At 69.5% G+C, this 57,671-nt stretch carries 45 protein-coding genes, 3 pseudogenes and 1 riboswitch (2 of these 49 cut by a window edge); of the genes and pseudogenes, 28 read left to right on the top strand and 20 right to left on the bottom strand.

Features of this window, described 5'->3' with window-relative positions:
- The 16 genes from MTF65_RS22590 to MTF65_RS22515 form a co-directional block, all read left to right on the top strand.
- Nucleotides 1-987, top strand: partial view of a beta-ketoacyl synthase N-terminal-like domain-containing protein gene (locus MTF65_RS22590; RefSeq protein ID WP_243630719.1) — the 3' portion only. 18 nt of this gene lie to the left of the window's left edge; 987 of the gene's 1,005 nt are visible here — the last part of the coding sequence; its start codon lies beyond the left edge, outside the window; the stop codon is at nt 985-987.
- Nucleotides 984-1,817: an alpha/beta fold hydrolase gene (locus tag MTF65_RS22585; protein ID WP_243630718.1), complete on the top strand. Its 834-nt coding sequence runs from the start codon at nt 984-986 to the stop codon at nt 1,815-1,817. The genes MTF65_RS22590 and MTF65_RS22585 overlap by 4 nt, the downstream gene beginning before the upstream one ends.
- Nucleotides 1,818-1,854: 37 nt before the next feature.
- Complete coding sequence (locus tag MTF65_RS22580) at nt 1,855-2,865, top strand: hypothetical protein (RefSeq protein WP_243630717.1); 1,011 nt, start codon at nt 1,855-1,857, stop codon at nt 2,863-2,865.
- Between the two features lie 9 nt (nt 2,866-2,874).
- Nucleotides 2,875-3,201 (top strand): hypothetical protein, encoded by a 327-nt coding sequence (locus MTF65_RS22575; protein ID WP_243630716.1) that lies wholly within the window; start codon nt 2,875-2,877, stop codon nt 3,199-3,201.
- On the top strand, nt 3,201-3,608 hold the full coding sequence (locus MTF65_RS22570) for a hypothetical protein (RefSeq protein ID WP_243630819.1): 408 nt from the start codon (nt 3,201-3,203) through the stop codon (nt 3,606-3,608). Before MTF65_RS22575 ends, MTF65_RS22570 begins: the two co-directional genes overlap by 1 nt.
- Before the next feature lie 4 nt (nt 3,609-3,612).
- A complete protein-coding gene (locus MTF65_RS22565) occupies nt 3,613-4,008 on the top strand; it encodes a hypothetical protein (protein WP_243630715.1) in 396 nt (131 codons plus the stop codon).
- Nucleotides 4,009-4,086: 78 nt separating this feature from the next.
- Nucleotides 4,087-5,202: a beta-ketoacyl synthase N-terminal-like domain-containing protein gene (locus MTF65_RS22560; protein ID WP_243630714.1), complete on the top strand. Its 1,116-nt coding sequence runs from the start codon at nt 4,087-4,089 to the stop codon at nt 5,200-5,202.
- Nucleotides 5,203-5,278: 76 nt separating this feature from the next.
- Nucleotides 5,279-5,536, top strand: a complete 258-nt coding sequence (locus MTF65_RS22555; RefSeq protein ID WP_243630713.1) for an acyl carrier protein — start codon at nt 5,279-5,281, stop codon at nt 5,534-5,536.
- On the top strand, nt 5,536-5,943 hold the full coding sequence (locus tag MTF65_RS22550; protein WP_243630712.1) for a 3-hydroxyacyl-ACP dehydratase FabZ family protein: 408 nt from the start codon (nt 5,536-5,538) through the stop codon (nt 5,941-5,943). Before MTF65_RS22555 ends, MTF65_RS22550 begins: the two co-directional genes overlap by 1 nt.
- Nucleotides 5,943-6,476 carry a 3-hydroxyacyl-ACP dehydratase FabZ family protein gene (locus MTF65_RS22545; RefSeq protein WP_243630711.1) on the top strand — a complete coding sequence of 178 codons (534 nt, stop codon included), beginning with the start codon at nt 5,943-5,945 and terminating at the stop codon, nt 6,474-6,476. The genes MTF65_RS22550 and MTF65_RS22545 overlap by 1 nt, the downstream gene beginning before the upstream one ends.
- Nucleotides 6,473-7,219 (top strand): 3-oxoacyl-[acyl-carrier-protein] reductase, encoded by a 747-nt coding sequence (gene fabG / locus MTF65_RS22540; protein WP_308407204.1) that lies wholly within the window; start codon nt 6,473-6,475, stop codon nt 7,217-7,219. Before MTF65_RS22545 ends, fabG begins: the two co-directional genes overlap by 4 nt.
- A gap of 13 nt (nt 7,220-7,232) precedes the next feature.
- The gene (locus MTF65_RS22535; RefSeq protein ID WP_243630710.1) at nt 7,233-7,949 is read left to right on the top strand and encodes a 2-hydroxychromene-2-carboxylate isomerase; all 717 of its coding nucleotides are present in this window, start codon (nt 7,233-7,235) and stop codon (nt 7,947-7,949) included.
- Complete coding sequence (locus MTF65_RS22530; RefSeq protein ID WP_243630709.1) at nt 7,942-10,749, top strand: non-ribosomal peptide synthetase; 2,808 nt, start codon at nt 7,942-7,944, stop codon at nt 10,747-10,749. Before MTF65_RS22535 ends, MTF65_RS22530 begins: the two co-directional genes overlap by 8 nt.
- Nucleotides 10,746-11,693 (top strand): NAD(P)-dependent oxidoreductase, encoded by a 948-nt coding sequence (locus tag MTF65_RS22525; protein WP_243630708.1) that lies wholly within the window; start codon nt 10,746-10,748, stop codon nt 11,691-11,693. The genes MTF65_RS22530 and MTF65_RS22525 overlap by 4 nt, the downstream gene beginning before the upstream one ends.
- Complete coding sequence (locus MTF65_RS22520; RefSeq protein ID WP_243630707.1) at nt 11,683-12,720, top strand: acetylserotonin O-methyltransferase; 1,038 nt, start codon at nt 11,683-11,685, stop codon at nt 12,718-12,720. Before MTF65_RS22525 ends, MTF65_RS22520 begins: the two co-directional genes overlap by 11 nt.
- Nucleotides 12,717-14,150: an FAD-dependent monooxygenase gene (locus MTF65_RS22515; protein ID WP_243630706.1), complete on the top strand. Its 1,434-nt coding sequence runs from the start codon at nt 12,717-12,719 to the stop codon at nt 14,148-14,150. The genes MTF65_RS22520 and MTF65_RS22515 overlap by 4 nt, the downstream gene beginning before the upstream one ends.
- A 100-nt stretch (nt 14,151-14,250) precedes the next feature.
- Here MTF65_RS22515 and MTF65_RS22510 read toward each other — a convergent pair whose 3' ends face one another.
- From MTF65_RS22510 to MTF65_RS22490, 5 genes are all read right to left on the bottom strand, one after another.
- The gene (locus tag MTF65_RS22510; protein ID WP_243630705.1) at nt 14,251-16,746 is read right to left on the bottom strand and encodes an RICIN domain-containing protein; all 2,496 of its coding nucleotides are present in this window, start codon (nt 16,744-16,746) and stop codon (nt 14,251-14,253) included.
- 221 nt (nt 16,747-16,967) lie between these two features.
- Nucleotides 16,968-18,740 (bottom strand): glycoside hydrolase family 35 protein, encoded by a 1,773-nt coding sequence (locus MTF65_RS22505; protein WP_243630817.1) that lies wholly within the window; start codon nt 18,738-18,740, stop codon nt 16,968-16,970.
- A 122-nt stretch (nt 18,741-18,862) separates the two neighbouring features.
- A complete protein-coding gene (locus MTF65_RS22500) occupies nt 18,863-19,762 on the bottom strand; it encodes a carbohydrate ABC transporter permease (protein ID WP_243630704.1) in 900 nt (299 codons plus the stop codon).
- Nucleotides 19,759-20,577, bottom strand: coding sequence for a carbohydrate ABC transporter permease (locus MTF65_RS22495; protein WP_243630703.1), 819 nt, complete (start codon nt 20,575-20,577; stop codon nt 19,759-19,761). The genes MTF65_RS22500 and MTF65_RS22495 overlap by 4 nt, the downstream gene beginning before the upstream one ends.
- A 181-nt stretch (nt 20,578-20,758) precedes the next feature.
- The gene (locus tag MTF65_RS22490) at nt 20,759-22,066 is read right to left on the bottom strand and encodes a sugar ABC transporter substrate-binding protein (protein ID WP_243630702.1); all 1,308 of its coding nucleotides are present in this window, start codon (nt 22,064-22,066) and stop codon (nt 20,759-20,761) included.
- A gap of 272 nt (nt 22,067-22,338) precedes the next feature.
- Here MTF65_RS22490 and MTF65_RS22485 point away from each other — a divergent pair, with 272 nt between their 5' ends.
- Entirely contained in the window at nt 22,339-23,373 is a 1,035-nt protein-coding gene (locus MTF65_RS22485; RefSeq protein ID WP_243630701.1) for a LacI family DNA-binding transcriptional regulator, read from the top strand.
- Nucleotides 23,374-23,452: 79 nt separating this feature from the next.
- Here MTF65_RS22485 and MTF65_RS22480 read toward each other — a convergent pair whose 3' ends face one another.
- The gene (locus MTF65_RS22480) at nt 23,453-23,761 is read right to left on the bottom strand and encodes a hypothetical protein (RefSeq protein WP_243630816.1); all 309 of its coding nucleotides are present in this window, start codon (nt 23,759-23,761) and stop codon (nt 23,453-23,455) included.
- A 71-nt stretch (nt 23,762-23,832) separates the two neighbouring features.
- Complete coding sequence (locus MTF65_RS22475; protein WP_243630700.1) at nt 23,833-24,432, bottom strand: RNA polymerase sigma factor; 600 nt, start codon at nt 24,430-24,432, stop codon at nt 23,833-23,835.
- Between the two features lie 409 nt (nt 24,433-24,841).
- On the opposite strand from MTF65_RS22475, the gene MTF65_RS22470 reads away from it, so the two are divergent.
- The 7 genes and pseudogenes from MTF65_RS22470 to MTF65_RS22440 all read left to right on the top strand — a co-directional run.
- Nucleotides 24,842-25,585: a class I SAM-dependent methyltransferase gene (locus tag MTF65_RS22470; protein ID WP_243630699.1), complete on the top strand. Its 744-nt coding sequence runs from the start codon at nt 24,842-24,844 to the stop codon at nt 25,583-25,585.
- A gap of 1,318 nt (nt 25,586-26,903) precedes the next feature.
- On the top strand, nt 26,904-28,316 hold the full coding sequence (locus MTF65_RS22465; RefSeq protein WP_243630698.1) for a family 2B encapsulin nanocompartment shell protein: 1,413 nt from the start codon (nt 26,904-26,906) through the stop codon (nt 28,314-28,316).
- Between the two features lie 97 nt (nt 28,317-28,413).
- On the top strand, nt 28,414-29,634 hold the full coding sequence (locus MTF65_RS22460) for a family 2 encapsulin nanocompartment cargo protein terpene cyclase (protein WP_243630697.1): 1,221 nt from the start codon (nt 28,414-28,416) through the stop codon (nt 29,632-29,634).
- Between the two features lie 15 nt (nt 29,635-29,649).
- Nucleotides 29,650-30,546: a geranyl diphosphate 2-C-methyltransferase gene (locus tag MTF65_RS22455; protein ID WP_243630696.1), complete on the top strand. Its 897-nt coding sequence runs from the start codon at nt 29,650-29,652 to the stop codon at nt 30,544-30,546.
- 136 nt (nt 30,547-30,682) lie between these two features.
- Entirely contained in the window at nt 30,683-31,492 is an 810-nt protein-coding gene (locus tag MTF65_RS30740) for a hypothetical protein (protein WP_374207282.1), read from the top strand.
- Between the two features lie 47 nt (nt 31,493-31,539).
- Nucleotides 31,540-31,892 (top strand): annotated as a pseudogene (locus MTF65_RS30735) (ATP-binding cassette domain-containing protein); the annotation flags it as partial.
- Between the two features lie 152 nt (nt 31,893-32,044).
- Nucleotides 32,045-32,261 (top strand): annotated as a pseudogene (locus tag MTF65_RS22440) (collagenase); the annotation flags it as partial.
- Between the two features lie 44 nt (nt 32,262-32,305).
- Here MTF65_RS22440 and MTF65_RS22435 read toward each other — a convergent pair.
- The 8 genes from MTF65_RS22435 to MTF65_RS22400 all read right to left on the bottom strand — a co-directional run bounded on the left by MTF65_RS22435 (nt 32,306) and on the right by MTF65_RS22400 (nt 38,732).
- The gene (locus MTF65_RS22435; protein WP_243630695.1) at nt 32,306-32,851 is read right to left on the bottom strand and encodes a hypothetical protein; all 546 of its coding nucleotides are present in this window, start codon (nt 32,849-32,851) and stop codon (nt 32,306-32,308) included.
- A 114-nt stretch (nt 32,852-32,965) separates the two neighbouring features.
- On the bottom strand, nt 32,966-33,574 hold the full coding sequence (locus tag MTF65_RS22430; protein WP_243630694.1) for a hypothetical protein: 609 nt from the start codon (nt 33,572-33,574) through the stop codon (nt 32,966-32,968).
- A gap of 193 nt (nt 33,575-33,767) precedes the next feature.
- Nucleotides 33,768-33,923, bottom strand: a complete 156-nt coding sequence (locus tag MTF65_RS22425; protein WP_243630693.1) for a hypothetical protein — start codon at nt 33,921-33,923, stop codon at nt 33,768-33,770.
- Nucleotides 33,924-33,993: 70 nt separating this feature from the next.
- The gene (locus MTF65_RS22420; RefSeq protein WP_243630692.1) at nt 33,994-34,554 is read right to left on the bottom strand and encodes a hypothetical protein; all 561 of its coding nucleotides are present in this window, start codon (nt 34,552-34,554) and stop codon (nt 33,994-33,996) included.
- A complete protein-coding gene (locus tag MTF65_RS22415) occupies nt 34,551-35,282 on the bottom strand; it encodes a (2Fe-2S)-binding protein (RefSeq protein ID WP_243630691.1) in 732 nt (243 codons plus the stop codon). The genes MTF65_RS22420 and MTF65_RS22415 overlap by 4 nt, the downstream gene beginning before the upstream one ends.
- Complete coding sequence (locus MTF65_RS22410; protein ID WP_243630690.1) at nt 35,276-36,379, bottom strand: ABC transporter ATP-binding protein; 1,104 nt, start codon at nt 36,377-36,379, stop codon at nt 35,276-35,278. The genes MTF65_RS22415 and MTF65_RS22410 overlap by 7 nt, the downstream gene beginning before the upstream one ends.
- The gene (locus MTF65_RS22405) at nt 36,376-37,497 is read right to left on the bottom strand and encodes an iron ABC transporter permease (protein ID WP_243630689.1); all 1,122 of its coding nucleotides are present in this window, start codon (nt 37,495-37,497) and stop codon (nt 36,376-36,378) included. The genes MTF65_RS22410 and MTF65_RS22405 overlap by 4 nt, the downstream gene beginning before the upstream one ends.
- Nucleotides 37,494-38,732 (bottom strand): ABC transporter substrate-binding protein, encoded by a 1,239-nt coding sequence (locus tag MTF65_RS22400; protein WP_243630688.1) that lies wholly within the window; start codon nt 38,730-38,732, stop codon nt 37,494-37,496. The genes MTF65_RS22405 and MTF65_RS22400 overlap by 4 nt, the downstream gene beginning before the upstream one ends.
- Before the next feature lie 227 nt (nt 38,733-38,959).
- A riboswitch (cobalamin riboswitch) is annotated at nt 38,960-39,145 on the bottom strand.
- Nucleotides 39,146-39,842: 697 nt separating this feature from the next.
- On the opposite strand from MTF65_RS22400, the gene MTF65_RS22395 reads away from it, so the two are divergent.
- From MTF65_RS22395 to MTF65_RS22370, 4 genes are read left to right on the top strand one after another with little or no spacing between them, the layout of a single operon-like run.
- Nucleotides 39,843-40,262, top strand: a complete 420-nt coding sequence (locus MTF65_RS22395) for an SseB family protein (protein ID WP_243630814.1) — start codon at nt 39,843-39,845, stop codon at nt 40,260-40,262.
- Complete coding sequence (locus MTF65_RS22390; RefSeq protein ID WP_243630687.1) at nt 40,259-40,903, top strand: hypothetical protein; 645 nt, start codon at nt 40,259-40,261, stop codon at nt 40,901-40,903. The genes MTF65_RS22395 and MTF65_RS22390 overlap by 4 nt, the downstream gene beginning before the upstream one ends.
- A complete protein-coding gene (locus MTF65_RS30330) occupies nt 40,904-45,649 on the top strand; it encodes a putative T7SS-secreted protein (protein WP_308407203.1) in 4,746 nt (1,581 codons plus the stop codon).
- Nucleotides 45,650-45,655: 6 nt separating this feature from the next.
- Nucleotides 45,656-46,081 (top strand): hypothetical protein, encoded by a 426-nt coding sequence (locus MTF65_RS22370; protein ID WP_243630686.1) that lies wholly within the window; start codon nt 45,656-45,658, stop codon nt 46,079-46,081.
- 46 nt (nt 46,082-46,127) lie between these two features.
- Here the strand turns inward: MTF65_RS22370 and MTF65_RS22365 are convergent.
- From MTF65_RS22365 to MTF65_RS22345, 5 genes and pseudogenes are all read right to left on the bottom strand, one after another.
- A pseudogene (locus MTF65_RS22365) lies at nt 46,128-46,298 on the bottom strand (CorA family divalent cation transporter); the annotation flags it as partial.
- A gap of 314 nt (nt 46,299-46,612) precedes the next feature.
- Nucleotides 46,613-51,190, bottom strand: a complete 4,578-nt coding sequence (locus tag MTF65_RS22360) for an AAA family ATPase (RefSeq protein ID WP_243630685.1) — start codon at nt 51,188-51,190, stop codon at nt 46,613-46,615.
- 171 nt (nt 51,191-51,361) lie between these two features.
- Nucleotides 51,362-52,624, bottom strand: a complete 1,263-nt coding sequence (locus MTF65_RS22355; RefSeq protein WP_243630684.1) for a TIGR02679 family protein — start codon at nt 52,622-52,624, stop codon at nt 51,362-51,364.
- Complete coding sequence (locus MTF65_RS22350) at nt 52,621-56,853, bottom strand: TIGR02680 family protein (RefSeq protein ID WP_243630683.1); 4,233 nt, start codon at nt 56,851-56,853, stop codon at nt 52,621-52,623. Before MTF65_RS22350 ends, MTF65_RS22355 begins: the two co-directional genes overlap by 4 nt.
- Nucleotides 56,850-57,671, bottom strand: the 3' portion of a protein-coding gene (locus tag MTF65_RS22345; protein ID WP_243630682.1) for a TIGR02678 family protein. It continues 504 nt past the right edge of the window; 822 of the gene's 1,326 nt are visible here — the last part of the coding sequence; its start codon lies off the right edge, out of view — the gene reads right to left on this strand; its stop codon occupies nt 56,850-56,852. The genes MTF65_RS22350 and MTF65_RS22345 overlap by 4 nt, the downstream gene beginning before the upstream one ends.

Raw genomic sequence — 57,671 nt, 5'->3', positions numbered from 1 at the left:
TCCCGCGTCACCGGAGTGGGACTCGCCCTGGCCGGCGTCTCCACCGTGGCCGAGCTGCTGCGCGCCGGTGACCCTCGCGCGGCCGCCCCCGTCGAACCCGGCGCCCGCATCGGCCACCGCGGCCTGCGCTACAGCGACCGTGCGACCCAACTCGCCCTCGCCGCCGCCCGTGACGCACTCGCCGACGCCGGGCTCATACCCGACGACGCCCAGCGCGCCGACCCTGGCACGCTGACCGTCGACGGCGCCGGCGTCGCGGTCGTCGCCAGCTCGAACCTCGGCAATCTCGACACCGTCTGCGAGACGTCCGCCGCCATCGCCGGAGCGAGTACCGACGTCATCAGCCCGATGTCGCTGCCCAACGCGTCGAGCAACGTGGTCGCTTCCGCGGTGGCCACGCGGTTCGCGCTGCGAGGGCCCAACCTGATGCTCTGCAACGGCCCCACCTCCGGGCTCGACGCCGTGCACTGGGGTGCTGCCCTCATCGGTGCGGGGCGCTGCTCCCGCGCCCTGGTGGTGGGCGTCGAGCCGCGCAACCCCGTCGTGTCACAGCTCACCGGAATCCCGCAGGACGAACTCTTCGACGGGGCCGTGGCCCTGCTCCTGGAGGACGCGACACACGCCGCGGCCCGCGGCGTACGGCCCCTCGCGGAGATCGGCGATTACGCCCGCGAGGCGGACCTGGCCGCCTGCCTCGCTGACATGGGGCAGGCCACCACCGACCCCTGGGGCGTCTGGTTCGCCGAGGACCCGGCCGCCGCCGCGGCGGGCCGGCCGTCGGGATCCGGCCTCGCCGGTGCGCCGCGGTACGCCTTCAGCGACGTCCACGGCCACTCATCCGGTGCGCTCGGCGTGCTCCAGTGCGCGGCGGCCATCGGCTGGTTCACCTCGGGCGGCACCGCGCCGGCCCTGATCACCACGGGCGGCGACGGCGCCGACGCGGTGGCCGCGCTGGCCCTGCGACCGGCGGCCGGGACGCGCTCATGACGACCGACCAGGAGGTGCGGGGCACCGCCCCGCCCGCCGAACGGCCCGTCACCGTACGCCTCGTGCGCGAGGCCACCGTGCCACACCCCCGGCGGGTGCTGCTGCTGCACGGGCTGTGCAGCAGTGGCGCTGTCTGGGACCCGTACGTCGCCCTGGCCGACGAGCGCTGCGAGCTGTGGGCCGCGGAACTTCCGTGGCGCGGCACCGGAGTCGCCGGCTGGACCTCGCGCCCCGTGGAGGACTGGGTCGAGGAGGCCGTGGCCCTCGTGCCCGATGGCCCGGACGTCCTGGTCGCCCACTCGTTCGGCACCAGCACGGTGCTGAGCTGGCTGGACCGACGCGGCGACCGTGACGGTGGCACCGATGCGGCGGACACCCGCGGCCCGCGCGGAGTCGTCCTCGTATCGCCGCTCTACCGCGCCGAGACACACGACTTCGACTGGCAGTCGATCGAGTACTACCTCAACAATTTCGTCCGCATCCTGACCGACGGCATGCGCGCGAGCATGAGCCGGAAGCTCCCCGCGCGGCACGAGCGGGACATCGCCCTCAAGGTGCGCGACTACATGGGGCCCTACGGCTGGATCCACTTCTTCGGGACGTACCTGCGCATGCCGTACGTACGCACCGAACGGCTGCGGATGCCCTTCCTGGTCGTCTGCGGTGACGAGGACCGCGTCGCCCACCCCGCCGACGCCGAGGCGTTCGCCAAGGCGGTGCCGGACGCGTCCGTGCACCTCCTGCCGGGCAGCGAGCACTTCCCCATGGTGACCTCGCCCGCGCTCTTCGCCGACCTCGTCAACACCTTCGTACGCGCCCTCGATGCCTGAGCGAGCGCGGTCACCCCGACTGAACGGAGCACCTTCCATGACCTTGAACACGCTGTCGGACCGCGTGAAGCGGCTCCTGGCCGAGGACACCACCGTCGCGCTGCGCCCTCGCTACGAGGGGTCCAACATCTGCACCTGGATCGGCTTCAAGCACGTCAACTACCTGGTGGAAGAGGCCGTGCTCGACCACTTCCGCACCGTGGGACTGCCCGCCCGCGCCCTGTTCGAGGAGTTCGGCCTCGGGCTCGACTTCGTCGAGCTGGACACGCGGATCGGGCACGCGCTCCACATGGACGACCTCGTGGACGCCGAGGTCTTCCCGACGACCGCCGACGGCGACACGACCCTCCGCTTCCGTGTCGTCCTCACCGTCGAGCGTGACGGTGAACGCGTCCGTGCCGCCACGGCCAAGGTGCGTGTCCTCCTGGTGCCCGACGACTACCTCGACGCGGCCGCCGAGCCGAACGCCGACCTCGCCCGCTACACGGCCCGCACCCCCGCCGGTGCCGGAGCCGTGCGAACGGCCCCCGCACCGGAGGAGAACACCAGCCTCTCCGCCGGACGGGGCACCAGCGGCGGCGACCCGGTGCTCGACCAGCTGACCGCGGGCGAGAACGCCTTCGGGTGGAAGTGGCGCATCCCCTACCCGTACTGCCACTTCACCGAGCGCATCCAGATGTCGGGGTACCTGCGGCAGATGGAGGAGGTCGTCGACCTCTTCCTCGCCGACCGCGACATCTCGATCAAGCAGCTCCTGGACGACCGGAGGTGGATTCCCGTTGTGCCGCGCTCGTCGGTGCGTGTCCTGGAGCACGCCCTGATGGAGGAGGACCTGTACACCGTGTACACGGTCGAGGAGGTCTTCAAGGAGCACACCTACACCTCCCGGATGGACTGCTACGTGGTCCGCGACGGACAGCTCGTCCAGACGGCCACCGGACACATCACCCACGGCTACGCGCTGATCGAGAACCGCAGGGACTGGAGCCTGGTGAGCTTCGACGAGCGGGTCCTCAAGGCGTTCAACGGCGCTCCGGCAGCGGGCTGACACCGGCTCATGGACGCATATCTGCTGATCGAGTCGGGTGGCCCGCTGGCCGGCGTGAGCGGCGACCGATTCGTGGGCGACGCCCACCGGCTGGCGCGGCAGGGCGGTGACATCGCCCTGCTGCTCACCCAGGACGGCGTACTGGGCGCGCTCCCGGACGCGTTCCCCCGCCTCGGAGGCTACCTGCGGGGCGGCGGAGCGCTGTGGGTGGACGCCTTCTCCCTGCGCCAACGGGGCGTGGCCGAGGCGGACATGGTGCCGGAGGCCCGGCTGGTGGACATGGACGAGGTCGCCGAGCGGCTGCTCCGGCCCGGCCTGAGGGCGGTGTGGCACTGATGGTGTGGACCGTTCCGCCCAGCGACGTCATGCTCAAACTGCTCGGCGCCCCCCATCAGGGCGAACTGGTCACCAGCACCCTGCGGCTGGCACGGGCCCTGCTCGACCAGGGCGCCCGGGTGCAGGTGTGGACCTGCGGCGACGCCACCCGGCTCACCAGCGCCGCGCTCGGCGACGACAAACCGCTCGATCCGGCGGACTTCCGTACGCGGCACCCCTCGACGGCCGCCGTCATCCGTGACCTGCTCGCCGCCCACCCTGATCGCCTGCACTGGTACGTGTGCCGGTTCTGCTGCGCGGACCGGGCCGCGCCCGATCAGCTGCCCGAGGTCCGCAAGCGTCCGCCCAGCAAGTTCTGGGAGCACGTGCGGGCGTCGGACAAGGTACTCGCCATGGGGGTGTGCTGAGCGCATGACCGCAGCATCCGCAACCTTGCTCGTCGTGGAACGAGCCCATCGTGGCGCGGTCGAGACGCAGTTCTCCGACGAGCTCTACTTCGCACACGCACTGCACCGGCAGTGCGGCGGACTCGACGTCCTGCTGCGCGGCCCGGCCGCCGGCTACGCCCTCGACACCGACCCCGTGCCCGCCCCGACGGGCGTCCAGGGCGCGGCACTTCCCCTGGCCGACCCGCGCCGCTCGCTGCGGACGCTCCTCGCGGACGGCGCCGGTGTCTGGGTCGAGCGGGCGGACCTCGCGGCGTTCGGTGCCGGCGCGCCCACACGTCTGATGCCCGGGGTCCGCATGGTCACGGGGGAGGACGAAGCACCCGACTGGTCGGCGTACGACCGGATCTGGTTCTTCTGAGGCGCACCCGCCCTCCTCCGCGGCGGGCCCCGCCCCGCCTCTGTCTACGATCGCCACCTTCGAAGGGCAGCTACACCCATGGTCCCCGTCCTCACTGAAGAGACCCCTGTCATCACCGCCTGGTCGGCCATCTCGCCCTGGGGTCTGGACAGCGCCGACTTCACCTCCGGTCTGCGCTCGGGCAGGAGCGCGGCGCTCCGCCTCGATCCCGAGACCTGGGACACGCCGTTCGACGAGGCCTGTGTCCTGCCCGACTTCGACATCCGTGCCGTCCTCGGCCGCAAGGGCACGCGCTCCATGGACCGCGTCAGCGCGCTGGCCGTCGCCGCCGCCGGCCGGCTCCTCGACGACGGGGCAGGGGCCCGGCCCGCCGGGATCGGCGAGGGCACCGGCCTGGTGCTCGGCACCAGCACCGGCAGCGCCCAGAGCATGATGAGCTTCACCCGGGACTCCTTCGTCGGTGACCGGCCCTATCTGGTCGACCCCGCCCGCTTCCCCAACACCGTGATGAACTGCGCGGCGGGCCAGTCCGCCATCTGGCATCGCCTCAAGGGCCCCAACACCACCCTGGCCGGAGGGCGCGGTACCGGGCTGCTCGCCTTGCGGTACGGGCTGCGGCTGCAACGGGCAGGCCGCGCCGAGACGCTGCTGTGCGGTGCCGTCGAGGAGTTCTCCCCGGCCCGGGCCTGGCTGGAGTGGCACACGCGAGGGCGGCGCGCGGACCAGGACTCCGCCGGGACGGGACCGCTCGGCGAGGGCGCCGCGCTCTGGCTGCTCGAACGGGCGGGCACGGCACAGGAGAACGGCAGGCGCCCGCTGGCGGTGCCCCTCGGCCTGGAGTTCGGGTTCGCCCGGGACGGTGGCCACATCAAGGACGTGCTCGCCGACTGCCTGCGCCGTCTGCTGACGCGCGTGGGGGTCGCACCGCAGGAGGTCCGGACCGTCGCCGAGTCGGGTGCGGGCGGGGCGCAGGGGGAAGCCGAGCACGCCGCCCTCGTCGAGGTCCTCGGCGCGGCGGTCCCCGACGGCCCGCGGAGCGCGGCGTCCATCGGGGACACCTCCGCCGCCTCCGCCGCCTTCCAGCTCACCGCCGTCCTCGCTCTCGCCGAGCCGGGCACCGAGGGCCTCGCCCTGATCACCTCCGTCGAGGCCAACGGCGTCGTCGGCGCGGCGCTGCTGTCGACGCGGGGCTGAGCTTCCTCCCCCCGGTACCACTCGCCCCTCACCTCACCCCACCTCACCGCAATCCCTCATGAAAGGTGACGCACCCATGTCCGAAAACGGAGTCGCCGTCCTGGACCGGGAGGACCTCCGCCGCACGGTCGCCCAGGTGCTCGACATAGAGCCGTCCGACCTGACCGACCTGAAGCGCTTCGAGGAAGTGGGCGGCGACTCGCTGCTCGCCCTGGAGGTCATCGTCGTCCTGGAGGTCAAGTACGGGGTCCGCTTCGGTGAGGCGGAGATCAGGGCGTTCACCTCGCTCTCCTCGATCCACGACCTTCTCGCCGTGAAGCTCGGGGCCGCCTGATGGCATGGAAGTGCGGCCCCGTCCTCGCGCCCGTCGTCGTCGACCGCGCGGCAGGGCCCGACACGGTCATCACGCTGGACGTGGAACCCGAGGAGCCGGTCTTCCGGGGCCACTACCCGGGCTTCCCGATCTTTCCCGGCGTCTGCATCGTCGACTTCGTCGAGCGCGGAGCCCTGGAGGCGCACCCCGAGCCGGAGCGCCACTGGCGGGTCTCCGGCGTGGACAAGGTCCGCTTCAGTGATCCCGTCCGCCCCGGCGACCGCCTCACCGCGCAGCTGAAATGGCAGGCGGGCAACGGCAGTTGGCGGTGTGCCGCGACGGTTGCCACCGACCGGGGGCCGGCCGCGCGGCTGACCCTCGTGTTCACGCGGAGGGCCGCGCACGGCACGAAGGGGGACGCCGCCTGATGCGTGCTCAGACGCTTGCGCAGATGACTCCCGCCGAGGTCAAGCGCCGGATCCCCCATCGTCACCCCATCCTGCTGATCGACCGCGTGCTCGATCTCGAACCGGGGCGGCACCTGACCGCGCTCAAGGCGGTCACCTGCGGCGAGCCGTGGTACGAAGCCGTGCCCGACGGAGCGGACGACACCGCGTACGACTATCCGACGGGGCTCGTCATCGAGTCCTGGTGCCAGGCCGCCTCCCTGCTGCTCACCGCCGACGAGCCGTCGTCAGGCGCGGACGGCGCGCTCATGCTCTTCGGCGGCATGTCCGGCGTACGACTGCCGCGCCCGGTGCGTCCGGGCGACGTGATGCGGCACCGCGTCCGCCTGAGCAGGTCGTTCGGCGACACGGTCATGTACGAGGGCGAGAGCACCGTCGACGGCGAGGCCGTCCTGGAAGTGGACCAGATCGTCATCGCCCTGCGGAAACCCGCGCACCGCCAGCAGGCCGACCCCGGGCGCACCGCCCCGACACCCGAAGGAAGTCACCAGTGACCCAGCACGAGACACCCCCGGTGGCCCTGGTCACCGGCGGATCGCGAGGCATCGGCCGCGCCGCCGTCATGCGGCTCGCCCAGGACGGCTACGACGTGGCGTTCTGCCACACCCCTTCCGGCGCGGAGGCCGCAGCGCAACTGGAGAAGGAGGTCGGTGAGCTGGGCCGGCGCGCCCGCGCCCACCGGGCCGACGTCACACGCCCCGACGACATGCGCGCACTGGTGGACAGCGTCCAGGAGGACCTCGGGCCCATCGACGTCCTGGTCACGTCGGCGGGCATCGTCCGGGACAACCCCCTGGTGCTGATGGCCGACGAAGAGTGGCACGACGTCATCGACACCAATCTGAGCGGCACTTACCACGTCTGTCGGGCCGTCGTCTTCGCGATGATGAAGCGCAGGCGTGGATGTGTGGTCAACATCGCCTCCGTCGCGGGCGTGCACGGCCACGCGAGCCAGACCAACTACTCCGCCTCCAAGGCCGGAATCATCGGCTTCAGCAAGGCCCTGGCCAAGGAGGTCGGGAAGTACGGCATCCGCGTCAACGTGATCGCCCCCGGTTTCATCGAGACCGACATGACGGCGGCCCTGACCGGGTCCGTCCGCACGGACGCCGTGGCGAACATTCCCCTGGGCCGCTTCGGCCGGCCCGAGGAGGTCGCCGACATGGTCGCTTACGTGGCATCGGCCGAGTACGTCAGCGGCGCGGTGCTCCAGATCGACGGCGGCATCGTCATCTAAGGAGGAGAACCGAGTGACCACCACCCAACGACCCGTCTCGCGCTGGTACTTCTCCCTGCGCAGCCCCTACTCCTGGCTGGCCCACCGGCAGCTGACCGACCGCCATCCCGAGGTGGCCGCCGCAGTCGAGTGGCGCCCCTTCTGGGAGCCCGACGCGCGCGGCGCCGCGCTGCTCGCCGAGCAGGGCGGCACCTTCCCGTACACCGACATGTCCAAGGACAAGCACCTGTACATCCTCCAGGACGTCCGCAGGCTCGCCCGGCAGGCAGGACTCGAACCGGCCTGGCCGATAGACCGCGACCCGGTCTGGGAGATACCGCACCTGGCCTACCTCGCCGCGTCCGACGAGGGCGTCGGCCGGCGCTTCATCAGCCGGGCGTACCAACTGCGCTGGGAGGAGGGCAGGAACATCTGCGACCCGGCGGTCATGGCGGAACTCGCCACCGAACTGGGCCTGCCCGCTTCCCGGTTCGCCCTCGCCACCGACGACGAGGAGCTGCGCGCGCGGGGCGTCCAGGCGCTGCTCGACGTCGACCGCGACGGTGTCTTCGGAGTCCCCTTCTTCGTCCACCGGCGCGAGAAGTTCTGGGGCGTCGACCGGCTCGACGCCTTCGTCCGCTCCGTCACCGGTAGCGGCGACGCGACGCCGACGGGCCGTGCGGAAGCGGAGCCTGTGCCGGTGGGGCTCGGCACCGGAGGCGACCAGGGTCATGCGGGCGGCTGTGGCTGAGCGCGGGGCAGGACACGCGGCCGCCGGCGAGGAAGGCGCCGGCCTGGGCGGGCTGCTGACGCGGGCCGCCGCCAAGTTCCCGGAGCACGGGGTGCGGTACTGCTCTCAGGAGCGGCCCCTCGACCACGCGCTCCGGACCTATCCGGAACTCCTCGACGAGTCCCTCCGTCTGCTGAGCTCCTTGCGGGAGGCGGGGGTTCGTCCGGGGCGCGTGGTCGCGCTGCTGCTGGAGCGGCCCGAGGACTTCATTCCGGCGTTCTGGGCGTGCCTGCTCGGCGGCATCACCGCCTGTCCGCTGGTGCCCGTCCGCAACGACCCGCAGCGCTGGGCGGCGCAGTTGAGCCACGTCCACACCCTGCTCGACGGGCCGCTCGTGGTCACCGACCGCCGGACACGTGAGGAACTTCCCGCCGTCCAGGGTCTCGCGGTCGCCACGGTCGAGGAACTGGCGCTGGGCACGGCCGACACGGACGCGCGCACGGTTCCGGTGACCGCCGCCGGTCCGGACGACGTCGCGCTGCTGGTGCTCACCTCTGGTTCGACCGGCGCCTCCAAGGCGGTTCGGCTCACCCACGGCAACCTGCTGGCCTCCATGGCCGCCAAGGCCGAGGTGCAGCGGCTCACCGCCGACGATGTGACGCTCAACTGGATCTCGTACGACCACGTCGCCGCGCTGCTTGAGGCGCACCTGCTTCCGCTGTCCGCGGGGGCCGTGCAGCTGCAGGTGACGCCGGATTCGGTGCTGGCCGACCCGGTGCACTTCCTACGGCTGATCGATGCCCACCGGGTGACGATGACGTTCACCCCCAACTTCCTGCTGGGGCTGATCAACCAGACCCTCGACCAGCTGCCGTCCCCCCTGCCCCTCGACCTGTCCTGCCTGCGGCACATCGTGTCCGGCGGAGAGGCGAATCCGGTGGCCACGGGCATCGGCTTCCTCGACCGGCTGGCCCCGTACGGGCTGCACCGCGGTGCCCTCTGGCCCGCCTTCGGGATGACCGAGACCTGCGCCGGCAGCATCTACAACCGGGAGTTCCCCGACGCCGACCAAGGGGCCGAGTTCGCGGCGGTCGGACGTCCGGTCGACACCCTCCGGATCAGGATCGTGGCAGAGGGAGGCAGCGCACCCGTCGCCGATGGCGAAGTCGGCGAAGTGCAGCTCACGGGCCCGATGATCACGGACGGGTACCGGAACGACAAGGAGGCGACCAAGGCCGCGTTCACCGCGGACGGCTGGTTCCGCACCGGTGACCTCGGCCGGCTCGCCGGAGGGCGGCTGACCCTCGTGGGGCGCAGCAAGGACAGCGTCATCGTCAACGGAGTCAACTACTACAGCCACGACATCGAGTCGCTGCTCGACGGCCTCGAAGGTATCGAGAAGTCGTTCGTCGTCGCGTTCCCGACGCGCCCGCGGGGCAGCGACACCGAGCAGCTCGCGGTGGCCTTCGCGGTCACCCCCGACGTGTCCCGCGACGAGGCGGCGCTGCACCGCCTGCTCATCGCGATCAGGAACAGTGTCGTGCTGCACTGGGGGTTCCGTCCGGCACTGCTGCTGCCGCTGCCCAAGGACGCCTTCCCGAAGACAAGTCTGGGCAAGATTCCGCGAGCGCTCATGCGCCGCCGGCTGGAGTCCGGTGACTACGCCGAGTACGTGGCGTCGGTCCAGGAGTCGGTGTCCCGCCAACTCGGCGGCCACACCGCCCCCGCGGGCGCGACCGAGAAGACTCTCGCGGAACTGTACGGAGCCCTCTTCGACGCGGACCCGTCCACGATCAGTGCCACGGCCGGCTTCTTCGAACTCGGTGGGACGTCGCTGGACATCCTCCGCCTCAAGAGCCTGGTCTCCCAGCGCTTCCCCGGCACGGAGCTTCCCGTACTGGCGATCCTCACCTCGCCCAGCGTCCGCGAACTGGCCGCACGCATCGAGGCCGGACAGGGCGGGGCGCCCGCTCCGTACGATCCGATCGTTCCGCTGCAGACCAGTGGGGACGGGACGCCGCTGTTCTGCGTCCACCCCGGGGTCGGCGAGGTGCTCGTCTTCGTGAACCTGGCCAAGTACTTCGTCCATGAGCGGCCCTTCTACGCACTCCGGGCGCGCGGGTTCAACCCGGGGGAGAAGCCGTTCGGGAGCTTCGCGGAGATGGCGCGCACATACGTGGACGCGATCCGGTCCAAGCAGCCGCACGGCCCCTACGCGATCGCCGGGTACTCCTTCGGCGCGGCCGTGGCCTTCGAGGTGGCCAAGCTCCTTGAGGCGGAGGGCGAGCGCGTGGACTTCCTGGGCAGCTTCAATCTGCCCCCGCACATCAAGTACCGCATGGACGAGCTCGACTTCGTCGAGACCGCGGTCAATCTGGCGATGTTCCTGGATCTGATCTCCGAGCAGCAGGCGAAGACGCTGCCCGCCGCGCTGCGTCCGCTGAGCAGACAGGAGCAGCTCGGCCATCTCCTCGACATCGCTCCCCCCGACCGGCTCGCCGAACTCGACCTTGATCTGGGTCGGTTCACCGCGTGGGCCGAACTCGCCGACGGCCTGACCGGCCTCGGCCGGACCTACCGGCCCACCGGCAGTGTCGCCGGGATGAGCGTCTTCTACGCCGTCCCGCTCCGGGGCAGCAAGCACGACTGGCTGAACAACGAGCTGAAGCACTGGGAGGACTTCACGCGCGAGGCGCCCCGGTACATCGATGTGCCCGGCGAGCACTACACCCTCATGGGGCCCAAGCACGTGGCTGTCTTCCAGTCGCTCCTGCGGGCGGAGCTCGACCGTGCGCTGACGGAAGGCGGAACCCCCGGATGACGGCCGGAAAGAAGATCCTGATCACCGGGGCGACCGGCCTGGTGGCGCGCACCGCCGCCGAGACGCTCGCGGCCCACAACGAGGTGTGGTGCATCGGCCGGTTCTCGGATCCGGAGGTGGAGCGACGGCTCCGGAACCAGGGGGTGTGGACCTGGCGCTGGGACATGTCCAGGGACGGACTCGACGGACTCCCCGACGACTTCACCCATGTGCTGCACGCGGCGGTCGAGCGCGGCAGCGGCGACTTCGAGGAGGTGGTGACGGTGAACTGCGTCGCCACCGGCCGCCTGATGACCCACTGCCGAACCGCCGAAGCCTTTCTGTACATCTCCACCAGCGCGGTCTACGCGCCCCAGGCGCCGGACCACCTGCATACCGAGACCGATCCGTTGGGGACCGAGTCGGCGTGGCTGCCGACGTACCCGGTCGGCAAGCTGGCGACCGAGGGCGCCGTGCGCGCGCTCGCCGTGACCCTCGGCCTGTCCACCACCGTGGCCCGGCTCAATGTCGCCTACGGGCCGCACGGGCACGGCGGGGCACCGGTCATCTTCTACCGGCAGATGCTCGCCGGGGAGCCGATCGCGGTTCCCCGCGCGCGACAGCACTATTGCTCCCCGATCCACACCGACGACATCGCGCGGCACGTCCCAGGGCTGTGGGCCGCGGCGAGCACACCCGCGACCGTCGTGAACTGGGGAGGGGACGAGGTCGTCGGCGTACAGGACCTCATGACCTACGTCTCCGAACTCACCCACGTCCCGGTCGACTTCGTGCCGAGCGATGTCACCCGCGGCGTCGTCGCGTTCGACGACACCCGCCGCAGGAGCATGGCCGGCGCTTGCGAGAGGTCCTGGCGCGACGGGGTCCGGCAGGTACTGGAAGCGCACTTCCCCGGCGCCGTGAAAGCCGGACACGACAGAGAGGTTGTCACCCATGATCAGTGAAACGCCCGCGGAACCCCATGTGCTGGGACTCCTTGAGCGCGCGCTCAGTGCCAGCTGTGCCGCCTCGCTGCGAGCGGCCGTGAAACTCGCCGTCGCCGACGCCCTCGGCGACACGCCGGCCACGGCGGACGAACTCGCCGCGGCGGTCGGCGCCGATCCGGACGCGCTGCGACGACTTCTGCGCTCACTCACCTGCCACGAGGTCTTCGCCGAGGACCCCCAGGGCCGGTTCGTCCACACCGAGGTCTCGCTGCTGCTTCGTACGGGCGCTCCGGACAGCCTCGACCAACTCGTGCTGTGGATGACCGAACCGTGGACCTGGGAGCTGTGGGGCCGTCTCGACGAGTCGGTCCGCACCGGGAAGGAGATCTTCACCGATCTGTACGGCGGAGAGTTCTTCGAGCACGTGCACCGGGCCTGGCCCGAGTCGGCGGCGGTCTTCGACCGCGCGATGACCCAGGCGAGCAAGCAGTCCGCGTCGGCCGTCGCGGGCGTCCTGTCGCTGGAAGGAGCGCGGACCGTTGCCGACATCGGCGGCGGACAGGGCTTCCTGCTGGCCTCGCTCCTCGAACTCCACCCCGGCGTGCGGGGCATCCTGTTCGACCGGCCGGACGTGGTGGCCGACGCCGACGCCCGGCTTCGCGACGGCGGGGCGCTCGCCGACCGGGTGCGGCTGCTGGCCGGCGACTGCCGCGAGGAGATCCCCGCCGACGTCGACGCGTACGTCTTCAAGAACATCCTGGGGATGAACGACGAGGACGCCGTCGTCGTCCTGGGCAACGTCGTCAGGACGGCCCGCGCCGGCGCCAAGGTGATCATCGTGGAGAACTTCGTCGACGACGGCCCGGGGCAGAGGTTCAGCACCGGGATGGACCTGCGGATGCTGCTCACCGTCGGCGGCCGGAAGCACACCCGGGAGGGGCTGCTCGGGCTTGTGGAGAAGTCGGGCCTCGCCGTCCGGGACGTACGGCCGGTCAACTCCTACCAGCACATGATCGAGGCCACGACGCCCGGCAGGTCCACATGACCGAGGCCGCCGACGTGCTGGTGGTGGGCGCGGGACCCACCGGCCTGCTGCTGGCCGGAGACCTGGCCGCCGCCGGGGTGCGCGTCACCCTCCTGGAGCGGCGCGAGCACGCCGACGCGAACATGACCCGCGCCTTCGCGGTGCACGCCCGCACCCTGGAGGTCCTCGACGCACGCGGCCTCGCCGACGAACTGGTCGCCCTCGGCAGGAAAGCGCCGGTGGTAGGGGTTTTCGGCCGACTCGAACTGCGTCTGCACCGGCTGCGCACCCGTTTCCCGTTCGCGCTGATCACCCCGCAGTACAACCTCGAAGGGCTCCTGGAGCGACGCGCGCTCGCCGCCGGCGTGCGGATCGCGCGGGGTGCCGAGGTGGTCGCCGTACGGCAGCGGGCCGACGGCGTCGCGGTGGAGACGGCCGGCGCGGGCAGCTTCCGCGCCGGGTACGTGGTCGGGTGCGACGGGGTGCGCAGCGCGGTGCGGCGGCTGACCGGGATCGGCTTCCCCGGCCGGTGGGTGGTGCGTTCGGTGATGCTGGCCGACGTCCGGCTCAAGGAGGTACCCGCCGACGCGGTGACCACCAACGCCAACCAGCACGGCTTCGCCTCCTTGGTGCCGTTCGGTGACGGCTGGTACCGGGCGATCGGCTGGATCGCGGGCGACGACAGGGCCGATGACGCGCCGGTGTCGGAGGAGGAGCTGGCCGGGCTGCTGCGCCGGGTGCTCGGCTCCGACCACGGAATGCACGAACCGCGCTGGATCTCGCGCTTCCACAGTGACGAGCGGCAGGCCGTGCGCTACCGCGAGGGCCGGGTGCTCCTCGCGGGCGACGCGGCGCACGTGCACTCCCCGGCCGGGGGCATGGGCATGAACACGGGACTGCAGGACGCGGCCAACCTCGGCTGGAAGCTGGCCGCGGTGGTTCAGGGCCGGGCCGGGGATCCGCTGCTCGACTCCTACGAGCAGGAGCGCCACCCCGTCGGGAAGCAGGCGTTGCGGATCTCCGGGGCGATCACCCGGGGTGTGCTGAGCGCACCACGCAGTGCCCGAGCGCACCAACTGCGCAACCTGGTCATGCCTTTGGCCTCCCGGTTGAGCTCGCACACCGCGTGGGGAGAGCGGCTCCTCTCCGGCATCGGCATCTCCTACCCGGCGCCGCGAGGCAGCCATCGGCTCACCGGCCGCCGGGTGCCCGACCTGCGGCTCGCGGACGGGCAGCGGCTGTACGAGGTGCTGCGCGGCGGCGGCTTCGTGCTGGTCACCCGGGGCGCCCCGGTGCCGGAGAGCCAATGGCTGCGGCTCGCCGCCCCCGCCGGCCCCCTGCGCAGCACCCTGCTGATCCGCCCGGACGGCCACATCGCCTGGGCCTGCGACACCCCGGACACCGGGCGGCTGCGCGCGGAGCTGGAGCGCTGGCCCGTCGCCACGCCCTGACGCGAAGGCGCGCTCTTACCCATTGTGGCTTGGGAGACCTGCCGCCGGGGTCCCGGGTACTGCCCGGGACTCCGGCGGGCCGGTTACGGCCGCGATGACCTCAGTTGATGGTCCACCGCTGGAGTGTGGCGCCGGTGTCGGGCTGCTGGGTGACGAGTGCGCCATCCGTTGCGGACGCCGTGGTCAGGAGCAGTCCGCTCGCCGCGGAGGCGACCGTGTGGGTGCCGTTCGCCTGCCGCGTGATGCTCCAGCGCTGGTTGGCGCCGTTGCCGCAGGTCCACTGGATGATCTTCGCGCCGGGGCTGGTGGAGCCTCCTTCGACGTCGGCGCACAGGCCGGACTCGCTGTTCTTGAGCTGGTACGTGCCGTCGGTCTGCTGAGTGAAGGTCCAGCTCTGGTTGGCGCCGCCGTTGGGTGCCCAGGTGATCAACTGGGTGCCGGGGGTGGTGCTGTGGCCGGGGTTGTCGAGTGCCTTGCCCTCGGCGGTGAGGGTGTGGGCTCCGTTGAGGGAGGCGGTGACCGCCCAGGTGAACGTGGCCGTGCCGGCGGCGGTGCCGGAGGCCGCTGTGACCGTCACGGTCGAGGTGCCGGCGGCGGTGGGGGTGCCGGTGATCAGGCCGCTGGAACTGATGCTCAATCCGGCGGGCAGGCCGGTCGCCGTGAAGGTCACGGGCTTGCCGACGGAGTCGATCGCCTCGATCTGGAGGGAGACGGCCTTGTCCAGGGTGCCGGCCTGGTTGCCCGGGTTGTTGACCGTCACCGTTTCGGGTGCTTGGGCGATCGGGGTCAGTGTCAGGGTCTGCTCGCCGGCCGTGCGGGTGCCGCCGACCGTGTTGCCGGTGGTGTTGGTCCAGCTGCGGGTGGGCGTGGTCTCGGCGAGGCGGGTGGAGTCCGGGGAGAGGCCGATGACGAGGCCGCTGTACCGATTGACGATCTTGTATGTGCCTGTGGAGGTGCCATCGGCGGGTGAGGTGCCGCGGATGACGAACCACTGCTGGCCGACGGTGGGCCCGCCGGTTCCGATCGCGGTGACGGTGGGCTTGGTGCCCCAGGCCCGGGTTGCCGTGGAGGTGGTGCCCACTCCGAGGAGCTGACCGGTGCGGGAGTTGGCGATGCGGTAGGAGCCGTCGCCGTTCGAGGTGAAGATCCACGATTCGAGGCCGGAGCCGGTGGCGGTGGCGCGCGAGGTGGTGGCCGAGCTGCCGGAGACTTGGGCCAGTACCCGGCCGCCGGCGCTGGTGATGCGGTAGGCCTTGGAGGTGTCGACCGGCGCGGCGGGCGCGGTCGTGTTGATCGCGAGGTTGATGTATTCGCTGCTCGCGCCGTTGGAGCAGCCGAAGGAGCAGTACGAGCGGAAGTTCTTGCCGACGATCGTGGAGCTGGTCTTGTTGCCGCTGTCGAGGAACCAGCGGTACCAGGAGGCGTTCTTGTAGCTGCCCGTGTCGCCGAGACGGAACCACTTCTGGGTGGTCAGGTCGGCGGTGGCGTAGATCTCCTGGGAGGCGTTGCCGCTCTGGTCGACCGCCTGGGGCTGGCCTATGTACAGGCCGAGGTGGGCGTTGTAGGTGATGTCCATGACGAACAGCGGGGATGTCGGGGGCATCAGGCCGGCGGCGACCTGCTGGCTCACGGAGCCGCTGTTGGCCGGGTTGTACTCCTTCGACGGCGGGGTGTATCCGGTCGTGCTGCCGGAGCCGACGGGGACCATGTTGCTCTCGCGGCCGCCGACGCCGGGCTCGGACCAGGCGCCGTTGTACCACTTCTGCCAGGAGCCGGGCGCCATCTTCGACGAGATCGGAGCGCGGGCGACGTGCCCGTAGAACGCGGCCCAGCTGCCGCCCTTGTTCACGATCCGGGAGCCGTAGAAGGCGTAGAAGTAGCCGGATCCGGTGTCGACGAAGAGCCGCTGGTCACCGGTGCCGTAGTGGTAGGTCTGCTGCGGGAAGGCGGCGTTGTCGCCGCGCTCGGTGCTGTAATGCGAGGTGATGACGTGGTCCTTGACGGTCCACGTGCGGCCCTGGTCCCTGGAGACGGCGTAGTCGATGCCGTCGTAGTGCAAGCCGTCGCCGAACGGCTGCGGGGTGAACTCGTTGTGCACGAGTCCGTACCAGTCGCCGGTGTCCGGGTCGACCCAGACGCCGGCGAGGTCGCAGTAGTTCCGGTGCGCGTAGCCCGACCCCGCCGGGGCGGGTGTCGATTCGAGCCCGGTCGGGCTGTTGTTGCAGCGCCATGTGGTGTCGTTGTTGCGGTCGCTGGGGTTGGCCGGGTTGACCGCGTCGCTGATCGCACCGGACCGGGCGGCGGTGTCGAGGTTCGTCCCGGTGAAGAAGGTCCACTTGCGGGGGTCGCCGGCTCCGTAGAGCGCGTGGGCCTGCTGGAAGTAGAACGTGCCGTCCTTGTCGGTGTAGGTGCCGGCGGGGGTGTCGTCAGGATGCGTCCAAGCGCCCTTGGCGCCGACGGTGACGGTGTAGGCGGGGGCGGGGGCGGGGGCGGTCGACGCCGCGGATGCCGTGGGCATCATCAGCGTGCTGCCGCCGGAGATGACCAGCACGGCGGCGGCGAGTGCCCCGGCCAGTCTGCTTCGAGGAGTGGTCACGAGTACTCCCTGATCGGAGGAGCCGAGTGGGGCGGCGGCTCCTTTGATGGTCCGGCGTCCTTCGGGAGGGACGGCGGTTGTGCTCGGGACCGCTGTGACACGGCCCGAGGTGTGGGGGGCAGCACGCCCCGGTGGTCGGTGGCCGAGGCGGCCGCCCTGCGCCAGCAGTCCGGTTTGGCGATCTCGCGTGCGGTGTGGGAGGTGTGGGAGGCGTCGGCGGGTCAGCCGAACGTCTCGACGTACTCCTCGCAGGGCCCGAGGCCGGGCGCGTCCACGAGGTCGACGTGGTGGCCGAAGTGGTCGAGTTCGAGGATCGTCAGGACGTTGTCCCCCGTGCGCAGCAGCGGACGGGGAACGTACAGGGTCGTCTGTGGGCCCACGTCCCAGTAGCGGCCGAGCAGGGTGTCGTTGACCCAGACGAAGCCCTTGCCGAAGCCGGGCAGGCTGAGGAAGGTGTCGGCGGGATCCTCGACGCGCAGACATGCGGTGGCGATGCCGCGGCTGTCGGCGGACTCGGCGGCCGCGCCGGCGCGCGCAAGGTCCTCGGCGGTCCACTCGTCGAGTGGCAGGGGGTACATGGACCATCCGTGGACGAGCCGCCGCTCCACGCGGACCCCGCCCAGGATGCCTTTGCCCTGTCCGAGCAGCGGGCCGTAGTTGATGCGTCCCTGGTTCTCCACCAGCAGGTCGAGCTGGATCGCCGCGCCCGTGCCGGTGACGCCGAAGGATGCCGTCGGCCGGTCCAGGACGGTGACGAGGGTGCCGTCGACGAAGACCTGCGCGCGGTCGTGGAGGCCGGTGACCGTCACGTCGTGGGTGCCGGGCGGGACGACCGGATGTGCGGTGTAGAGCACGAGGCCGGAGGCTTGTCCGAGCTCCTCGAAGCTCAGGGGATTGGAGGCGCGCAGGGGCGTCGACACCGACCTCAGCGCATCCAGCAGCGCGGATCCACGGTGTACGGAGAGGGTCGCCGGCTCCAGCAGGGGCGGGTCGTCCGGCGGCGCGGGGACCGGCCGTGTGCTGTGGGGGGCGAGCTTGTCGCGCAGTGCGTGGAACTTGGGGGTGAGCGCGCCGTGCTCGGCCACGGGGGCGTCGGAGTCGTAGCTGGTGACGGTCGGCTGGAGGGCCGTGCCGTCGTGGTTCGCGCCGGCCCACAGCCCGAAGTTGGTGCCGCCGTGTGCCATGTACAGGCTCAGGGAGCCGCCTTGGGCCAGGATGCCCTCGACGTCGTCGGCGGCGCTCGAAGGGGACCGGACGTGGTGCGTCTCGCCCCAGTGGTCGAACCAGCCGTTCCAGAACTCGGCGCAGAGGAAGGGCTCGCCGGCGCGGCGTGAGCGCAGCAGCCCGGCGGCCTGGTCGGGGCGTGAGCCGAACGTGACGGCCGCCAGTTCGCCGGGAAGGGTGCCGCCGTCGAGCATCAGCGGTGTGGGCCCGTCCGCGGTGAACAGCAGCTCGCGGACGCCGCGTGCCACCAGGGCGTCGCGCAGCCACCGCATGTACGTGTGGTCGTCGCCGTAGCTGCCGTACTCGTTCTCGATCTGCACGGCCACGACCGGGCCGTCGTGTGCCGCCTGGCGGGCGGCGACGAGCGGGATCAGCACGTCGAACCAGCGTCCGACCTCGTCGAGGAAGTCGCGGTGGCTGCTCCTGGGCCGCATGCCGGGCCGTCCGGTCAGCCAGGCGGGCAGGCCGCCGTTGTCCCATTCGGCGCAGATGTACGGGCCGGGGCGGACGATGACGTCCAGGCCGGCTTCCTCGGCGAGCCGGAGGAACCGCGGCAGGTCACGCCAGCCGTCGAAGCGGATGTCACCGCGTCTGCGCTCGTGGAAGTTCCACGGCACGTAGGTGTCCACGGTGTTCAGGCCGAGTGCGGCGACGCGCTGGAGGCGATCCGCCCACTGCTCCGGGTGGACGCGGAAGTAGTGCAGGGAGCCGGACAGGACCCGGTGGGGCCACCCGTGGCGCAGGAAGGTGCCGTCATCCCGGCTCAGCACGGGCCACGTGACCAGCGCGTCGGAGACAGGGGCGGGGCGGGCGGGGCGGGCGGTGCCGGCGGGCTCGGTGGATTCGGCGGACCCGGCGGACTCGGTGGACTCGGTGGTGAGGGCGGGAGGGGTCACTTGACGGCTCCGGCGGTCATGCCCGCGCGCCAGAAGCGCTGGAGCGCGAGGAAGGCGATCAGAAGCGGGGTGATGGAGACCAGGGATCCGATCACGACGAGGGGCGGGGGCACGGCGACGTGGCTGGCGTTCCAGGCGACGAGCCCGACCGTGACCGGCTGCAGCCGGTCGTCTCCCAGGACCATGGCGGGCAGCAGGTAGTTGTTCCAGATCTCGACGAACTGGAACAGGAAGATCGTGACGAGGGCGGGGAGCATCATCCGCACCCCGATCGTGCGGAAGACGCGGAGCTCACCCGCGCCGTCGAGGCGGCCGGCTTCGAGGACCTCGTCGGGCACGCTCTGCTCGGCGAAGACGCGCGCGAGGTAGACACCGAAGGGGCTGACGACGCTCGGCAGCAGGACCGCCAACGGGTTGTCGATCAGGTGAACGCCCGAGAACATCAGGTACAGCGGCAGCGTGAACAGCACCTTGGGCACGAGGACGGCTGCCAGGACCAGGGAGAACAGCATCCCGCGGCCGGGGAAGTCGTACTTGGCCAGGGCGTAGCCGGTCAGGGCGGAGAGGACGGTGCCGATGAGCGCGCCGATCCCGCAGTACAGAACGCTGTTGAGCATCCAGCGCCAGAAGATGCCGTCGTCCTGGCTGCTGAGCCGGGCGACGTTGTCGAACAGGCCGAAGCCGTCGAACCACAGGCCACTGCCGCTGAACTGCTCCGCGAAGGGCTTGGTCGCCGACACCAGCAGCCACCACAGCGGAAAGAGGAAGTAGAAAGCGGACAGGCCCAGCAGGGCGAGTACGGTGACGCGGCCGGCGGGGCGCGTCTCGCGGCGCGTCCCGCGGCGCGGTCTGATCCGGTCGAGGGTCCGATCGCGGGTGGGGATCACCGTGGTCATGCCTGGTCTCCTCGGCGGGTCAGCTTGAAGAAGATGAGCGACACCAGGCCCACGGCGACCGCGAGCAGGACCGACTGGGCCGCCGCGTACGGGTAGTTGCCTGCCGCGACCGCGCTCTGTGCCGACATCAGAGGGGTGAAGGCGGAGGAGATCGAACCGCCGGAGACCGGCTGCAGGACGGCCGGCTCGTTGAACAGCTGTGCCGATCCGATGATCGAGAACACCGTGGTGAGCACCAGCGCGCCCCGTACCGCGGGGATCTTGATGCTCCAGGCGATCCGCAGGGCGGAGGCTCCGTCCATGCGGGCGGCTTCGAGGACCTCGGCGGGGATCGACTGCAGGGCCGCGTAGATGATGATCATGTTGTAGCCGGCCCAGCTCCAGGTGACGATGTTGGCCACCGACCACAGCACGATGTCGTCGTCGAAGAACGGAATGGTGACGGCGAGCGGTTCGAGCAGCCGATTGAGCGGGCTGGACGTCGAGGAGTACATGAACGACCACACGAGCGCGGCACTGACGCCGGGAATCGCGTAGGGGACGAAGCTCGTCAGGCGGAAGAAACCCCGGCCCCGCGCCGACTTGGAGTCGATGAGCAGTGCCAGCGCCAGTGCCAGTGCCAGCATGAGCGGCACCTGCACGACGCCGAACAGGGCCATGCGGCCGAGCGAGGCCGTGAACGGGCCGTCGTGCACGGCGCGCGCGTAGTTGTCCAGAGGGGCGAAGACCTCCGTCGGGGCGGACAGGCCCAGACCGGAACGGCGGACGGTGAACAGACTGTTGTAGGCCGCGTACAGGATCGGTGCGATGTACATGGCCGCGAACAGGACGATGAACGGGGCGCAGAAGAGTAACGGGCTCGGACGTCGTGGGCGCCCGAAGAGGGCTCCGCGTGCGGGCCGGGACGGAGCGGCGGCCGCCGGGTGCCGTCCGGGTGCGCGTACCGAAGGGGAGGCATGGGTCACGAACGGGGTTCCTCACTGTGGTTCGCCAGCGCTACGGGGCGACCGCCAGGCCCTGCTTGCGCATTTCGGTCAGGGTGGAGTCCTGGGCGTGGCGCAGCGCCTGTGCGATGGTGCCCTTCCCGGTCCACGCCTTGCCGAGGCCGTCATTGAGATCCGCGACCGTGGAGGTCATCAGTGGTCCCCAGGTCCACTCGGGGTCGACGTCGGGCGTGGCCGAGGCGAAGACCTCGTAGATCTGCTGCCCGCCGAAGTAGGGGTCGGCCTTCAGCTGCGGCAGGTGGAGCAGATCGTTCGCGGCGGGATAGAGCGAAGCCTTCTCGACCAACGTGCCGAACGCCTGCTTGTCGGTTCCCAGCCAGTGGGCGAACTCCCACGCGGCCGCGGTGTTCTCGCAGCCCTTGAGCACGGCCGTGGCCGATCCGCCGGCGTTGCCGACCTTCTTGTCGCCCTCCTGCCACTGCGGCATGGGGGCGGCGGCCCACTGCCCGGCCCCGTCCTTGGCGCCGCCCTTGATGACTCCCGCCTGCCACACCGCCCCCACGACCGTGGCGATGTCCCCGTTGCCCAGCCCCGTGTACCACGCCTGGTCGTACATGGGGGCGCTGCTGATCAGGCCGTCGTTCGCGAGGCCCTGCCAGTAGTCCGCGACCTTCTTGTTCTCCGCAGAGGCCATGTTGACCTTCCAGGCGTCGTTGTCGACGCCGAACCAGTCGGCCCCCGCCTGCCAGGCGAGCCCGGCGTAGTCGTAGTCCAGGTAGGGCGAGGAGATGAACCGCTTCGGGTCGGAGGCGTGGATCTTCTCCCCCGCGGCGCGGTACTCGGCCCAGGTGGCCGGGGGCTTCAGACCGAGCGAGTCGAACAGCCTCTTGTTGTAGAAGAGGGCCATGGGGCCGGTGTCCACCGGAGCTCCGTAGACGGCGCTGCCGAGACTCACCGAGTTCCAGGCGGCGCTCTGATAGTCCCGCTTGGCGGAGCCGGCGTGCTTCGACACGTCCTGGAGGGCGCCCTGGGCGGCGAAGCTGGGCATCGTCTCGTACCCAACCTGGGCCAGACAGGGCGCGTTGCCCGCCTTCACGGCGTTCAGCATCTTCTGGTAGCCGCCCTTCGCCCCGGGCTGCACCGTCTGGTACGTGACCTTGATGTCCGGGTGGCCGGAGTTGAAGGCGTTGACGGCGTCCTCGTAGCCCGGGGCCCATCCCCAGAATGTTATCGATGCCTTTCCGGAGGCCGAGCCGGAGCCGGAGCCCGTTCCGGAGCTCGATCCGGAGCAGCCGGTGGCCGTGAGGGCGAGGGTGAGGGCACCCGCCGCTCCCGCAAGACGGATGAAACTAGGCTTCACAGGCTTCACAGCTCCTCCTGAGTGCCGTGGCAGGCAACGGAGACGTCCTGCACGGGGCCGCGTGTCCGGCGGGGCACACCGGCGGTCGCGACCGCCCGACGTGTGCCGCTGACGGCCGAAACTATGGCAGAGAATGTTATCGATGCCAATAGGTGTTAACGCTTGGTGTTCCGGCCGGTGAAACTGCACGTGAACGGCCATGGGAGCGATATCATTGACCGGTCGGACGGGAGAAGTCGGACATCGGACATCGGACAGGAGGAAGGAATCCCATGGCGAAGCGCGATGACACCAGCAGTGGAGCGCGCCCCCCGGGCATGGCGGACGTCGCCCGGGCCGCCGGCGTGTCCGCGCAGACTGTCTCGCGCGCGCTCGCCGGGCACCCCAACGTGCAGGAGAAGACCCGTGCGAAGGTCCTGGCCGCCGTCGACCAGCTCGGCTACCGCCGCAACAACGCCGCCCGGATGCTCTCGTCGGGTCGGAGCCGGACCATCGGCGTCGTGACCCTCCAGACGAGCTTCTACTCCAGAGCCGCCGTCACCTCCGGCATCGAGAACGCCGCCCATGAGGCCGGCTACGCCGTCAGCACCGCCACCACCACCTCGCTGGACACCTTCGCCATCGAGAACGCGCTCTCCCGGCTTGCCGACCAGGATGTCGAAGGGATCATCCTCTCGGTGCCCCTCATCCACACCAGCAGCAGGATCGAGCAGCTCACCCGCTCCACGCCCACCGTCACCATCGACGGCTCGCGTACCGACGCGACCGAGGTCCTCGCCATCGACCAGGCCGAGGCCGCCCGCATCGCCACCCAGCACCTGCTGGACCTCGGACACGATACGGTGTGGCACATCGCCGGCCCCGCGGAGTGGCTGGAATCAGCCAACCGCCACGACGGCTGGCAATCCGCTCTCGAAGCCGCGGGCCGTGCCGTCCCGCCGCCGCTGGAAGGGGACTGGTCACCCGCCTCCGGCTACCGCAACGGCCTGGTGCTCGCGCGGATTCCGGACGTCACCGCCATCTTCGTCGCGAGCGACGAGATGGCCTTCGGGGTGATCAGGGCCCTGCACGAGGTGGGGCGCCGCGTACCCGACGACATCTCGGTCGTCGGATTCGACGACATCGAGCTCGCCGAGTACTGCTCGCCCTCCCTCACCACCATCGCCCAGCCGTTCCAGCACATGGGCGCCCTCGCGGTGACCCATCTGCTCCGTCAGATCGACGTGCCCGGCGCCGTCCCCGAGCCGCGCTCGGTCGAACCACGCCTCGTCGTACGTTCCAGCACGACGACCGCACCCGGTCGTTGAGCCCTGGCGCCGCCGGAGCTTCACCCGGCAGCTGGCGCCGCGATCAGTCGATCGGCCCTGCCGTGGCGTGCACTGACAGTCACCGGGAAGCGGCCGGGACGCTGATGTCGGCTGTCGGCTCCTCCGCGGCCTTCGCCGACGGGTGCGCCTTCGTGAGGGTGCAGACGCCGTCCACACACTGGCGCTCCAGACGGCCGCGGGAGATGGTCTGCGCCAGGCCGACCATCCAGCAGGTGGGGCAGCCGCGGAAGGCGATCAGGGCCAACGGGGCCGCCAGCAGGGTGGCCGGGCCGGCGACGGGCACCAGGGCGATCGAGCCGATGATCAGCCCGAAGCCGATGGCGCCGCGCGCCAGGTGGCGCGGGACGGACTTGCTGGCGAAGTTCATCTCGGGCGCGGCGGACTGCGCGGTGGCCCGGGCCTGCGCGCCCTGCGCGCCCTGCGCGGGCTTCACGGTGTTCACGGTGGTGAGTCTCCTCCGACTGGTTGGCCGATGGCTTGACTGGACGCTTGGCCGGTCGCTGCCAGTGAGTGACGCAGTGCTGCGCGCGCTCTGTGCAGCCGCGATTTCATCGCGGCGTTGCTCAGACCGAGCGAATGGGCGACGGTCTTGCCGGGCAGGTCCTGTACGTCCCGCATGATCAGGACCTGCCGCTGGTCACGGGGAAGGGCGCTGACCGCAGCCGCGATCCGCTCCACCTCCAGCCTGTGCAGCACCGCGTCCTCGGCGGACCGTTCCGCAGATGCCTCCGGTTCGGCCGACGCCTCGTCGCTCCGCGAGACGAGCAGCCGCACCTGCCGGAGGCATTCGTTGCGGACAATCCGGAACATCCATGAGGCAAGCGCGCCGGCGGCCCGCAAGGTCCCGATCTTCCGGTAGAGGATGATCAGCGCCTCCTGTGCCGCGTCCTCCGCATCCTGCGGCGAGGCGCACAGCGATATGGCGAACTTGCGCACATGAGGCTGCGATTCCATGACGACGGTGGTGAGCGAAGCGACGTCGCCGTCCTGAGCGGCCCTGATCAGCCGCTCGTCCGGCCAGGGGAAGCGTTGGTTCATCTGCTACTCATATCCGGAAGACGCCCGCGCGTCGTAGGCGCTGGTCAGCTTCGGCTCTTGTAGCGCCGCATCAGGTGCCAGCTGCACGCGCCCACGAGCAGGGCTCCGATCACTACGAGGCCAGTGACCATCATGGTGTTTCCTCCCGGTTCTGTCGGCCCGTTCGGCCGGTACACAGACAAGAGGCGGGGAGACCCGGAAAGGATTCACCTCCGGCCGAAGTTTTCTTCGAACCGCGCACGGCCCCGCTCGCCGGCCGTACGCGATGCCGGGACGATGCCCGGATCTTTGTGGCTTCTGCCAGTACGACGCTCTGCCGGGGCCCGTAGAGACTTCCAACCAGAAGCCGCGGCGTGCCCCGGGGACGGGGGTCGTGGCCGAGGACGTGCCGAAACAGGAGGACATCACAATGAGCGCGCAGCAGCAGTACGACGAGATCGGTGAGGCGTACGAGGGATTCAAGGCACTGCCGCTGGAGCAGTACGTGGTGGTGCCCAGCTTCCTGGCGATGGTCGGGGACGTGCGCGGGAAGTCGGTCCTCGACCTGGCCTCCGGCACCGGCTTCTACAGCCGGGAGTTCAAGCGGCGAGGCGCCGCGGAGGTGCTCGGAATCGACGTCTCCGGGGAAATGGTCGCCGTGGCACAGCAGTTGGAGGAGCGCCATCCGCTGGGTGTGCGCTACGAGGTCGGTGACGTGGCCGAGCTGCGGCCCCTCGAACGGCGCTTCGACCTCGGCCTGGCGGTCCAACTGCTCAACTACGCGGAGGACATCGCCACCACGGAGCGCATGTGCCGCAACGCGCACCGGAGCCTGAAGCCCGGCGCCGAGTTCTTCGTACTCAACCAGTCGCCCGACTTCCGCTTCGACGGGCCGACCCCGGAGAGGTACGGCTTCCTCTCCGAGCTGACCGGTGAGGAGGTCGAGACCGGACCGCAAGTCCGGACCACGGCGCTGCTCGACCCGCCGGTCTCTTTCGTCGCCCACCTCCCGCGCCGCGAGGTCTACGAGAAGTGCCTGCGGGCGGCCGGATTCAGCGAGGTGACCTGGGTTCCGCTGACGGTGTCGGAGGCCGGCGTGCGCGAGTTCGGTGCGGACTTCTGGGCGGACTTCCACGCCAACCCCCCGCTGGAGATGCTGCGCTGTCGCGCCTGACGCCCCACCGGACACCCCGGCGGCCCGCCCTCAGTGACCGCGCTCTGCCTGCTACAGCCAGTCGCGCTTCTTGAAGATGGCCCACTTCAGCTCCGGCATGAGGATGGCGGCCCAGGAGGAGATCTTCTTGAAGTCGTCACCCGCACGCCGCTGACCTGCGGGAATCGACTGTACGGACGGTCCGACCTGCGGCGATCCGTCTTTCCGACCCTTTCGCCGTGCTGCCCGTCTGTGCGGTCGATCCTCCCCAGCTGCTCCCCAACGGGCTCCATTCTCCCCAGATCCTCCCCAGCCGAGGCTGCCTCCGAAGACGGATCGCCACTGGGCAGGAGCCCGATCCAGGTGTTGGGACGGGCTACGCAACGTTGACGAAGCTGGCGCGGCGGCATGGCGGCCACGATGGCGTTCGGATACGTACGTACGTACGGACGACGAAGACCGCCCACGGCTGGTCGGCCGCGGGCGGCAACTCCGGCCGTACCTCCCACTGGGCGGAAGGCCACGGGTTCCCGCTCATGCCGGGGCGTGGCACGGCCACCGTCGAGGCGGACGGCGAGGAAGAGCCGGCTGCGGAGAGCGGCGACGGGCCCGGCTGGGGCGTTGACGGCGTGGACAAGCCGAGCGTCGATGCCCTGCGGCTGCGGCAGACCGCGATGGAGCGCCTTCGGCGCCCGGTCGCGCACAGCAGCCGCCCTCGGGGACCGCTTTCTCAAGCGCACCCCCGCCGTGCGGCGCGAAGGCCGTGAGATTGTTCAGACCGCTCTGGAGGAGCAGGTCGCCAAGGCCCGGGAGGGCCGGCGTGCCGCCGACGTACCAGAGCACAGCACACCGGTGAACGCGCCGCGGTTGGTGGCGGCGTCGAAGGACCCGCCGGTGACGGAGAACATCAAGAGGGGCCGTGCAGGGCGGTGAGCTGGGCCAGGGCACGGGGCGCCGGTCTGCCTGGCGCAACGACTGCGGGGCGGCGTGCCGGATGAAGCGTGCGACGGCCGCCGGGGCGAGATGCCCTTCGCGCAGGTCGTTCAGCAACCGCGGGCACCGAAGTGGGAGGGGGCGGGTGACCGCGCGACGCACTGGCGCCTGCTCTCGACCAGGTCCGAATACCGTCGGCGCCCAGGCAAACCTCATGCGGAGCAAGATCACTGCATCGAGGTAATGCGAGCTAATGCCAACGGCGTCGCCGCGTCGACTGGGTGTACCGACCGTTACTGTTCCCCCGGATCTGGACGGATTCCCGGATGTTCGCCGTCTTTCTTCCTCTTTCACCGGTAACGCGCACGCATGACGATCGCCACCCTCACGAAGGAGAGCTCGCCCGATGACCGTTGACACCAGCCCGGAAGCACAGCTGGAGCCGCCTCAGCAGTCCAGCCTGAGCACAGCGGCTGCTCGTAACCTTGCCACCACGACCAAGTCCGCCCCGCAGATGCAGGAGATCACCTCTCGCTGGCTGCTGCGGATGCTCCCCTGGGTGGAGACCAAGGGCGGCACCTACCGGGTGAACCGCCGCCTCAGCTACACCATGGGCGACGGGCGCATCGAGTTCATCCAGGACGGTGCCCATGTCCGGGTGATCCCCCGCGAGCTCGGCGAACTGGCCTTGCTGCGCGGCTTCGAAGACGAGGAGGTGCTGACCGCGATCGCCGGCCGGTGCGTCCAGCGCGACTTCCGTGCCGGCGAGGTGCTGGTCGAGCGCGGTGCCCCCGCCGAGCAGATCCACCTGATCGCCCACGGCCGGATCAGCCAGACCTCCGTCGGCAAGTACGGCGACGAGGTCGCCGTCGCCGTACTTGCCGACGGCGACCGGTTCGGTGAGAACGCCCTCCTGGACGGCGACGCCGGGTGGGACTACACCGCCACCGCCGAGACCGCCGGTACGCTGCTCACCCTGTCCCGCGCCGAGTTCGCCGCCGTGCTGTCCACGTCGCCGAGCCTCCAGGCCCACGTCCGGCAGTTCAGCTCGCTTCCCCTCCAGCGCCAGAACCGTCACGGCGAGGCCGAGATCGCGATGTCGGCCGGCCACACCGGCGAAGCCGAGCTGCCCGGCGCCTTCGTCGATTACGAGCTCAACCCGCGCGAGTACGAACTCTCCGTCGCGCAGACCGTTCTGCGGGTCCACACGAGGGTCGCCGACCTCTACAACGGGCCGCACAACCAGACCGAGGAGCAGCTCAGGCTCACCATCGAGGCGCTGCGCGAGCGCCAGGAGCACGAGCTGATCAACAACCGGGAGTTCGGTCTGCTCCACAACGCAGACTTCAAGCAGCGGATCCAGACCCACTCGGGCCCGCCCACCCCGGACGACCTCGACGAGCTGCTCTGCCGCCGCCGTGGCTCCAAGTTCTTCTTCGCCCACCCCAGGACGATCGCGGCGATCGGGCGTGAGTTCAACGCCCGCGGGCTCTACCCGGACCACGTCGACGTCGGCGGGCAGCAGGTCCCGGCCTGGCGCGGGGTCCCGATCCTGCCCTGCAACAAGATCCCCATCAGCAAGGAGAACACCAGCTCGATCCTCGTCATGCGTACTGGGGAGGACAACCAGGGCGTCATCGGTCTGCGCCAGACCGGTCTGCCGGAGGAGTACGAGCCGGGCCTGTCGGTGCGCTTCATGGGCATCGACGAAAGGTCGATCATCTCCTACCTGGTCAGCACCTACTATTCCGCCGCCATCCTGGTGCCCGACGCGCTCGGCGTGCTGGAGAACGTGCAGATCGCCCGCAGGCGCGACTAGAGGCCTGCCCGGGGGTTACGACAGCCCCGCCCTTCCCGGGCCGCCCGAGCGTGCCCGGGATCCGGGACAGCCCACCCACCTCACCAAGGAGCTACGGATGCCCGATCCTGGGCTTTCCCCTCTGCAGTTGAGCCTGCCCGCCGCTGCGGGCCACTTCGGAGCCCACGCCCTCGCCCTCGCCAACGCCCTCGCCAACGCCCACGCCGCCCGGCCTGCCCCGCAACCGAGCCCTGCCCTGGAGCGGATCCTGCGCGGCCCCAGTGGTCTGGGCACGGCGAGCCTTCACCTGGCCCGGCGTGAGGAGCCGCCGACGCCTCCGGCGCCCGAGGCACCGGTGGCGGGCAATCCGATCCCGGGTCTCTACTACCACCCGGTGCCGGAGCCCGATCCGGCGCGGGTGGAGGAGGTCGGCCGCAGGATCAAGGCCTGGGCGTTGGACGAGGTCGAGCTGTACCCCGAGGACTGGGAGGACCAGTTCGACGGGTTCTCCGTCGGGCGCTACATGGTCGCCTGCCATCCGGACGCTCCGACCATCGACCACCTGATGATCGCCACGCGGCTGATGGTGGCCGAGAACGCGGTCGACGACTGCTACTGCGAGGACCACGGAGGCTCGCCGATCGGCCTCGGTGGACGTCTTCTGCTGGCGCACACCGCCCTCGACCCCTTTCACACGACGAAGGAGTACCAGCCGCAGTGGGGGGAGTCGCTCCATGCGGACGCCCCGCGGCGTGCCTACCGCTCCGCGATGGAGTACTTCGTCCGGCAGTCCACTCCCTCCCAGGCCGACCGGTACCGGCACGACATGGCCCGTCTGCACCTGGGGTACCTCGCCGAGGCCGCCTGGGCCCAGACGGACCACGTTCCCGAGGTGTGGGAGTACCTGGCCATGCGGCAGTTCAACAACTTCCGGCCCTGCCCCACCATCACCGACACCGTCGGCGGCTACGAACTGCCGGCGGACCTGCATGCCCAGCCCGCCATGCAGAAGGTCATCGCGCTCGCGGGGAACGCCACCACCATCGTCAACGACCTGTACTCGTACACCAAGGAACTCGCCAGCCCCGGCCGGCACCTGAACCTGCCCGTGGTGATCGCCGAACGTGAGGGCCTCTCCGACCGGGAGGCCTACCTGAAGGCGGTCGAGGTCCACAACGACCTCATGCACGGATTCGAAGACGAGGCCGCCGCCTTGGCCGCCGCCTGCCCCGTCCCGAGCGTGCTGCGCTTCCTGCGGGGAGTGGCCGTGTGGGTCGACGGCAACCACTACTGGCACCAGACCAACACCTACCGCTACAGCCTGCCCGACTTCTGGTAAGGATGGGACTTATCCGTGACTAGCACCGATCTCACCACCACCTCCGCCACCGCCGCCGGTACCTCCGTGCTCATCCCCACCCCGGCCACGGCCTACCAGGGGGACATCGCCCGTTACTGGGACCACGAGGCCAGGCCCGTGAACCTGCGTCTCGGCGACGTCGACGGCCTCTACCACCACCACTACGGCATCGGAGACGTCGACCACGCCGCCCTCGGCAACGCCGACGACAGCGCATACGAAAAGAAGCTGATCGCCGAGCTCCACCGCCTGGAGTCGGCTCAGGCCGAAGTCCTCCTGGAGCACCTCGGCCCCATCGGGCGCGACGATACGCTCGTGGACGCCGGCTGCGGTCGCGGCGGCTCGATGGTCATGGCCCACCAGCGCTTCGGATGCGAGGTCGAGGGCGTCACCCTGTCGGCCAAGCAGGCCGACTTCGCCAACCGCCGTGCCCGCGAACTCGGCATCGAGGACCACGTCCGCGCCCGCGTCTGCAACATGCTCAGCATGCCCTTCGAGACCGGGCAGGCCGCGGCCTCGTGGAACAACGAGTCGAGCATGTACGTCGACCTGCACGACCTGTTCGCCGAGCACTCCCGCATTCTCGCGGTCGGCGGCCGCTACGTGACCATCACCGGCTGCTGGAACCCGCGTTATGGTCAGCCCTCGAAGTGGGTCTCCCAGATCAACGCGCACTTCGAGTGCAACATCCACTCCCGCCGGGAGTACCTGCGGGCCATGGCCGACAACCGTCTCGTACCGCAGGCCGTGATCGACCTGACTCCCGCGACCCTGCCCTACTGGGAGCTGCGGGCCACGTCTTCCCTGGTCACCGGCATCGAAGAGGCGTTCATCAACTCCTACAAGGACGGCTCCTTCCAGTACCTCCTCATCGCAGCCGACCGCATCTGATTGGATCCAGGCGGGCTCCAGGGCCACATGGAGCACACCGCACTCGGCCCACCTCGCCGGAGGCGTCCCGGTGTGGTGGGCTGGGAGCGGCGGGGGTGTCCGGTAAGACGACCGACCTCCACTCGGGGGCCCGAGCATGCTTACGATCATCACGGTCGCGGCAATGGCCGCCGCGCTCGCCGTCGGCCTGGTCGCCAACGGCTACCGGCGCCGACGACCGCCGAAGGACGGCGAAGAAGCATCCGTCAGCGACCTGATCAGCCCCCTGGAAACGCTTGCCGTCCTCCTGGTGGCCTTCGTCATCGTCGTGGCCGCCGAGTCGTTCGGCTCCGCCGGTCAGGCCGTAGGGGCCGAGGCCCACCGGGTCGATCAGCTCTACGAAGTGGCCGACTACGCCCCTGAGCCCCAACGGGAACGGATGCACGCCGACGCCGTCTGCTACGCGCGCGCCATCCTGGCGTACGAATGGCCGCGGATGGACAAGAACGGCCAGAAGGCCCCCGAGGCCTCCGTCTGGTCCTCGGACTTCCGCCGGCACTTCAAGGAGCTGGCCCACAAGGGCGACACCACGTTTGAGCTGCTGGTCGACGCCGACGACCAGCGTTCCGTCGCCCGCCAGACCCGGCTGTCCGAGGCCACTCCGGCGATTCCGCCCATCGTCTACTGGTTCATGGTCATCGCACTCGCCGCTACCATCGGGGCCTTCTCCTTTGGTCTGCCACTCAAGCGCGGCCCCTCGCACGTCGTGCTGCTGTGCGTCCTGGCCGTCCTCTTCACCGGCTCCCTGCTCCTCATCGCGGACATCGACCGGCCGTTCTCCGGGCAGATCCACATCTCCAGCGAGGCCATGGCGGACACGGCCGACGACATCGGCGAGGACTTCACCCGGGACCACCCGGGCCGCCCCCTTCCGTGCGACGCCCAGGGCACCCGTACGGGGGCGTAGGTGCGTCAAGGCCTTCACAGCCGTACGGCAGTCGTACGAGCACCCTCCTGGCCGACGGCCTCTACTGCGGGCTGCGGCCCGCCGAGCGCAGGCGTCGCCCGGCTGCGGTACTGGACCGTGTAGGCCTCGGCCACCGCACGGACCACCACCCGCACGAGCCACCCGGCGGAGAGCGTCAGCGTGTGGCCATCGCCCGCGCGGTGGCTGGCGACCCCGCGTTGCTGCTCGCGGACGAGCCGACCGGGGCCCTGGACTCGGTGTCGGGGCAGGCGGTGACGCGGCTGCTGCGCGACCTCCACTCTTCCGGCACCACGTCGTGATCATCACCCACGACCGTGAGCTCGCCGCCTCTCTGCCCCGGCAAGTGCAGATGCGCGACGGCCGGGTCAGGCCACTGTGACCCGTCGCGGCCATTCGAACCGACACGAGGTTTCCCGAGCGTTAACCGCACCAGCAGACAACGCGCCTGGGCGCCCGGGCCATGGCGGCGTGGCCGCGACCAGGGGGTACCGGGGGTACCACCCGCCGGCATGCGACGGACCCTTGGACGATCTGCCCGGCACAGACAAGTCCTACCTGGCCGGCAACGCCGGACGCGAACTCGGCCGCTTCCTGCGGCACGCCGACCTCAAGGACACCGTCAAGCCGTTGGCTCAAGGAACTGCTCGGCCGCAGCGAGATCACTGGACGCACCGCCGCGCTCTGGGTCGGCCTTGCCGAGATGACGGACGAGTACGACAAGGAGAACTGCGCCGAGTGCGGCACCTGTGGGAAGCCCCGGGCCGCTCTGGCCCGGGGCGTTCGCGTCCTCGGCTACTTCTTCTTGAGCTCGTTGAGGCAGAGCACGAACTGCTTGCCCGAGCTGCGCCGCCCACCGCGGGTCTGCTCGTGGTAGCCGACGTCCGACTTGCCCTCGCACTTGGTGGTGTCCAGCGTGTCGGGGATCACCTCGACCACCTTGTACGTTGCCTCGGTGCCACCACACTCCACCACCTGCAGGTCAGGAGTCACCGTGGACCCGGTGTTCTTGAGGCAGTCTCCGGCCTCCGCGTGGTCGGCATCGTCCTGGCTCGCGAAGTAGCCCACCACGCACATGATGAGGACGACCACGACGGCGATGCCCTTGAGGATCTTCTTGATGCCTATGCCCTCGCTCCGGGACGGCGGCGCCGGCTGCGGCGGTGCGGTCCACTGCTGCTGTTGAGGCGGCGGCTGCATCTGCATGTGCTGCTGGGGCGGGTACGGCTGCTGCTGCGGGTATCCGTACCCCGGCTGGGGCGGGTATCCCTGGGGCGGCTGCTGTGCGTACGGGGCAGGCTGACCGTACGGGCCAGGGCCTTGCTGTGGTGGAAAGGTCATGCGGGAGTCCCCCGTGAACGCGTGTGATGTGTGTCCTTTTGACGTGAGCACGCTATATCAGCCGATCATCACCCCCTAAATGCGGGAGCATTGCGGCAGCGAACGCCCGACTCCTCAGCGACGCTTCCCGATGACGTAGGCGAGGCCCCAGGCCGCTCCGGCGGCGACCGCGAGACCGAGCAGGGAGAGCCACTCGGTGTCGCTCTGACTGCCCCACCAGGCCTTGGCCGGCATGAAGGGGTCGACCTCCATCATGTCCCCGATGGCGGGGACCCCTTGACTGTCGGCGATGATCAGTGGAAACGCGTTGGTGTAGCCGAAGAAGACACCGAGCGGGGCGATGACGGCCCCGCTGATCTGGGCGCCGGTGCTGCGGCGGCCCACCAGGCCGATCAACGCGCCCACCGCCGCGCCGTTGAGGAGGCTGTGGAGCACGTAGAGAGTGTGCGCCGTATCGGCCGACTGTTCCTTGTAGGTGGCCACCGTGATGCCGCTGTAGATCACCGAGACGACGACCGAGGCGAGGAACCCGAGGAAGAAGGCGCCGACGGGGTGGCCGCGCCTCGTCTGATGCCCGAAGGGCGCGGGGTACGGCTGGCCGGGCTGCATTTGCGGCTGCTGCTGCCAGGGCTGCATCGGCGGTTGCGCGGGGGGCATCGGTGGTTGGCTGGGCTGCTGGTTGTACGGGTTGTGCTGCGGCGACTGGAACTGAGGCTGGCTCATTGAACCCCCGTTGAGCAAAGAAGGCAGGGGGAGCAAAGCTATCAACGAGGGATCGGCCTTCTTCACGCGTGGGGGTGACGGGGCAGGCCAGTTGAGGCCTGGTGGCGTGGGATCCGGCGGAACGCCGACCCAGGCGCCCGCCTCTCGTCAGCACACTGTGTGCATGGTCGCATACCCCGGAGAAAGTGCCGGACTACTTGGTCATCAACGTCCAGCACCAGGACGGCCCGGTGTCCCCCAGTGCGGCCGGGAAGGCCGCTTCGGCCAGCAGTTGCCGGGTGGCCTCGATCCCGTTGCGATGCCGCAGCCGGACGCGCTCGGCCAGTCCGGGCAGAGCGGGGTACGGCATTGACCAATGCGGCACCGTAGAGGCACAGAGTCAGAGTCCTCGCCCCCGGGCGCACGGACTGGCCGAGTCCTCATCCGCTGTGCCGGAAGCCCTTGCCGCTGCGGTCGAGGGGGTCCTCCGGCAGATCGAGGAAGCGGGCGCGCAGTGCGTCCCAGGCGGCGAGGCGGGTGAAGTCGGGGGTGTCGCGGATCTCCTGGTGGTCGGTGAGGAAGGGGTTGGGCAGCAGGACGGTCATCATCTGTTCGTCGCGGCCGTTGAACAGGCGCGCTCCCCAGCTGACGGGCGCGCCGTCCGAGCCGAGTGTGCGGTAGAGCTCGGCGCGGGAGCAGCGGCGGATGCGGCCGAGTTCGGGGCCGGAGGCAGTGTGCTCGCCGATGCACAGGTGGAAGTGCCAGGCGCCGAAGTCGACGGTGGCGTAGCCGTCGTTCATGGTGATGGCGGTGGGCGCGCAGGGGGCGGCGACCTCCCATGCGGCGCCTTCGATGATGGGGCCGAAGTGGATGTGCTGCCAGTGGTCGGTGAAGACGGTGGTGATGAGGTCGAGGAGCGTGGCCTCATCGGTGGGAAGGGCCCAGACGTGCTGGGTACCGCCGCCCGGAGTTTCGACAACGGCGGGTTCGGTGGTGGTCATGGGGTGCTCTCCTGGTGGTTGAGGACGCAGTCGCCGCAGGTGCCCGCGCCGGGCACGCGGTAGTAGAGGCAGCAGCTTCGGCGGCGGAAGGCGATCGTTCCGTCGGGCCTGGTGCCGCACGCGCCGGCGTCGGCCAGCGGCGGGCGGCGGAGTAGCTCGTGGACGACCGGGACGACAGGGACCCGGACCTCCTGCTGCGGGGAGTGCGGGAGGCGGGCAAGGAGCACACGGTGGGCTCCGATGAGGGCCGAGGCGGCGTTGCCGCGCAAGGTGTGCGGGGACACGCCGGATATGCGCCGCACGGCGTCGGCCCAGGGCGCAAGGTTCTGGGTGGCGACCGTGTGGTGCAGGGCCGTGACCCGGTCCTGGGGCAGTTCTCGTACGTCGGGCAGCCACAGGTCGATCGGGCCGGAGGACGCCAGGCGCCACCACAGCCGGTCGGGCCCCAGGTCGGGCACACGGCCGGTGAGCGCGGCGCAGGCGAGGGCGACCGACCAGAGCCGGGAGGCGGTGCCCAGGTGCAGGGTGGAGGCGGCCACCCGCGGCTGATTGGTCCCGAGCCGCCCGGCCACGGTGCGTACGCAGTTCTGCAGTGCACCGGGGTCCGCGTACAGGTCGGCCATTGGCCGGAATCCGCCGGCATCAGGCCGGGGCCCGGTGGTCACGGCGAAGTACGGTCCGATGGCGGAGACGCGCGCCAGTGCCTCAGGAGTTATCAGGCTCACCATGCGCGCACCGTCCGGGCCAGCTCGTGGAAACTGCCGGTATGCACCACCTGGCTGTTCGGCCCCCGCAGGGTCAGCCTGCCCCCCTTGTCGGCGCTCACCTGCCCCTTCTCACCCTGTCCGCTCTGCGTGACGGTAAACCCCTCGCGGGCCAGGGCGCGTTCGAGCAGCGGGAACAGGGCGGGCGGCGCGTCCACGGCCACGGTCGCGCGCGTGGCCCGGCGGAGTCCGAAGCTGCCCGAGACCGGGTCGAAGGCCAGGTGTTCGGCGTCGAAGGCGCCGGCGACGGCGCCGCTGTGGATCAGGTCCTCAGGAGCCCCAACGTGCACACGGGAGTCGCGGTCGACCAGCCAAACGGCGTCGGCGACCCGCAGGGCCAGCTCCAGATCATGGGTGCTGACCACTACCGTCAGGCCTTTGTCCCGGGCGAGGTCACGGAGCAGCACCGTCAGGGCCACACGCGCAGGCACATCGAGGAACGCGGTCGGCTCGTCGAGCAGGACGACCTCGGGCTCCTGGGCGAGTGCCCGGGCGGTCAAGACGCGCTGGCGTTCACCGTCGGACAGCTCGGCGGCCGGCCGGTCGGCGAGATGCCCCGCGCCGACCGCCTCCAGCGACCACTGCACGGCCGCGTGGTCGATGGTTGTGAGACGGCCGGTGAATCCGGTGTGGGGGTGGCGACCCAGCCCGACCAGTTCCCGCGCCGACAGCAGTCCGGGGTCGACGCGGTCGGTCAGGACGACGGCGAGGCGGCGTGCGAGGACCGCCGGCGACTCGTGCGCGAGGCTGATGCCGCTCACACGCACGTGGCCGGAGAGCGGGGGAAGGAGCCCGCACAAGGTGCGCAACAAGGTGGACTTGCCCGCCCCGTTGGGGCCGAGCAGTACGGTGAGTTCACCGGCCCGGGCTTCGAGGTCGAGCCCCGTCAGCACGGCCCGCCCGCTGCCCCGCCCTCTCAGGGACCGGGTGCGGTAACCGACGGCGAGTCCTACGGTGGCCAGGCCACGCGTAGGGCTTTCGTCGGTCGTCCCGCGAGCGGTCCGCGGGGGCAGGGCGGCCGCGGCTTCCACCGTATCCGGCAGACCAGTTGTGCCTGTCACGAAGTCACTCCTTGTATGCCGCGACGGCTGCGGATCAGGAACGCGATGACCACCGGGGCGCCGAACAGCGAGGTGATCGCGTTCAGCGGCAGCACGGAGTCCATCCCGGGCGGCTGGCTCAGCAGCGCGCACGCCAGGGCGAGGAACGCGCCCGCGAGCATCGACGCCGGAATCAGCGCGCGGTGGTCGGATGTCCCGAGGGCCACCCGCGTCAGATGCGGAACGGCGAGCCCGAGGAAGGCGACCGGGCCGCAGAAGGCGGTCGCCGCGCCCGCCAGCAGCGAGGTGCCGAGCAGCGCCAGATCGCGGCTGCGCCGAACGTTCAGCCCCATGGTGCGGGCGTAGTCCTCGCCGAGCAGCAGCGCATTCAGGCGCTTGGCGGTCAGCAGGGCGGCCAGCAGACCCCCGCCGATCACGGGCAGCATCACCCTGAGGTCGGGCCAGGTCGTGGCGCTGAAACTGCCCAGACCCCACATGACGAACTGCTGGGCGCGTTCGGGCTGGGCGTACACCAGCATCACGCTGACCGCCGCCGTGGCTGCCGAGCCGATCATGACGCCGATGACGAGCAGGGTGACGGCCGACCGCACCCACCGTGAGAGCAGCAGTACGAGGGCCAGTACGCACGCGGCGCCGAGGGATGCGGCCAGCACCACGCCCAGGCGTCCCAGCCCGGCAAGGTTCCCGGTGAAGCTGCCGGCCACCCCGCCGGTACCGACCACGACAGCGGCGACTCCCATGCTGGCGCCCGAACTCACCCCGAGGGAGAACGGGTCGGCCAGCGCGTTGCGGAACAGCGTCTGCATCTGTACGCCGGCGACGGCGAGGGCGGCTCCGACGGCAGTGGCGGTCAGCGCGCGCGGCAGCCGCACCTCCTCGACGATCACGGCCCACCTCGGGTCGGCACTGGTACCGCCGAACAGGACGCGTACCACCTCCGCGAGCGGCACCTGGTGCGAGCCGGTCGCGATGGTGAGCACGAACAGCGCGGCCGTGCCGGCCGCGAGCGCGCCGACGACTGCGAGGCGCCTGCGCCGTCCGGGCCGCGGCGCGTCCGGAGTCTCGTCCGGGGCACGGGCCGGCGTGGCGGCCGCGGTGACGATCGTCCGGGTCGTCACGCCTTGGGGACCTTGGTGTAGAAGGTGAAGGCATGGCCCTGGGCCTGGTCGGGGTGGAGCAGGGCGTAGAGGTCGGCGAGGACCAGGTCCGGGCGCAGCACGCCGCGTTCGAAGTAATCGTTGCCGCCGCCGGGGCCCAGCGCCTTGGTGTTCGTCCAGACCTCACCGGCGGTGACGGCCTTCAGTTCGCCGTACCGGCTGTCGGCCTTCACCGCGTCGGCGGTGGTCTTCCACTGCTGGCCGACCAGCCATACGGGTGCCTCGCCGCCCTTGGCGTAAACGGCCTCGAAGTTCAGCTGGAGGTTGCCGGTGCCGGGTTCGTCCGCCCACGGGTAGGCGCCGCCGGCATCCTTGATCAGCTTGCCGGCGTAACTACCGCCCGGAGCCATGTTCCAGGTGCCCTGGTACATGGTGCCGGGCAGCACCTGGACGGGCTTGCCCGCCTTGACCGTCTCGGCGGCCTTGGTGGCGACCTTCTGGTAGTCGCCCTCGATGGTCTCGAAGACCTCGCCCGCGCGCTTCTCCGCCCCGGTGAGCGCGGCCATCGCCTTGACCCACTCGGCGCGGCCGAGCGGGCTTGATTCCAGCCACTCGGCGTTGGCGACGACGGCGATGCCGGCCTGGCGCAGCTTGGGGTACTGGGGATCGTCGGTGCCCTGGGTCATCAGCACGTCCGGCTTGGCGCCGATGACCGTCTCGGCGTTGAGGGTGCGGTCCTTCGCGTACTCGATGACCTTGCCAGCCTTCACCCGCTCGATCACCTCGGCCGAGCTGATGTTGGAGGTGTTTGCCACACCGGTCAGCACGTCCAGGGTGCCGGTCTCAGTCAGCAGGGGCAGGTGCGTGGTCGAGGCCGAGTACAGGCTCTTGACGGGGGTGGTGATCTGCGGGGCGCCCGCCAGGTCGTCGGTCAGCTTGGGCTTGGGGGCACCGCACTTGACCAGGACGTACGACTCGGGCTTGCCCTTGGGGTACGGCTCGTTGACGGTGAGCACCTGGTAGCTCTTCTCGTACCGGAGCGTGAAGTTCTTGGCGTGCTTCACCGCCGACTTGGCCGGGAAGTAGTCCTTGCCCGGGTCGAAATCGGTGATGCAGCCGTCACCCGTCGCCGCGGCCTTGGAGTCGGCGGGCCGGTCCGCGCCGCCGTCACCGCACGCGGTGAGTGCGAGCGCGAGGGCGAGAAGCGCCGCCGCGGCGGCTGGACGGCGGCTGGGCGTGGCTGGTCGTACGGACAAGGTGACTCCTGGTGACATGCGTAGAGAAACGCGCACCGGCGACCGGCGCGCGTGATGCGGCTGTACGGGAGGGGAACTCCGCAGCGGGAGAAGGCTCTTCAGAGTCCGAGGGAGCGGGCCCGGGAATCAGGCCGGCCCGGCCGGCTCCCATGGGCAACCGGCAGCGCAAAGATCACACACGTACGCAGGCACACGAGTGCCACCGCCTCTCCTGGGGAAATCCGCCCCGTACATCGAGGTGCGACGGCGTGAGTCTCCTGACTCGGGATCAATGCTTCTCCGGCCTTCCCACCCCTTGACGGGCGGTGGCCATGGCGGAGTCGCTCCCCCTACACAGTGGCGGTACCGTGCCGGAATCTCACCGGCTTCCTCGTTCCGCCGTCGCTTGACGGACCGAAGCATCCCAGAAGCCGATACGCCGACGCCAGCCCCACAACTGTGCGACGAACCACAACAGGGCTCACTCTGACGAGAGTCGGCTGACGGTCCTGGAAGGCCCGATGGTCGCGCGGGCATGAAGGCTGCGCGGCTGGAACGTCAGGCGGTGCCGGCGCGGTACCGGAAGCAGCCCGGCGGTGAAGTGCCGTTGAGGCACGTCGAGGGCGCGTCGTATCCCTGGGGCCTGTGGCAGTGCGTCCGCACGACTGGCGGGTATTGGTCACTGCTCAAGGTAGACAAGTTTGTCGGGATCTAGAGCCAGTCTCGACGCTTGAAGATGAGGTACAAACTAACGCAAACCACCGCCATTAGCCTACCTTGCCGCGTCCCGGCTTGTCCTGCAGGACCTCCACGGGGCCTCGGCCCAGACCCTTGCGCTGCTATTCGGGCTGAACGGCGCTGGAGTGGGCGACAGCGGGCAGCTCAACGGACGATTGCGATACTGGAGTTTGGACCTGATGGCCGGAAGACCCGGGACGGAAGCCCGAGGTGAGCCGCCTGAATTCGGCCACTTCCGCAGGCGCGCTGCGGCGCCGGGCCACAACCTGAGATTGCAGTCGAAAAACTGACCATGTGATGATCCTTTTCGTGACGATGAACGGGGAGAGCCGCGGGGGAGCGAACCCGCAGCCTAGGCAGCCCATGCGGCTGGCCGATCTGGCTGACGCGGTTATGGCGCCCACCGTGACGGAAGCGAAGGCCACGGCGCCCGTCGACGACCGGGAAGTCGCGGCGCGGCGCCGGGAGTTCGCGGTGCTGCTGGGTGAGTTCCGGCGTACGGCGGTGCTGGTGCCGATCGACCTGTACGGCAGCCTGTGGACGGCCGAGCAGGGCGGGGTCCGGTGGATCTGCGCGTTCTCGGACGAGGAGGCGCTGGCGAGGTTCGCGGCCGCGCAGGGTGACGCGGGGCGGGAATGGGAGTACCACTCGGTGTTCGGGGCGCGGCTGTTGGACGTGATGGTGCCGATGCTGGGGGTGCCCGCGGGAGTGGCGCTCGATGCCGGCAGTGCCGACGGGATGCTGTTCCCGCCGGTTGCGGGCGTGGTGCCGGACTCGGCAGTGGTGGACCTGGACCTCGGGGGTGAGCGGTGAGCGGTTCTGATTCGGATCTGGATGTTCCTCCGGAGGCGCTGAAGCTGATAGCGAGCGGCATCGACAAGGCGCACGGCGAGCTGAAGGACCTCGGCATGATCGGCCAGGCGTCCACCGGGCGCGGCTTCTCGGATCTGTCGCTGTCCGGGATGCAGTTGGGCCACGAGAGCCTGGCGTCGGGGTTCAAGACGTTCTGCGAGCGCTGGGAGTGGGGCGTGCGCGGGCTGATGATGCGCGGCAACGGCTTCGCGAAGGCCGTCGGCCTGTCGGCGGGCGCGATCAGCGAGCAGGAGCAGTACATCAAGGACACCTTCAAGATCGCGGTGAACGGGATCAACGGCAACCCGCATCTGTCGGAGGACGAGGTCAAGGCCAAGGACTGGGACGAGATCCGGGACCAGCACGCGTGGGACGGGGCGGACTGGAGCGGCGAGTCGTTCTCCGAGGCCCAGGAAGAGGTCGAGCAGACCTGGCGCGACACCGGCTACGACGTCGAGGACGGGCTGCTGGACGCGATGCAGAACCAGGGCGTGTTCGGCGAGAAGGAACGCGCGCTGATGGACGAGAAGCTGCGCGAGACGCTGGAGCCGACGCAGGAAGCGGTGGACCGGGCGAAGCAGCCGGTGTGGGGGAGCGAGTAAGTGGTGGACTTCGGGGGGCTTGTCGACAAGGGCCTCGGCAAGCTCGAAGACGGATGGGACGCCGGCAAGAAGCTGGTCGGTGAGGGCGTCGACAAGGCCACGGACGTCGTCGGCGGCGGTCTGGAGTACGTCGGTGCCGAGGACTGGGCGGATTCGGTCGAGGACTGGGGCGACCGTACGGCGTCCTCGCTGGGCGCCAAGGTCGGCGAGCAGCAGCTCGGGCAGACCGAGGAGGCCAACGAGCTGATCCACGGCAACGTCGGTGACATCAACGCCAGCGTCAAGAACCTGCGGGACTTCAAGAGCGCCTTCGACTCGGTGGGCCAGGGTATGAAGGGCCTGGACTCCAGTCACTGGAAGGGCGCGGCGGCCGATGCCTTCCGGGAGAAGTTCCAGACGCTGCCCACGGACTGGCTGCACGCGGCGGACGCCTTCGAGGGCGCGGCCAAGGCCCTGGAGACGTACGCCACGACGGTGACGTGGGCGCAGGGCAGGGCGAAGGAGGCCATCGACCTCTACAAGCAGGGCCAGGAGGCCTCCAAGAACGCGGCCGACGCCTACAAGAAGAAGGTGGCCGCCTACGAGGACGCGCGCACCGGCGACAATCCGCTACCCAGGCCCGAGTGCCCGGCCGATCCGGGTGGCGCGGTCCGGGACCGGGCGCAGGAGATCCTGGACGACGCCCGCCGCCAGCGCAACGAGGCGGCCGACACGGCGAACAAGGCGGTGACCGCCGCGCTGGCGCACGCACCGGCGATGCCGTCGGCCACCGACCGGGCCAAGCTCGACTTCGTCGACTGGGGCGTGGGCCAGGGCGTGGAGATGCTGCACCTGAGCGGCGGTGTCGTCAAGGGCGTCGTGGGCATCACCAACTTCGTCCGCTCGGTGGACCCGCTCGACCCGTACAACATCACCCACCCCGCCGAGTACTACAAGAACTTGAACATGACCCTGGCCGGGCTGGCGTCCACTGCGGCGCATCCGGACCGGGCACTGAAGAGCGCGTGGGAAGCGGCCAAGGGCGACCCGAGCGAATTCATCGGCCGGCTCATTCCCGAACTCATCGGCACCAAGGGCGCCGGCGGCATCAAGACCATCGCCACCGCCGGTTTGAAGAACAGCATCAAGCACGGTGCGGACGACGCCGCCCGAAGCGCCGCCCGCAAGGGCGCGGACGAACCGGCCAGGTCCTCGCGTACGGAAGACGCGGTCGAGAACGGGCCGACCGACCCGATCGACCTGGCGACCGGCGTGATGTACCTGCCGCAGCGGGACATCGTGCTTCCCGGTGTCCTGCCGCTGGTCTTCCGCCGCCGGGCGGCGTCCGACTACCGGGCGGGCCGCTGGTTCGGCCCGTCCTGGTCGTCCACCGCCGACCAGCGCCTGGAGATCGACTCCGAAGGAGTCGTCTTCGTGTGTGACGACGGTCTGCTGCTGGCCTACCCGCACCCGGCGCCGGGTGTTCCCGTCCTGCCCAGTCACGGCCCGCGCTGGCCGCTGGACCGTGCCGGGGACGACTACACCGTCAGCGACCCTGAGACCGGCCGGGTCCGGCACTTCACGGCCGGCCCTGGGGGTCTCGCCCCACTCGCGCAGATCGATGACCGGCACGGGAACTGGATCGCCTTCGAGTACGACACCGAAGGCAGCCCCACCCGCATCGTCCACAGTGCCGGATACCGACTCGACCTGACGACGAGCGCAGGCCGCATCACCGCCCTGCACCTGGCCGGCGGCGCACCGGACGGCAGTGCCCAGGAGATCCGCCGCTACGGCTACGACGGCGGAAACCTGACCGAGGTGATCAACTCCTCCGGCAAGCCGCTGCGTTTCGCCTACGACGACCGGGCCCGGGTCACGTCGTGGACCGACACCAACGGCAGCCGCTACGACTACGTCTATGACGACCGGGACCGGTGCACGGCTCAGGGCGGCGTCGAAGGCCACCTCTCCGTGCGCATCGACTACGACGGCACCGACCCCGAAACCGGACTGCGCGTCACCACCACGACCACGGGTGGCGGAGCCGTCCACCGGTACGTCGTCAACGGGGCCCACCAGATCGTCCAGGAGGTCAACCCCCTCGGTGCGGTCACCCGATACGAACGCGACCGGTACAACCGGCTCCTCAGCCGGACCGACGCCCTCGGCCGGACCCACCGCTTCTCGTACGACTTCCTCGGCCGACTCACCGGGACGGTGCGCCCCGACGGCTGCGAGTCGACGGCGGAGTACAACGAGCTCGGGCTCCCGACCCGGGTGGTCAACCCCGACCGGACGACCATCCGCCAGGAGTACGACGCGCGGGGCAACCGCACCAGCGTGACCGATCCGTCCGGGGCCGTCACCCGCTACACGTACGACGAGGCGGGGCGCCTGACGGGCATCACCGATGCCCTGGGCCACACGAGCCGCATCAGCAGCAACGCGGCCGGTCTCCCGGTCGAGATCACGGATCCGCTCGGGGCGACCACTCGCCTCACCAGGGACCCGTTCGGTCGCACATCCGTCCTCACCGATCCCCTGGGCAACACGACCCGCCTCTTCTGGACACCGGAGGGCAGGCTCGCCCGCCGGATCGAAGCGGACGGCAGCGAGGAGTCGTGGACCTACGACGGCGAGGGCAACTGCCTCACCCACACGAACGCCGTCGGCGCCGTCTCCCGCTTCGAGTACACGCACTTCGACCTCGTGGTCGCCCGCACGGGCACCGACGGCATGCGCTACGCGTTCACGTACGACCACGAGCTCCAGCTGGTCCAGGTGCGCAACGCGCAGGGAGCCACCTGGGACTATGAGTACGACGCCGCGGGGTGCCTCGTATCCGAGACCGACTTCGACGGCCGGCCTCTGACCTACGAGCGGGACGCGGTCGGCCGGATCACGGCCCGTACCGACGCGCTCGGCCAGACCCTGCGCTACGCATGGGACGACCTCGACCGCATCGTCACCAAGGACGCCGACGGAGCCGTCTCCACGTTCGCGTACGACTTCTCCGGCCGGCTCGCGGAGGCCGTCAACGCGGACGCCCGGGTTGCCTACCTCCGCGATCGGAACGGTCACCTCCGGTCCGAGACCGTCGACGGCCGTACGGTGCAGTACACGTACGACGAACTCGGCCGACGCATCGGCCGTACCACTCCGGCGGGGGCGGTGAGCGCCTGGGCCTACGACCCTGCGGGCCGCCGCTCCCTGCTGACGACCGCCGGTCGCACCCTCACCTTCGACCATGACGTGGCGGGCCGGGAGATCGCGCGTCATGTCGGCGAGGTCACCCTCACGTCCGAGTTCGACCAGCGCGGCCGTCTCAGCAGCCAGCAGGTCACCGGCGCGGGCCGAAGCATCCAGCGGCGGGACTACGCCTACCGTGCCGACGGGAACCTCATCGGCATCCATGATGAGCTGTCGGGCCCGCAGACGTTCCAGCTCGACCCGGGGGGCCGCGTCACCGCCGTCCGGGCAGCCGACTGGACCGAGCGGTACGCCTATGACGAGTCGGGCAACCAGACCGAGGCCTCCTGGCCGGCCTCGCACCCCGGCCAGGAAGCCACGGGTACCCGGGACTACTCCGGTACGACCCTCACCCGGGCCGGCAAGGTCCGCTACGAGTACGACGCACTGGGCCGCACCACCCTGCGCCAGGTGACGCGGCTCTCCCGGAAGCCCGACACCTGGCACTACACATGGGACGCCGACAACCGCCTCACGGCGGTCACCACCCCCGACGGAACGCGTTGGCGGTACTCCTACGACGCGCTGGGCCGCCGCACCGCCAAGCGCCGCCTCGCCGACGACGGCACGACCGTGGTGGAGCAGATCACCTTCACGTGGGACGGTGACACGCTCTGCGAGCAGTCCATCGAAGATTCAGGGCACGGCGATCGCATCGCCCTCTCCTGGGACCACCACGGTCTGCGCCCCCTCACCCAGACGGAACGCCGGTTCACCGCGGACGCACCCCAGGCGGCGGTCGACGAGCGTTTCTTCTCCATCGTCACCGACCTGGTGGGCGCCCCGAGGGAGCTCGTCGACGAGTCGGGCCGACTGGCGTGGCACACGCGCACCACCGTGTGGGGAACGACGACGTGGGCGGCGTCGAGCACGGCCTACACGCCGATCCGCTTCCCCGGACAGTACTTCGATCCCGAGACCGGGCTGCACTACAACTACTTCCGCTATTACGACCCGGAATCGGGACGCTACGCGTCCCCGGACCCGCTCGGGATATCTCCGGCGCCGAATCCCACGACGTACGTCAGAAATCCGCACAGGCTGGCGGACCCGATGGGGCTGTTTTCGTGTACGGACGTCATGGACTACATGGAGGACAATGCGATCCCGGCGGGCGATCCCGTCACGCACGGCCCGACGGCAACACTGATCGGGTCCGACGGGCCGAGCACGCGCAACTTCCAGAACGTCCTGAACGCCGGCGAACACGACGTCGTGGCCCATGGCAGCAGGAGCGGGTTCCTGGAAATGCCCCATGGTGACGTCAATGCAGGCCAGCTCGTGGACGCCGTGAGGAACAACCCCCACTACAATGGTGGGCCTCTGAGGCTCATGGTGTGCCACTCGGGTTCGGACGCCGCATGGACCGCCCAGCGGATAGCCAACGAGCTCGGAACCACGGTGAGGGCGCCGACGGACAGGGCCGGAACGAACCCGCTCCTGGGGCCCGGGCAGGTGCCACAGGTTGACAACGGCGGCTACTGGAGGGTGTTCCTCCCGATGCTTGAAGGGTAGACCCTGATGGAAATGGTCGGCTTTTATCGTGAAATGCAGCCTGAACCTCAGGGTGTCTTTCACGAGTCCATTCGAGACAAGGTGAGAAGCGAGGCTCCGTACCCCAAGGCGGAGATCAAGAAGTACCTCGAATCCGGCTACCCCATCTTCGACATCATGGAAACGACGCGGGACGTCATCGGAGGATCGTTCACGGTGGCCGGCGGTTCCTCTTTGCTGTCCGACGGGCGGTTCGTCTGGCGTGCCGATCTCCCCAAGTACGTCGACACGTACAACCTCGAACTGCCGGGAGAGTTCCTCTCCTTCGCCGCCGAGCATGCGTTTTCCGTACCTGCCGCGAGCCACGAGACGCTGCTCGGCATCTCCGTGGCAGCCGGGCGGGCGCTCGGCTTCCGCGTGGACACCGGCGCCGCGCCCGGCGACGGTACGTGATCGGACGAGTTCGCCGTCCAAGCGGACCGGGACGCCGGTGATAGCACTTCTTGAAGATGACGTAGAGGCTGACGCTGACCACCGCCATCAGGACGATCGCGAAGGGGTAGCCGCCTGCCCACTTCAACTCCGGCATTTCCTCGAAGTTCAAGCCGTAGATGGTGCCGACCAGGGTGGGGGCGAAGAGGATGGCGGCCCAGGCGGAAATCTTCTTGAAGCCGTCGCCCTCACACCGCTGACCTGCGAAAATCGTCTGTACAGGCGGTCCGAAGGTACTTCGCCGCTAGCAGGGAGCGTGATCCAGGTAGCAAGTCGTGCAACGCAACGTAGTGGGCGAGTGGCGCGTGCACGAGTCGGTTTGTCGGATGGATCGACCCAGCGCCGAGGAAGTCATGAAGCAGGTAGGTCTGATCCACTGATAGAACCGGCGAAACCAGCAGAGGCGAGTGCATCCAGAACCCACACGCCCCTTCACTTGGTAAGCCCCCGGCGGCCGTCGTGATGTTTCCTTGCCGACGGCCGCTGCGTTCTCTATGCCTCGCTTCGCCTCCCGCAACATCTCTTGAACTTGCGTCCGGTCCTAGGAGCGCAGACGCATGGGCCGTTGCGGCTGGGTTGTGCCACTGTCAATGCGACAGTGGCGCCGACCGCCTTTCCCAACGCAATGGCTCGCACCAGGTAGGACGGATCGTCGGCTGCCATGCCTTGGAGGTTCCTGCCGAGCACCACGACCAGGGAACCTTCGCGGGCCCTCTCGTACCACTGAGGGAGGAAGCTCAAGGGTGCGCGGCCGAGGATCACACCGGCCGGTCCCGTGATGGTCAGGAAGGCGCCGTTCAAGTGGGCTCGAATGCAGTCGACATCGGCGATGTCGCGCAGGTCCACTGGCTTACCGCTAGCCTTGACGATCAAGGGCTGCAGATCCACGAAGCCGACGCCGCGGAAGAGTTCCAGCAGTACGTCACGAAGCTTGCCGTCCTGTCTGTCGATTCCCAAGCCGCCGTAGCAGTCAATGATCACTCCGGCTGTGTCCCCTCCGAAGAGGATGCACTCGATTTCGAAGTTCTCCTGGGGTTCTTCGTGGACCTGGTCTTTGATCTCGATGACATCCGACGTCACGCAGTGGGAGTGAGCCAGGCGCACCCGAACGGTGTCTGTTTCCCCAGTGCGCAGCAGGAGCAGCTCCGCGTCCCCGGTCTCCTCGATCGGCAGGTTGCAAGCGAAGCACCAATTTCGGGTGTTTCGGAGGCTAGAGGCCAGAGACTCCAGGTCGACGCCGCGTAGCTCTCGGCGGATGCTGTCCGCAATGTTGATCCTCCGCCCGACGGTCGGGACCGTCGGCACGGTGCCGTGGCCGTCCTCCGCCTGATTGCGCGCCAATGCCCACACGGCGGCGAAGATGCGTCGGTCGATCCGCTGACCTGCTCCCACGAGTTCCGACATGGGCGGGTCTTCCTCGTCAGGCGCGACGGCGTGGTGCAGTTGCACCAGAAACAGCAGGGATTCGCCGGCCTCGGACCACTGGCCCAGCCGCTGGTGGACGGCAAAGGCGTCGCGTGCCAGATCTCGAGAGTCTGTCATGTCGCCCAGGGCCATACGCGAACGGGCGAGGTTCTGCAGGAAGGACGCTCGCAAGGCGTGATCCGCCAGCTCATCGGCGATGGTCAAGGCCATGCCGAATTCCTCGGCTGCCTCCTCGTGGTGCCCATTCCTGGCAAGGTGGGAGGCGATGTTGGAGTGTAGGGCCGCTTTGGCTGTGCGCATTCCCAGCTGATCGGCCAGCGGAATGAGCTGGCGACCATCTTCGATGGCCTCGGTAGCGTCCTCACCGTTGAGGCGGCAGGTGACCATCATGCTGCGGGCGGTGAGAAGCACATGTAGATCTTTGCGCGCAAAGGCGATCTCTGCCGCTGCCTGGTATTCCTCCAAGGCCTCCGGCCATGATTTCTGCCGGGCGTGCAGGTTGCCCAGCGCCAGGCGGCACTGCATGATTCCGGACTGATGCCGGGCGTCCTCGCAATAGGCGAGTGCCCGAGTGATCGCCGACGCCGCCTCCGCAGGCAGGCCGCGGCGGGAGTAGAGGACACCGATGGATCGATAAGCCTGGGCCCGGGTTTCGGGGGATGCCCCGTCGGACATCACCGACAGGACGGTTTGCAGGACCCGTGCGCCTTCCTGCCACCGTCCGGCGGCCACCAAGGCCTCGCCCAGAGCGGCCCTGGCCTGGGCCAGTCCACCGACCTCGTCGGTATCCTCCATCAGGCGAACCGCCCGGTCCAGGAGTGACACAGCCTCGTCGTTCCGCCCCTGGAGCCGGTAGTAGTTGGCCTGTCGCTCGTGGACTTGTGCCAGTACTAGCGGGCTGCCGGTCGCCTGAGCCATGTTCTGGGCGTCGGCGAAATATGCCTCGGCCTCTTCCTGCCGGCCCACACCGCCCGAGTAGGACCCGAGGTAGGCGAAGGCGATCGCGCCTCGCTCGATGTCGCCGATCTCCTCGGCGAGGTGAGCGCACTCGCTGAGATACTGGGCTGCCTCCTGGATCTGTCCCGCTTCGGCAGCCTCCGTGCCGAGCAGATGAAGCGTCCGGACTTGGCCGCGTACGTCTCCCGTCCTCCGATAGATGTCCAGCGCGGCCTCAAGTGGATTCTCAGGGGCCGAGGACGGCCGGTCTGTCGGAAGGACCGATGCGAGCCTGAGCATGGCTGTGGCTTCCCACTCTGGGTTTCCCACAGCCCGTGCCCGTTCGATGTCGCGGCAGGCTTCCAGCGCGGCCTCCGCGGCGCTCCGTGTGCGCAGAATCGTGCCGAACTCGCTTCGGATGAAGGGTGGTTCCCCGATACGCTGCGACACGCGCCTGCTGTTGCGAAAGTAGTGGTCGGAACGGCGGATCTTGCCGACGAGTCGATACGCGGTGCCCAGGTCCCTGAGAGCCCTTGCGAGGACTGCGCTGTCCTCGACCAGTCTCCAGAAGCCGAGGCCTTGTCGGAGCAGTGGAATGGCTTCTTGAGCACGCCCCAGGTTGATCAGAAGTCCGGCGAGCCCAAGCTGGGCAAGGAAGGCGAGATAGGGATCCTGAGCGTCGTAGGCCGTACGTGCGCAGCGTTCGTAGAAGTCGGCCGCCGCCGCGGTATCCCCGAGGTGCGCTGCGGCTGTCCCGAGGTTGTGCAGCGCCGTGGCTTGCCAGTTCTGTGTAGAGGATGCGGAACCGGCGTCGAGTACGAACTGGTAGACGCGCGCAACGTCCTTCCAGTGACTGCCGTGGCGCAGCCATGGAGTGATCTCTCCTGCTAGCACGACGAGGGGGTTCCAGAGGCGATGCTGATGGGCAAGTCCCGTCATCGCGACGGCTCCAGGCCGGTCGGCCTCCAACAAGCGAAGAGCTGACGCATTGCTGTCAGCGGGAAGGCTTGCCGCTTCATCCACGAAGCCGATCGCATGGGTTGCCGAGCGGGACCTGTATGCGAGCAGGAAGCAGGTCTGGCTGATCACGGCCTCGCGGCGCCCCTGGACGGCCGTGGTCGACTGAAGGCGCGCGAATCTATGCAGGACCTCGTGGAACATGTACCGCTCATCGCCGACATGCTCGATGAGGCTGAGCTCGAACAGTGAGTCGAGCAGCTGGGCGGCGCGCCTTACGGCTGAGTCATCGATGTCTGACATAGAGGTGACCAGTGCCGCGGCAGCCACATCAGGGGTGATGGAGATGTGAGGCAGCATGCCGAGAGACTCGAGCAGCGTCGCCTGATCGGGGTTCAGAGCCGCGAAGCTTCGCTCGATGACCGGTTCGAGAGCCGTCTGGCCTGTAGTCAATGCCTGAAGTCCGTGGTCCGGGCTGGCAATCTCCAGAAGGTACTCATCCACGTTCATCCGGGGGCGGCGCGTCAGGTGGGCGGCCGCGATGTGCAACGCCAGCGGATGGCCGCCGCATGCGTCTGCCAGCGAATTGGTCTGCTGGTCGGACAACCTGGGCGAGTCCGTGACAGCCTCGATCAGTTCGCGGCTTTGTTCCACCGACAGGGGACCGAGCTCAATGAAGTGGACCAGGCCGGTCAGCCCGCTCAGTTTCGCGCGACTGGTGCATACCACAGCGAAGGGGCCATCCATGCCAAGCAGTTCGAGGAGTGCCGCCTCTGATGGGACGTCGTCGATGAAGATCAGGACCTGCAGCTGGGTCAGTGTGGCGCGCAAGAGGGCCGCCTGTTGCTGTCGGTCCTCTGGCAGAGCCTCGCCGGGCCGCCGGATCGCGCGCAACAGTTCTGGAACAAGATCGTTGCTGCTGTCGCCGGGCAAGGTCGGTGACAGGTCGACGTGGTGTTGACCGTCAGGAAACTTCGTTGCGCTGAGCCGCCCGAGGTGGAGCGCGAGAGCGCTCTTCCCGATTCCCGGCGGGCCGGTGACCACTACGAAGCGCCTGTCCGAAGCTCCCTCCGCCGCCAGTTGGTGCAATCCTTGACGAATTTCTGCCTCACGCCCGATGAGAGAGCGCAGTTCCTTGGGCAGCCCTACTGGTGCGCTTGCGGCAGGGCCTGCTTCGTGGATGCAGCCCTCCGCAAGTGCATCCTGCAGCGTCGAGAGCACATCGCCGGACGTGACGGCGTGGGCGTAGGTCCGGCGCAGGCCTGGCCGGTCGTCGAGGAGGCGGCAGATCTTCTCGTAGTGCCAGACTGCCCAGCCCTTCAGTGGCAGGCCTAGCTTCTGCACCTCCTGTGCGATCGCCTCTTCGACGCGGTCAATCCCACCGGAGCGGGGGCTGGAAGACAGCACTACGTTCGTTGTGAAAAGGATGTACTCGGGCATCCTTCCGTTCAGGGCTCTGCCTGACTGGGGGTTGCCCCATGCCCTCAGTTCGGCAGTGATGTGCCTGATGAGCCACTTGCCATCGTCGCCGGCCCCTTCCGGCCGTTGGCGAAACTTGGCCTGCAACACCCCATATCCCCGCCAGGGGGCGTCTGCCGAAGGAAACTCGTGCAGGCCGTCAAAGGAGGCTTCGCGCCCGCCGTCGGGGCCGTCGCCGAATACTTCTACCCCAGGCCCGAGCACGTGCAATGCCAGAGCCTGGCTTAAGTGCTCGAAGTCGCGAGGGCCGAGCTTGGTGAGGTCATAGTCCACGGCTTCATGCTGTCCTACCCCACTGACAACGGTGCTGCGGCTGAGCAACTGCCACCCGTGCCGTGTCACGACGTTGGGTCGGCATCACGGGCGGATGCTTGGGAGTCTGGGGCTCGAATGATTTCGATGGCTGCATGTTTGGGAAGGCAGCTAGGACTTTTCCGACAGAGTTCACGCCAAGTCCGCCACGAGCAGGTCGAGTGTGGCTTCCTCGTGCAGGGCTATGCCGAGCGCGGCCATGGCTGGGGCGAGGCTCGGATCCCAGTCCGCGGTGGTCGGTGGGCCGGTGAGCGGGTGCTGTGGGACATTGCGGGCTTGGGTGCGCGCGGCGAGCTGCTCGTAGTCTTCGGCGCCCATCCGCCATGGCTCGGCGCCATAGCGGTGGACCACGCGGTTGGCCAGGGCTATGCCCGGCCAGTCGAAGTCGCCGTGGTAAGCGAAGCGGCAGCCGGTGGCGGCGAGGGCATCGAGGAGGGTGAGGACCACCGTCGCGGCACTCCCCGAGGTGCACACCAGAGGTTGTGCGCAGGCAGCGTCGGCTGCGGCCTCCACCACGCGTGGGTTCTCACAGATGCGGATGAGGGTGCCAGCCGGCAGCGAGAGCTGCAGCGCGTGCAAGTCGCGCAGGGTGAGGTGGGTCTCCACGTGATGGACCGCTCGTTCGTACAGGGAGCGTTCCCGCCAGCCTCCGCCGTCGGGGCGCAAACCGTAGGCGAGTACCGTGCTGGAGACCTCGTCCGGCGTGACGGATGCGAGCCGCCACAAGGCGCGGCGTCCGGCTGCGTCGTCGGGGAGCTCGGTGTCGTGGGCGAGGGCTATGCCCCGTTGGACAAGGCGCGCGAGCCAGGTCCCGTCGTCCAGGCCGTGGGCCGATCCGGTTGCTTCGGCGGCGAGGTCCCCCCGCCCCCACGCGCTGGCCCGCCCGGGACCGAAGAGCAGGGTGAGGACGTGGACCGCCTGTTGGAGGGTACGAACCGCTGTTGCGGGTGTTACACCGTTGGGTACGCCCGTGCGGCGCAGCCCGTCGTACCATCGCCAGGCCCAATCCTCGTTGGTGAGTTGGCATCGCTCCAGGGATGAGGCGAGTGAGGACCACACCTGATCGCGCCGTGCCTGGGCCTGCGTCCGAGCGGCGCGGCGATCGGTGAGCGTCGGTCCGAGTTCCTGGAGTACGTCCCTGAGACCGAGGCCGGCGGCCGAGGACCGCAGCCGGGTGTCGAGTGAGTCGAGCTGCACCGTCGCGGCGGCCCCCGTGATTGGCTTACCGAGCAGGAGCGACAGGTCGTTCCTCTCCTGTACTTCCAGTCTGGACAGCCGCACCGAGCCGGTGGCCCGGAGGCCGTTGCCCTCCAGGCGCTTGCGCGCCGATTCCCAGAGCCGAACGAGGCCGGGCCCGGCCAGCCAGTCGTGTGTGGCGGCGGGGAGCCGGCTCATACGGACACCAGGCGCCGGTGTCGGCCGTTCCAGGTGTAGTGCAAGGTGGCGACCCCGCGGGCGTGCGGGTCGCGGAGGCACTCGTAGATGTGCAGGGAGGGCACCTCGGGCCAATTGCCCATGAGCCTCTCGCTGGTGAGTACGAAGTCGAGGTCGAGGTCGACGAGAATGCGGCCAAGCCTGCCATGGGTGGGTTCGTCGACCTTGGCGAAGGCGTCGTCCAGGAGGATCAGCCGGGGAGCGTGCGGTGCGGACTCGCCGAGGGTCGTGAAGTGGGCGGCGGCTGCAGCGAAGAGCACGAGGTAGGAAAGCACGCGTTGTTCGCCCTGGCTGAGTCCGGTGCGTCCGGTGAGCTTGCGTTTGCGGCCGGGGACGGCGTCCTCGACCACGAAGGTGTGGAAGCGGAACCAGTCGCGGTAGTCCAGTGCAGTGCGCAAGTGGGCGGCGTACCCGGCTGACGGATCGGTCCGGCGGGCATCCTCGATCCGGCGCTGCAGCACCTCGCGGAGCTGCTCGCCCTGCTCACGGGTGCGCAGGCTCGAAGGACTGCGCAGTAGTTCGACGGCTGCCCGCACGTCGGAGTCGACGTCCTCGTCCAGCTTCCACTGCAGCTCCACGCCGAGGCCGTGTGAGGTCCGCACGGTCTTCAGAGTGTCGTTCAGGGCGGAGACGAGGCTGGCGGCGGTGACGACCTGCGTAGACAAGTGGTCACCGAGTTCGCCGGTGAGGAAGCGCTGGAAGACCTCGCTCTCACGCTCGGTGAGCCGTCCGCGGGCTTCGGCGGCCCGGTCAGCGATGCGTTCACCGACGACGGCGACGTCATGGGGACCGTGGTCATCGACCAGACGGCAGATCTTGATCCCGGTGAGTTCCTCGAGTTGCGCGTCATACCCGCCGGCCAACTGGTCGCGCAGTGCCGTGTGCCCCTTGAGGAGTGCGCTGTCCGAAACCTCCTTCCTCGAACGGTCGAGGCCGCCCCGCACTGCATCGGCCAGCTCGCGCAGGGACCGGATGCGGTCACGGACGTCCGCGCCGGGGTCGTCCAACAGCAGTGCGGGCAGGGAAGAACGGTCCAGCCCGGCGCCACGGATCACCTCCGGACGACCGACTGCACCGCGGAGGGTGCTTCCCGCGGTGATGACAGCCGTCTGCTGTTTCAGCAGCAATTCGCGACTTCGCTTCTCGTCCTCCTCCGCGCGGACCCTATGGTCACGGAGGTCGTCATGTCCCCGTTGGGCTCCCGGCAGCGCCTCCGTGGCGGCCGCGATGCGCTGCTTGGTTTCCTCTTCGCGGGCGAGGATCTCCTCTTCGGAGGAGCCGATGGCTTCTTCGCGGGTGCGGAGGTCCTGCTGGGCCCTGCGCAGTTCACCGAGTCGGACACCGTAGCCTTCCGCTGCCTCCAGGCGCTCGCGGTGGGCTCGTGCGTACCTGGTGTGATCAGCCCGGTGCCTGCCCAGCCCGTCGGCCACGCCCCGGATGGCCCGGCACATGCCTCCAATGCCGCCGAGCAGAGTTGCGAGTGCGATTCGTACGTTTTCCAAGGCGTCGGCTTCGGTGGGGAGGTCGTGGGCTGTCGCGGTTGCCTCTGCTTCGCTTCGAGCGGCCACGGCCCGGGTACGTGCCTCTTCGGCCAGGCGTGCTGCCTTTGTAGCCTTGGCAGTCAAGTTCCGCAGGTCTTTCTCCCCGGAGTCGAGCTCGTGCCAGGCGTGGGCGAGGGACTGCGGCCGAGGGAAGTCGTGTTCCGCCGACGCCAGGTCCCGGCGGATGGAGTCGAGCCCGTCGAGTTGTGCGCGGTAGTCGGACAGCAGCTTCTCCGCTTCCGCCCGCCGTACTTCCAGTTCGGTGATCTTCCGGCGTCGTGTCTCGGCTCGTACGACGGCGCCCACGTACTCGGCACCGTCCTTGCAATGGCGGCCGCGGAGGGGACCGAGGCGCCAGCTGCCGTCGTAGTACACCGAGCTGGTGGCGGCGACGTCCTGGGCCGGGGCGAGGGTGATGGCGGCCAGGAGGCGTTGGACCCGTTCGGGGGCGATGCCGCTGTCCGGAAGCGGGGTGGGGCGCAACGCGGAGGCCAGAGTCGAGCCGTCCGGCAGTACGGTCCCGGGCTGGAGCAGGACGTCTCGAGTCAGGGGATCGAGGAGGGTTCCGTCAGAAGTCACCCAGGCGTCCAGAACCCCGCTCGCTTCGAGCGCTGCCTCCAGGCCCGCCCGGTTGGTGGGGGACAGGCCGTCAGCGAAGTCCACCAGCCGGTAGAAGGGCGCTCCGGTGCTTGGATCGCGCTCGGCGGTGCGGTGGTATGGGACTGGCGGCTCCGGATCGGTTCGCCGCTCCCATTCCTCTTTCTCTCTGGTCAGGAGGTCGTGTTCCTCGGTGAGCCGGGCGACGCGCAGCGCAAGGGTGTCCCGCTGGTCGGTCAGTTGCAGACTGTACGGCTCCAGCACCGTCAGGGCGGTCCGTTTCGCCTGCGCGTCGATGTCGGGTGGCAGCACCCGCTCCGCGAAGGGGGCCTCCGACGAGGTCTCGCAGGCGACCGCCGCACGGACGGGATTCAACGGAGGGCAGTCCGGGCCGGCTACGGCCCGGACGTGCTCCAGCCAAGCCTCCACCCGACGGAGGTAGCCCCCGCTCTCCTCGGCTACCTTCTCCCGATGTCCTTCGAAGCGGCCCGCAGCATCCTCCGCCTCCCCTTCTAGCCGCTCACGCTCGGCATCCGCAACAGTTGCCCGCCCTCGCATCTCAACAACCTGCGAGACCAGGCGGACGACCTCTTGGACCCTCCGGGTTCGGTGCTTCACCACAGTGCCAGCGTCCTCAAGCTGTCCTTGCCAGGACCGCAGGGCGGATTCCGCTGCCGTGGCGTCCACGGCGATCACCTGGTGGTGCCGCACGATGTGGACTTGTGCGTCAGGTCCCGTGAGTTCCGCCGTCGAAGCTCCGGCCACATCCGTTCGGGGCAGGCCGACAGTCTCGCCGAGATGCCCTGTGGGAAGTCCCGCCTTCTCGGCCTGCACCACGAGCTCGCGGTGATCTGTACCTAGTTCGCCAAGGCGTTCACCTAGATGTGCGATGCCCTCGGCCAGGCGGTCTGCCGCCCCCTCTTCCGTGTCGTGCGCCTTGGTGAGCGCGGCGAACGACGTTCCGGCCGCTGTTTCCAGGGCGCTGACCGTGGTCCGGCGCTCGGACAGCTCTTCCAAACTCCGGTACGCGCTACTCGCACGCAGGGCGTCGAGTTCGGTCCGGGCGACCTGTTCCTCCTCGCGCAGCGCGCTCAGACGTGCTTCAGCCTCGGCTTCCCGTCCCTTCAGGGCGCCTGTCTGCTTCGATGCGTCTCCGGCCTGCAGGCGTCGCTGCGCCAGAGCGTCCAGTTCTTCGTCCACCTTCTTCGCGGTCCTGAGCAGCACTCCGGACAGATAGCCGCGGTAGTCGCCCAGGAAGGTGCGAAGGGCCCGATCGGTACGCTCCAGGCGGCCGAGTTCCTCTCGAACGGCGTCGAGGTCGTGGAGGTTGCGTGCCACTTTCTCCACTACGTCGTCGTCGAGCCCTGGCAGCGTCTCGCTCAGCAGGGAGGCGAGCCCGCCGGACTCGATCCGGTCCCCGACGGTGGGACGTCGCAGCCGATGGAGGAGCTGTGTGAGATTGCGGTACCGCGTTGCGTGGGTGATGCCGAACAGTTCACGGGCGACCCGCGAGCGGTGCTGGACGGAACGGTCCGTGATGTTCTCCGCGCCGACGGTCTCCTTGAGGCGATCGACTGGCAGGGGCCTGCCTGCCTCGGCCAGGCGGAAGTCTTCGCCGACTCGCAGAGGGGTGACGAAGAAGACCGGCACGGCCTTCTTCGTCGACTTCGATGCCCGGATCGCCGCCCCGAGGGTGAGGTATCGGTCAACACCGTCGTCCGTCGTCATGTGGAACTCGACCCACAGGTATCCGAGGCGATTCGTCTGCTCGAAGCCGTCCAGCATCAGCCAGACGAGGCTGGTTCGACCCGTACCCGTGGCGTCGAGCGCACGGGAGTCACCGTCCAGTAGGTACGGGAGCAGCATCTCCAGCGCCTTGGACTTGCCTGCGCCGTTCTTGCCGCGCAGTAGCAGTCGTCCGTCGCCGAGGTCGAATTCCTGCTCGTCGTACTGCCAGACGTTGAGGATGCCTGCGCGGTGCAGGCGGAATCGCGTGCCGGCCGAAGTGACGGATCGCTGAAGGGGGATGGAGCCGTTCGCACCCGGGGTCATAGCGGCAGCTCCTGCTGTGATTCGATGCCGGGTGTTGCTCCGGCGGGCCGGCGTTCGGTGACGTGGGTGGCGTAGCGCGCGGCCGCGGCGAGGAGTATCCAGTCGGTGCAGGCAGCGCGGGCGCCCAGCACGTCGGTCACGGAGCGGCCCTCCGGGACCGTGTCTTCGTATCCCTCGGGCAATCCGTGACCCGTGGAACGGAGCGGGCTCGCGGGAGCCACCAGCTGCATCCTGCTCAGCAGGTCCAGAGCGGCCTTCCGCAGCGAGGAGGGATCCTCCAGGTAGTCGCGTTGCCAGTTGCCGCGCTGCCCGTACTCGTGGATGAGCTCGGCCAGCAGCTCATCCACCAAGCCGTCCGGAACGGCGACCCCGATGACGAGCTGTCCTCCCGTTGCCGGGTGTCCTGGCTCGGCAGGCCGCAGCCGTTCCACGAGGCCCTCCACCAGGAGCAGCGAGGCTTGGGCCACGGTTCCGGTGCCGGGCAGATGCAAGTCCGTCAGCTCCTCCTCAGGGTCCACCAGCGCCACGCCCTCGCCGCGAATCTCGGCCTCGAGTCCCAGAAGCTCGGAGAATGCCTGGGCCTCGCGGCGCTGCCTGGTCCGCAGCCAGTCCCTCTCGGCATCTGTCAGCTCATCCAGGTACACGACGGGCGTTTCCACAAGCATCCGGCGCACATATGTCCGGGAACCGCCGAACCCGGGGTCAGCCGCCCGCCTCACCAGGTCGGCCCCATCAAGACTCTGCGTGAGAGGGCCGGAAACGATGATCCGGGCGATCTCCCGGTCCACCGTGATCAGGGCTTCGCCGCCTTCCTCCTG

Source organism: Streptomyces sp. APSN-46.1 (assembly GCF_022815725.1).
Classification (GTDB): Bacteria; Actinomycetota; Actinomycetes; order Streptomycetales; family Streptomycetaceae; genus Streptomyces.
Note: the sequence above shows the minus strand (reverse complement) of the source record. Positions and strands in the feature narration are given on the sequence as shown.

Excerpts from the sequence above, each read along its gene's own strand:
- MTF65_RS22585 (WP_243630718.1), top strand. The coding sequence starts at position 984 with ATGACGACCGACCAGGAGGTGCGGGGCACCGCCCCGCCCGCCGAACGG.
- MTF65_RS22580 (WP_243630717.1), top strand. The coding sequence starts at position 1,855 with ATGACCTTGAACACGCTGTCGGACCGCGTGAAGCGGCTCCTGGCCGAG.
- MTF65_RS22575 (WP_243630716.1), top strand. The coding sequence starts at position 2,875 with ATGGACGCATATCTGCTGATCGAGTCGGGTGGCCCGCTGGCCGGCGTG.
- MTF65_RS22570 (WP_243630819.1), top strand. The coding sequence starts at position 3,201 with ATGGTGTGGACCGTTCCGCCCAGCGACGTCATGCTCAAACTGCTCGGC.
- MTF65_RS22565 (WP_243630715.1), top strand. The coding sequence starts at position 3,613 with ATGACCGCAGCATCCGCAACCTTGCTCGTCGTGGAACGAGCCCATCGT.
- MTF65_RS22560 (WP_243630714.1), top strand. The coding sequence starts at position 4,087 with ATGGTCCCCGTCCTCACTGAAGAGACCCCTGTCATCACCGCCTGGTCG.
- MTF65_RS22555 (WP_243630713.1), top strand. The coding sequence starts at position 5,279 with ATGTCCGAAAACGGAGTCGCCGTCCTGGACCGGGAGGACCTCCGCCGC.
- MTF65_RS22550 (WP_243630712.1), top strand. The coding sequence starts at position 5,536 with ATGGCATGGAAGTGCGGCCCCGTCCTCGCGCCCGTCGTCGTCGACCGC.
- MTF65_RS22545 (WP_243630711.1), top strand. The coding sequence starts at position 5,943 with ATGCGTGCTCAGACGCTTGCGCAGATGACTCCCGCCGAGGTCAAGCGC.
- MTF65_RS22525 (WP_243630708.1), top strand. The coding sequence starts at position 10,746 with ATGACGGCCGGAAAGAAGATCCTGATCACCGGGGCGACCGGCCTGGTG.
- MTF65_RS22520 (WP_243630707.1), top strand. The coding sequence starts at position 11,683 with ATGATCAGTGAAACGCCCGCGGAACCCCATGTGCTGGGACTCCTTGAG.
- MTF65_RS22515 (WP_243630706.1), top strand. The coding sequence starts at position 12,717 with ATGACCGAGGCCGCCGACGTGCTGGTGGTGGGCGCGGGACCCACCGGC.
- MTF65_RS22500 (WP_243630704.1), bottom strand. The coding sequence starts at position 19,762 with ATGACCACGGTGATCCCCACCCGCGATCGGACCCTCGACCGGATCAGA.
- MTF65_RS22495 (WP_243630703.1), bottom strand. The coding sequence starts at position 20,577 with ATGTACATCGCACCGATCCTGTACGCGGCCTACAACAGTCTGTTCACC.
- MTF65_RS22485 (WP_243630701.1), top strand. The coding sequence starts at position 22,339 with ATGGCGAAGCGCGATGACACCAGCAGTGGAGCGCGCCCCCCGGGCATG.
- MTF65_RS22480 (WP_243630816.1), bottom strand. The coding sequence starts at position 23,761 with ATGAACTTCGCCAGCAAGTCCGTCCCGCGCCACCTGGCGCGCGGCGCC.
- MTF65_RS22475 (WP_243630700.1), bottom strand. The coding sequence starts at position 24,432 with ATGAACCAACGCTTCCCCTGGCCGGACGAGCGGCTGATCAGGGCCGCT.
- MTF65_RS22470 (WP_243630699.1), top strand. The coding sequence starts at position 24,842 with ATGAGCGCGCAGCAGCAGTACGACGAGATCGGTGAGGCGTACGAGGGA.
- MTF65_RS22465 (WP_243630698.1), top strand. The coding sequence starts at position 26,904 with ATGACCGTTGACACCAGCCCGGAAGCACAGCTGGAGCCGCCTCAGCAG.
- MTF65_RS22460 (WP_243630697.1), top strand. The coding sequence starts at position 28,414 with ATGCCCGATCCTGGGCTTTCCCCTCTGCAGTTGAGCCTGCCCGCCGCT.
- MTF65_RS30740 (WP_374207282.1), top strand. The coding sequence starts at position 30,683 with ATGCTTACGATCATCACGGTCGCGGCAATGGCCGCCGCGCTCGCCGTC.
- MTF65_RS22435 (WP_243630695.1), bottom strand. The coding sequence starts at position 32,851 with ATGACCTTTCCACCACAGCAAGGCCCTGGCCCGTACGGTCAGCCTGCC.
- MTF65_RS22430 (WP_243630694.1), bottom strand. The coding sequence starts at position 33,574 with ATGAGCCAGCCTCAGTTCCAGTCGCCGCAGCACAACCCGTACAACCAG.
- MTF65_RS22425 (WP_243630693.1), bottom strand. The coding sequence starts at position 33,923 with ATGCCGTACCCCGCTCTGCCCGGACTGGCCGAGCGCGTCCGGCTGCGG.
- MTF65_RS22420 (WP_243630692.1), bottom strand. The coding sequence starts at position 34,554 with ATGACCACCACCGAACCCGCCGTTGTCGAAACTCCGGGCGGCGGTACC.
- MTF65_RS22415 (WP_243630691.1), bottom strand. The coding sequence starts at position 35,282 with ATGGTGAGCCTGATAACTCCTGAGGCACTGGCGCGCGTCTCCGCCATC.
- MTF65_RS22395 (WP_243630814.1), top strand. The coding sequence starts at position 39,843 with ATGGCGCCCACCGTGACGGAAGCGAAGGCCACGGCGCCCGTCGACGAC.
- MTF65_RS22370 (WP_243630686.1), top strand. The coding sequence starts at position 45,656 with ATGGAAATGGTCGGCTTTTATCGTGAAATGCAGCCTGAACCTCAGGGT.
- MTF65_RS22355 (WP_243630684.1), bottom strand. The coding sequence starts at position 52,624 with ATGAGCCGGCTCCCCGCCGCCACACACGACTGGCTGGCCGGGCCCGGC.
- MTF65_RS22350 (WP_243630683.1), bottom strand. The coding sequence starts at position 56,853 with ATGACCCCGGGTGCGAACGGCTCCATCCCCCTTCAGCGATCCGTCACT.